At 72.9% G+C, this 56,067-nt stretch carries 50 protein-coding genes; 33 read left to right on the plus strand and 17 right to left on the minus strand.

Annotated features, from left to right (window positions below):
• Positions 1-468 precede the first annotated feature (468 nt).
• Positions 469-1,515 (minus strand): hypothetical protein, encoded by a 1,047-nt coding sequence (locus KLI87_RS39285; RefSeq protein WP_214621052.1) that lies wholly within the window; start codon positions 1,513-1,515, stop codon positions 469-471.
• A 13-nt stretch (positions 1,516-1,528) separates the two neighbouring features.
• Between KLI87_RS39285 and KLI87_RS39290 the strand changes: the two genes are divergently transcribed.
• Together KLI87_RS39290 and KLI87_RS39295 are read left to right on the plus strand one after the other, a co-directional pair.
• A complete protein-coding gene (locus KLI87_RS39290; RefSeq protein ID WP_214621053.1) occupies positions 1,529-1,930 on the plus strand; it encodes a hypothetical protein in 402 nt (133 codons plus the stop codon).
• A 756-nt stretch (positions 1,931-2,686) separates the two neighbouring features.
• Positions 2,687-4,861 (plus strand): molybdopterin-dependent oxidoreductase, encoded by a 2,175-nt coding sequence (locus KLI87_RS39295; RefSeq protein WP_214621054.1) that lies wholly within the window; start codon positions 2,687-2,689, stop codon positions 4,859-4,861.
• A 480-nt stretch (positions 4,862-5,341) separates the two neighbouring features.
• Here the strand turns inward: KLI87_RS39295 and KLI87_RS39300 are convergent, their stop codons facing one another.
• Positions 5,342-5,968: a TetR/AcrR family transcriptional regulator gene (locus KLI87_RS39300; RefSeq protein WP_308166569.1), complete on the minus strand. Its 627-nt coding sequence runs from the start codon at positions 5,966-5,968 to the stop codon at positions 5,342-5,344.
• A 103-nt stretch (positions 5,969-6,071) separates the two neighbouring features.
• On the opposite strand from KLI87_RS39300, the gene KLI87_RS39305 reads away from it, so the two are divergent.
• The 6 genes from KLI87_RS39305 to KLI87_RS39330 all read left to right on the plus strand — a co-directional run bounded on the left by KLI87_RS39305 (position 6,072) and on the right by KLI87_RS39330 (position 13,332).
• Entirely contained in the window at positions 6,072-7,226 is a 1,155-nt protein-coding gene (locus KLI87_RS39305) for an NAD(P)/FAD-dependent oxidoreductase (protein WP_214621055.1), read from the plus strand.
• Between the two features lie 323 nt (positions 7,227-7,549).
• A complete protein-coding gene (locus tag KLI87_RS39310) occupies positions 7,550-8,986 on the plus strand; it encodes a DUF1990 family protein (protein WP_214621056.1) in 1,437 nt (478 codons plus the stop codon).
• Positions 8,983-9,669 (plus strand): DUF1990 family protein, encoded by a 687-nt coding sequence (locus tag KLI87_RS39315; RefSeq protein WP_214621057.1) that lies wholly within the window; start codon positions 8,983-8,985, stop codon positions 9,667-9,669. Before KLI87_RS39310 ends, KLI87_RS39315 begins: the two co-directional genes overlap by 4 nt.
• Before the next feature lie 90 nt (positions 9,670-9,759).
• Entirely contained in the window at positions 9,760-10,296 is a 537-nt protein-coding gene (locus KLI87_RS39320; protein ID WP_214621058.1) for a hypothetical protein, read from the plus strand.
• A 1,231-nt stretch (positions 10,297-11,527) separates the two neighbouring features.
• Entirely contained in the window at positions 11,528-11,986 is a 459-nt protein-coding gene (locus tag KLI87_RS39325; RefSeq protein WP_214621059.1) for an excalibur calcium-binding domain-containing protein, read from the plus strand.
• Between the two features lie 620 nt (positions 11,987-12,606).
• Positions 12,607-13,332: a hypothetical protein gene (locus KLI87_RS39330; RefSeq protein WP_156222449.1), complete on the plus strand. Its 726-nt coding sequence runs from the start codon at positions 12,607-12,609 to the stop codon at positions 13,330-13,332.
• Between the two features lie 391 nt (positions 13,333-13,723).
• On the opposite strand, the gene KLI87_RS39335 is transcribed toward KLI87_RS39330, so the two are convergent.
• Complete coding sequence (locus tag KLI87_RS39335) at positions 13,724-14,542, minus strand: hypothetical protein (RefSeq protein ID WP_214621060.1); 819 nt, start codon at positions 14,540-14,542, stop codon at positions 13,724-13,726.
• 356 nt (positions 14,543-14,898) lie between these two features.
• Here KLI87_RS39335 and KLI87_RS39340 point away from each other — a divergent pair, with 356 nt between their 5' ends.
• Positions 14,899-15,801: a serine/threonine-protein kinase gene (locus KLI87_RS39340; protein WP_250904694.1), complete on the plus strand. Its 903-nt coding sequence runs from the start codon at positions 14,899-14,901 to the stop codon at positions 15,799-15,801.
• Positions 15,802-15,858: 57 nt separating this feature from the next.
• On the opposite strand, the gene KLI87_RS39345 is transcribed toward KLI87_RS39340, so the two are convergent.
• Positions 15,859-16,518, minus strand: coding sequence for a transcriptional regulator (locus tag KLI87_RS39345; protein ID WP_156222455.1), 660 nt, complete (start codon positions 16,516-16,518; stop codon positions 15,859-15,861).
• 130 nt (positions 16,519-16,648) lie between these two features.
• Here KLI87_RS39345 and KLI87_RS39350 point away from each other — a divergent pair, with 130 nt between their 5' ends.
• Both KLI87_RS39350 and KLI87_RS39355 read left to right on the plus strand, forming a co-directional pair.
• Complete coding sequence (locus KLI87_RS39350; RefSeq protein WP_214621062.1) at positions 16,649-17,932, plus strand: citrate synthase; 1,284 nt, start codon at positions 16,649-16,651, stop codon at positions 17,930-17,932.
• 166 nt (positions 17,933-18,098) lie between these two features.
• Entirely contained in the window at positions 18,099-18,758 is a 660-nt protein-coding gene (locus KLI87_RS39355) for a nucleoside triphosphate pyrophosphohydrolase (protein WP_214621063.1), read from the plus strand.
• A gap of 52 nt (positions 18,759-18,810) precedes the next feature.
• Here the strand turns inward: KLI87_RS39355 and KLI87_RS39360 are convergent, their stop codons facing one another.
• Together KLI87_RS39360 and KLI87_RS39365 are read right to left on the minus strand one after the other, a co-directional pair.
• Positions 18,811-19,404 (minus strand): DUF4291 domain-containing protein, encoded by a 594-nt coding sequence (locus KLI87_RS39360; RefSeq protein ID WP_156222459.1) that lies wholly within the window; start codon positions 19,402-19,404, stop codon positions 18,811-18,813.
• Positions 19,405-19,479: 75 nt separating this feature from the next.
• Entirely contained in the window at positions 19,480-20,211 is a 732-nt protein-coding gene (locus tag KLI87_RS39365) for a TetR/AcrR family transcriptional regulator (RefSeq protein WP_214621064.1), read from the minus strand.
• 91 nt (positions 20,212-20,302) lie between these two features.
• On the opposite strand from KLI87_RS39365, the gene KLI87_RS39370 reads away from it, so the two are divergent.
• Entirely contained in the window at positions 20,303-21,205 is a 903-nt protein-coding gene (locus tag KLI87_RS39370; RefSeq protein ID WP_214621065.1) for a TIGR03620 family F420-dependent LLM class oxidoreductase, read from the plus strand.
• 78 nt (positions 21,206-21,283) lie between these two features.
• Here KLI87_RS39370 and KLI87_RS39375 read toward each other — a convergent pair whose 3' ends face one another.
• Complete coding sequence (locus KLI87_RS39375; protein WP_214621066.1) at positions 21,284-21,946, minus strand: response regulator transcription factor; 663 nt, start codon at positions 21,944-21,946, stop codon at positions 21,284-21,286.
• Between the two features lie 2 nt (positions 21,947-21,948).
• A complete protein-coding gene (locus KLI87_RS41350) occupies positions 21,949-23,118 on the minus strand; it encodes a sensor histidine kinase (RefSeq protein ID WP_214621067.1) in 1,170 nt (389 codons plus the stop codon).
• A 167-nt stretch (positions 23,119-23,285) separates the two neighbouring features.
• Between KLI87_RS41350 and KLI87_RS39385 the strand changes: the two genes are divergently transcribed.
• The 3 genes from KLI87_RS39385 to KLI87_RS39395 all read left to right on the plus strand — a co-directional run bounded on the left by KLI87_RS39385 (position 23,286) and on the right by KLI87_RS39395 (position 26,632).
• Positions 23,286-24,227: an ABC transporter ATP-binding protein gene (locus KLI87_RS39385; protein ID WP_214621068.1), complete on the plus strand. Its 942-nt coding sequence runs from the start codon at positions 23,286-23,288 to the stop codon at positions 24,225-24,227.
• Positions 24,224-25,003 (plus strand): ABC transporter permease subunit, encoded by a 780-nt coding sequence (locus tag KLI87_RS39390; RefSeq protein WP_214621069.1) that lies wholly within the window; start codon positions 24,224-24,226, stop codon positions 25,001-25,003. The genes KLI87_RS39385 and KLI87_RS39390 overlap by 4 nt, the downstream gene beginning before the upstream one ends.
• 762 nt (positions 25,004-25,765) lie before the next feature.
• Complete coding sequence (locus KLI87_RS39395) at positions 25,766-26,632, plus strand: helix-turn-helix transcriptional regulator (protein WP_156222526.1); 867 nt, start codon at positions 25,766-25,768, stop codon at positions 26,630-26,632.
• A 54-nt stretch (positions 26,633-26,686) separates the two neighbouring features.
• On the opposite strand, the gene paaI is transcribed toward KLI87_RS39395, so the two are convergent.
• Positions 26,687-27,121, minus strand: a complete 435-nt coding sequence (gene paaI, locus KLI87_RS39400; protein WP_156222470.1) for a hydroxyphenylacetyl-CoA thioesterase PaaI — start codon at positions 27,119-27,121, stop codon at positions 26,687-26,689.
• A gap of 269 nt (positions 27,122-27,390) precedes the next feature.
• Here paaI and KLI87_RS39405 point away from each other — a divergent pair, with 269 nt between their 5' ends.
• The 8 genes from KLI87_RS39405 (at position 27,391) to KLI87_RS39440 (ending at position 35,419) form a co-directional block, all read left to right on the plus strand.
• Positions 27,391-28,479, plus strand: coding sequence for a phosphotransferase (locus tag KLI87_RS39405; protein ID WP_308166572.1), 1,089 nt, complete (start codon positions 27,391-27,393; stop codon positions 28,477-28,479).
• 52 nt (positions 28,480-28,531) lie between these two features.
• Complete coding sequence (locus KLI87_RS39410; protein WP_156222472.1) at positions 28,532-29,122, plus strand: TetR/AcrR family transcriptional regulator; 591 nt, start codon at positions 28,532-28,534, stop codon at positions 29,120-29,122.
• Between the two features lie 76 nt (positions 29,123-29,198).
• Positions 29,199-30,065, plus strand: coding sequence for an NAD(P)-dependent oxidoreductase (locus KLI87_RS39415; RefSeq protein ID WP_214621070.1), 867 nt, complete (start codon positions 29,199-29,201; stop codon positions 30,063-30,065).
• Between the two features lie 35 nt (positions 30,066-30,100).
• Positions 30,101-30,490 carry a VOC family protein gene (locus KLI87_RS39420; protein WP_214621071.1) on the plus strand — a complete coding sequence of 130 codons (390 nt, stop codon included), beginning with the start codon at positions 30,101-30,103 and terminating at the stop codon, positions 30,488-30,490.
• Positions 30,491-30,569: 79 nt separating this feature from the next.
• Positions 30,570-31,433: a hypothetical protein gene (locus tag KLI87_RS39425; protein WP_214621072.1), complete on the plus strand. Its 864-nt coding sequence runs from the start codon at positions 30,570-30,572 to the stop codon at positions 31,431-31,433.
• Entirely contained in the window at positions 31,430-32,536 is a 1,107-nt protein-coding gene (locus KLI87_RS39430) for a hypothetical protein (RefSeq protein WP_156222480.1), read from the plus strand. The genes KLI87_RS39425 and KLI87_RS39430 overlap by 4 nt, the downstream gene beginning before the upstream one ends.
• A gap of 70 nt (positions 32,537-32,606) precedes the next feature.
• Positions 32,607-34,079, plus strand: a complete 1,473-nt coding sequence (locus KLI87_RS39435; protein WP_214621073.1) for a hypothetical protein — start codon at positions 32,607-32,609, stop codon at positions 34,077-34,079.
• On the plus strand, positions 34,076-35,419 hold the full coding sequence (locus KLI87_RS39440; protein ID WP_214621074.1) for an AAA family ATPase: 1,344 nt from the start codon (positions 34,076-34,078) through the stop codon (positions 35,417-35,419). The genes KLI87_RS39435 and KLI87_RS39440 overlap by 4 nt, the downstream gene beginning before the upstream one ends.
• A 5-nt stretch (positions 35,420-35,424) precedes the next feature.
• On the opposite strand, the gene KLI87_RS39445 is transcribed toward KLI87_RS39440, so the two are convergent.
• The gene (locus tag KLI87_RS39445; protein ID WP_156222486.1) at positions 35,425-36,219 is read right to left on the minus strand and encodes an ABC transporter ATP-binding protein; all 795 of its coding nucleotides are present in this window, start codon (positions 36,217-36,219) and stop codon (positions 35,425-35,427) included.
• Between the two features lie 127 nt (positions 36,220-36,346).
• On the opposite strand from KLI87_RS39445, the gene KLI87_RS39450 reads away from it, so the two are divergent.
• The 3 genes from KLI87_RS39450 (at position 36,347) to KLI87_RS39460 (ending at position 38,142) form a co-directional block, all read left to right on the plus strand.
• Positions 36,347-36,862: a hypothetical protein gene (locus KLI87_RS39450; protein WP_156222488.1), complete on the plus strand. Its 516-nt coding sequence runs from the start codon at positions 36,347-36,349 to the stop codon at positions 36,860-36,862.
• Between the two features lie 142 nt (positions 36,863-37,004).
• A complete protein-coding gene (locus KLI87_RS39455; RefSeq protein WP_214621075.1) occupies positions 37,005-37,691 on the plus strand; it encodes a hypothetical protein in 687 nt (228 codons plus the stop codon).
• Positions 37,692-37,926: 235 nt separating this feature from the next.
• A complete protein-coding gene (locus KLI87_RS39460; RefSeq protein ID WP_156222490.1) occupies positions 37,927-38,142 on the plus strand; it encodes a hypothetical protein in 216 nt (71 codons plus the stop codon).
• Between the two features lie 57 nt (positions 38,143-38,199).
• Here the strand turns inward: KLI87_RS39460 and KLI87_RS40800 are convergent, their stop codons facing one another.
• The 3 genes from KLI87_RS40800 to hrpA all read right to left on the minus strand — a co-directional run bounded on the left by KLI87_RS40800 (position 38,200) and on the right by hrpA (position 45,085).
• Positions 38,200-39,951 carry a chromosome segregation ATPase gene (locus tag KLI87_RS40800; protein ID WP_250904691.1) on the minus strand — a complete coding sequence of 584 codons (1,752 nt, stop codon included), beginning with the start codon at positions 39,949-39,951 and terminating at the stop codon, positions 38,200-38,202.
• Positions 39,952-40,154: 203 nt separating this feature from the next.
• Positions 40,155-41,111: a prolyl aminopeptidase gene (gene pip, locus KLI87_RS39470; protein ID WP_214621076.1), complete on the minus strand. Its 957-nt coding sequence runs from the start codon at positions 41,109-41,111 to the stop codon at positions 40,155-40,157.
• 38 nt (positions 41,112-41,149) lie between these two features.
• A complete protein-coding gene (hrpA, locus tag KLI87_RS39475; protein WP_214621077.1) occupies positions 41,150-45,085 on the minus strand; it encodes an ATP-dependent RNA helicase HrpA in 3,936 nt (1,311 codons plus the stop codon).
• A 221-nt stretch (positions 45,086-45,306) separates the two neighbouring features.
• On the opposite strand from hrpA, the gene KLI87_RS39480 reads away from it, so the two are divergent.
• Entirely contained in the window at positions 45,307-46,764 is a 1,458-nt protein-coding gene (locus KLI87_RS39480; protein ID WP_214621078.1) for a serine/threonine-protein kinase, read from the plus strand.
• Between the two features lie 9 nt (positions 46,765-46,773).
• Here KLI87_RS39480 and KLI87_RS39485 read toward each other — a convergent pair whose 3' ends face one another.
• A complete protein-coding gene (locus KLI87_RS39485) occupies positions 46,774-47,784 on the minus strand; it encodes an aldo/keto reductase (protein ID WP_156222496.1) in 1,011 nt (336 codons plus the stop codon).
• A gap of 101 nt (positions 47,785-47,885) precedes the next feature.
• On the opposite strand from KLI87_RS39485, the gene KLI87_RS39490 reads away from it, so the two are divergent.
• From KLI87_RS39490 to KLI87_RS39505, 4 genes are all read left to right on the plus strand, one after another.
• Positions 47,886-48,536 (plus strand): hypothetical protein, encoded by a 651-nt coding sequence (locus KLI87_RS39490; protein WP_214621079.1) that lies wholly within the window; start codon positions 47,886-47,888, stop codon positions 48,534-48,536.
• Between the two features lie 71 nt (positions 48,537-48,607).
• The gene (locus KLI87_RS39495) at positions 48,608-49,681 is read left to right on the plus strand and encodes an ABC transporter substrate-binding protein (protein WP_214621080.1); all 1,074 of its coding nucleotides are present in this window, start codon (positions 48,608-48,610) and stop codon (positions 49,679-49,681) included.
• A complete protein-coding gene (locus KLI87_RS39500) occupies positions 49,674-50,726 on the plus strand; it encodes an iron ABC transporter permease (RefSeq protein WP_156222500.1) in 1,053 nt (350 codons plus the stop codon). The genes KLI87_RS39495 and KLI87_RS39500 overlap by 8 nt, the downstream gene beginning before the upstream one ends.
• Positions 50,726-51,496, plus strand: coding sequence for an ABC transporter ATP-binding protein (locus KLI87_RS39505; protein ID WP_214621081.1), 771 nt, complete (start codon positions 50,726-50,728; stop codon positions 51,494-51,496). The genes KLI87_RS39500 and KLI87_RS39505 overlap by 1 nt, the downstream gene beginning before the upstream one ends.
• A 159-nt stretch (positions 51,497-51,655) precedes the next feature.
• Here the strand turns inward: KLI87_RS39505 and KLI87_RS39510 are convergent, their stop codons facing one another.
• The 3 genes from KLI87_RS39510 to KLI87_RS39520 are packed head-to-tail and all read right to left on the minus strand — an operon-like array spanning position 51,656 to position 54,764.
• Positions 51,656-52,420 carry an enoyl-CoA hydratase/isomerase family protein gene (locus KLI87_RS39510; RefSeq protein ID WP_214621082.1) on the minus strand — a complete coding sequence of 255 codons (765 nt, stop codon included), beginning with the start codon at positions 52,418-52,420 and terminating at the stop codon, positions 51,656-51,658.
• Between the two features lie 23 nt (positions 52,421-52,443).
• Positions 52,444-53,970, minus strand: coding sequence for a glycerol kinase GlpK (gene glpK, locus KLI87_RS39515; RefSeq protein ID WP_214621083.1), 1,527 nt, complete (start codon positions 53,968-53,970; stop codon positions 52,444-52,446).
• Positions 53,971-53,996: 26 nt separating this feature from the next.
• Entirely contained in the window at positions 53,997-54,764 is a 768-nt protein-coding gene (locus KLI87_RS39520) for an IclR family transcriptional regulator (RefSeq protein WP_156222506.1), read from the minus strand.
• A gap of 238 nt (positions 54,765-55,002) precedes the next feature.
• Between KLI87_RS39520 and KLI87_RS39525 the strand changes: the two genes are divergently transcribed.
• Positions 55,003-55,839, plus strand: a complete 837-nt coding sequence (locus KLI87_RS39525; protein WP_214621084.1) for an MIP/aquaporin family protein — start codon at positions 55,003-55,005, stop codon at positions 55,837-55,839.
• Positions 55,832-56,067, plus strand: a 236-nt coding sequence (locus KLI87_RS39530) for an FGGY family carbohydrate kinase (RefSeq protein WP_250904692.1), incomplete at its 3' end; no start/stop codon positions are given. The genes KLI87_RS39525 and KLI87_RS39530, both read left to right, overlap by 8 nt.

The following is a 56,067-nucleotide window of genomic DNA, read 5'->3' on the forward strand; positions in this document are numbered from 1 at the left end:
CTGCTCCTCTATCGCCCGCACTCGTTCTCGTAGGTTCGCGCCCCTGTGGTGGGCGCCTGGGAAGGCGCCCACCACGAAGGCCAGCAGACGCCACCGAACGGGCCGTCGAATCCCCTTGCAGGCGCGTTATGTCAATGTGGCCTTGCGCCGCGCAGCAACTGCGGCACACCCACACGACGAGCCCGGAAAGAACGCGAACGCCTATCGGTCTAGCGACCGACCGGCCTGCATAGAAGATTCGGTGCAGGAACCGAGGGGTCCGGGCTGAACTCCAAAGCAAGATGGGTGCGGTTCCTTTACGGGGAGGACGCGGCGGTCGGTCCCTGTTCCGAACCCGTGCGTCACCTGCGCGGAGCGGCAGGACGACGGGCCTAAGGTTTGCCGGTGCGCGATTTTCCGCATCCCAGCCCAGCAAAAGCGCGCAGAGGTACTGCACCCGAATGCGCTCGTGTCGCTGGTAGCGGGTAGTCAGGCTGACTTGCCGCGGTGGACGCACATGGCCTGGGCTTTGGTCTTGCCGTCCTCGCCGGTGTAGCTGCCGTAGACCACGGCGGGGGCGGTGGCGCTGTCGTGGCCGGGCATTTCGGTGCCTGCGGGGAATTTCTGGCGGTGCTTCAGACCGCCTGGGGCGTAGGTGGTGGCCCACATCAGTTTGTCCTTTTTGCTGCTGTCGTCACTGCGGTACACAAGGAGCAGCTCGTGGCCGGTGTTGTTGTCGGTGGAGACGTAGCCGATCGCCGGGGTGTGGTCGGTGGAGTGGGTGGCGTTGTTGTTGCCCGTGCAGGCCCACCCCCAGGTGGTCTTGCCGGGTGCCAGGTGGAATCCGGTGATGCAGTGGCCTCCGGCGCTGGCGTCGGCGAGGGTGATGAGGTTGGAGGCGTCCACGGCCATGGACACCCCGCTGCCACAGGAGACCTGGGACGGGATCCTCTGGGGTTTGCTCCAGGTGAGGTTGTGGCCTTTGGCCAGGTCCGCCTCGCTCCAGTACGGGGAGCACAGGTCGCTGTAGTCGTTGACCGAGACGCACACCAGCCGGTTGCCGGCCACGGCCACCGCCGGGATGCCCCGGCACAAGTCGGGGATCTCCTTGGGAGTACTCCAGTTGCCGCCGGTGCCGTGCCCGGAGCGGGCGGTCCAGCACTGCTTGCCGGCCTTGACGAACACCACGATCACCCCGAGCGTGGGGTGCCAGGTGACCGCGGGCGGATAGCTGGTGGTGCAGTCGGCGGGGAGTTGGCTGTCCAGAGTCCATTTGCCGTCGTGGTAGACGGTCAGGTAGAGCTTCTCATCGCCTTTGTCGCCGCGGTGTACGCAGTAGAAGGAGCCGTTGCGGTCGGTGGCCAACGCCGGGGCCAGCAGGCTTTTGTGGCCGGGGATGACGCGGTCCTCGCTCCACCCGCTCTGGCCGGGTTCCCACACCGTCCACCGCAGCGCGGTGTCGCCGGGGTCGGGCGGCTTGGGCGGCGGGTCCCCTTCCCCGTCGTACCAGACGGTGGGCACCAGCGCGCCCGGCACCAGCCAAGGGGAGGTGAACCGGATCCCGGATCCCGGTTCCCTTGTCGATCGCCTGGACCCACACCTTCCGGATCAGAATGTAGAGCTCGATCAGGTTGGCGGCCTTCTTGTTCTTCCCGGCGGCCTTCTTGGCGTCCTTGACGAACTCCTCGCTGTTGTCGAGGAGCTTTTTGACGGCGTGGCGGTTCAGCAGCAGGTGGAACCCCCACCACCGGGGGTCGAAGGTCACCTTCGATTCCCCGGACACCACCTGGGTGGCCTGCCCGGACTCCAGCGCCCGCTCCAACTCGGCGAGCTCGCGGTCGAAATCAGTGAGTTGCGTGGCCATGATGCGGCCTTCTCTCCTGTCGGTTCCGGTAGGGACCGGAAGCGCAGAACACGCGGCGGTGTCGCCCAGCGGTGTTTCTCGGTGTGACTCGGCGCCGCCACGGCCGTCCTCGCCAGGACGAGCGCCGGGGCGAATCCCGGAGGGGGCGGTGGAGCCGGGAGCGCCTGGCGTGTCCTGTGCTCCGGCACACCTCCCCTACCCGTCCTCACCAGGCGAAAGGTCACCCGAACGGTAAAACACCCACCAGGTCACGCCAATCGCGCGGACCTGAGGCCCCGTCCAGGACGTGGGTCCGGGCCGGAACGTCGGCCGGCCATCAGTCGGGCCGATGAGTGCACGTCCCTGCCGTCGCGGCGGATCGACGAACCAGCCGGTCACCGGCTTCCGCAGCGATAGGTGAAGACCGCCGTCGCATGGCCGACCGCGCACACGATCTGATACCCCCTTGCCCGGCGAGAGTTCCACGCTGGACACGAGCTGGCTGTGTCGGGGGTCACCAACCGCCAATCACCTCGGGTGCCGTTTAGGACGTGTCGTACGCAGCAAGTCCTTCCCGGCCGCGCGGAGTATCCAGAGTGCCGGCATTTCGACTTCATATAGACGACCTCGGCAAGGTTGTGCCGCCCTCTTCCCTTCGGATTTCTTCATTCGCTTTTTGCGGCCCCTGACGCGGTCGTCCCGGACGGTCGGTCGCCCCGCGCAGGCTGCCGTCCGCATGTCCGGAGGGAGATCCGGCAGCGCATTCCGGAGGATGCCGCACGCGCGGCGCCTCTGGAGGCTGGACGCATGGCGCGCGCCTGCGAGCGCTCGGCGTGCCCTATCCCTCGACCTTCGGGAGTGCCGATGAGAACCGCCCTCCGAACGTGCCCGATCTGCGACGCCGTCTGCGGTCTGCGCCTGACCCTGGACGACGGCGGACACGTGCTGTCGGTCAAGGGGGACGCCGACGATCCCTTCTCCGGTGGCTACGTGTGCCCCAAGGGCGCCAGCCTCGGGCGGTTGGACGAGGACCCCGACCGGCTCAGGGCGCCCATGATCCGCGAGGGGGAGCACTGGCGCGAAGCGAGCTGGGAGGAGGCGTTCCAGGCCGTCGAACGCGGCCTGACCGGCGTCATCGAGGCGCACGGCCGTGAGGCGGTGGCCGCCTATTTCGGCAACCCCACGTTCCACACCATGGGCGGGATCTTCTACCGCGGCCCGCTGGCCGAGGCGCTCGGCACCACCAACCTCTACAGCGCCAGCACGATCGACCAGATACCCAAGCACGTCGCGGTCGGCCTGATGTTCGGCAACTCGCTGGCGATCTCGGTGCCCGACCTGGACCGCACCGACTTCCTGCTCGTGATCGGCGCGAACCCGGTCGAGTCGCACGGGTCGCTGTGCGCGGCGCCCGACTTCCCGGGCCGCCTGCGCGCTCTGCGCAAGCGCGGAGGCAGGCTGGTGGTGGTCGACCCGCGGCGCACCCGCACCGCCGGACTCGCCGACGAGCACCTGTTCGTCCGGCCGGGCACCGACGCGAGCCTGCTGTTCGGCATCGTCCACACACTCCTGGCCGAGAACCTGAGCAAGGTCAGGGTTCCCGTGTCGGGCCTGGAGGAGCTGCGGGAGTTGGCGGCGCCGTTCGGGCCGGAGGCAGTGGCGCCGCTCTGCGGGGTGCCCGCCGAGACGATCGTCCGGCTGGCCCGGGACCTGGCCGCCGCCGAGACCGCCGCCGTCTACACCAGGGTCGGCACCTGCACCGCGGACTTCGGCACCGTGACCCAATGGCTGGTCGACGTCATCAACGTGCTGACCGGCAACATGGACCGGCCCGGCGGCGTGATGTTCACCCGGCCCGCCACCATGGGGGTCCCTTGGGGGCCCAAGCCCTTCACCTCGGGACGCTGGCACAGCCGGGTGCGCGGCCTGCCGGAGGTGCTCGGCGAGCTGCCGGTCGGCACGCTCGCCGACGAGATCGAGACGCCCGGGGAGGGGCAGGTCAAGGCGCTGGTGACGGTCGCGGGGAACCTGGTCCTGTCGGCGCCGAACGGGCCGCGGCTGGGCCGGGCGATGCGCGACCTGGAGTTCATGGTCTGCGTGGACCCCTACCTCAACGAGACGACCCGGCTGGCCGACGTCATCCTGCCGCCCCCGCGCATGCTCCAGATGCCGCACTACGACCTGCTCCTGCTGATGGTCACGGTGCGCAACTACACGCGGTTCTCCCCGCCGGTCCTGCCGCTGGAGCCCGGACAGCTCTCCGAGGCCGAGATCATGGCCAGGCTGATCCTCATCGCCTCGGGCAAGGGCGCGCACGCCGATCCCCGCGAGCTCGACGAAATGATCCTCGGGGAACTGCTGGGCGCGGGCGTCCAGATCCCCGGGTCGCCGTTCGAAGGCCAGGACGTCGCCACGGCGCGCGCCGCGCTGGAGGGCGACAGCGGGCCGGAGCTGATGCTGGACGCCCTGCTCAGGCTCGGCCCCTACGGCCTCACGCTGTCCGACCTGCGGGCCAACCCGCACGGCATCGACCTCGGTGCCCTCGAACCACGGCTGCCGGAGATCGTCTGCACCGACGACGGCCGGGTCCGGCTCGCGCCCGCCGAACTCGCGGACGAGGTCGGACGGCTGCGGCGCAAGCTGTCGGAGGCACCGGCCGACACCCTGCTCATCGGGCGGCGGCAGCTGCGCTCCAACAACAGCTGGCTGCACAACGTCCCGTCCCTGGTGGGCGGCAGCAACCAGTGCACGCTGCACGTCAACCCGGCCGATGTCGCCCGGCTCGACCTGCGCGGCACCGTCCTGGTCCGTTCGGCGGTCGGCGAGGTCGTGGTGCCGGTCGAGCCCACCGAGGCGATCATGCCGGGGGTCGTGAGCCTGCCGCACGGCTGGGGCCACGCCGGGTCGGCGCAGCGGGTCGCCTCACAGCACGCCGGAGCCAACGCGAACGCGCTGACCGACAACGCCGTGCTCGACGCGATGTCCGGCAACGCGGTCTTCAACGGCATCCCGGTCACGCTCGTGCCGGTCGAGGAGTGATTCGCCCGCTCGGGGTGGCCGCCGGTCAATCCCGCTGTGCTCACGAATCGCACGGCGCAGGCTGGAGGGGGCGTTGGCGGGTCGTCCGCGGTCTCTCGATCAGCGTCCCGCACTGGGCTCGCCGGGAAGCCGCACAGCGGTCGCTCCGGGCGATCGCGCTCGTCCGCGCGACAGCCCCCTGCCGTTCGTGACCTGCCTCCAAGCTCTGGGCAGGCGAAGCGCCGCCGATCGGTCAAGGTTTCCAGGGACCCGCTCTGCTCGCCCCGAGGGCAAGCGATCACCACAAGGGCTACCGAGATCGGGAGGCCGCGACGGAGAGGGCCGGCCAAGGGGCCACGACGGGCTGCGGTGCGGGCTGATGTGGGGCGAGGATCTCCAGCGCAGACGTGATCTACCTCCTTGCGGGCACCAGGCATGACGGCCGGCCTGGACGCCTGACAAGGGTCCAGGGGCAAGGAGCAGCGCGGACGCCTGGGAGTTTCAGGCGCCGGGGTCCGTCGGGCCTGCGAGGCCGTGGAGGAGCAGGTCGGTCAGGGTTTCGATGATCTCCTCGTCGGTGGCGTCAGGGCCGTCGGCGCCGGCGGTGAGGACGGAGTAGCCGAACATCGAGAGCATCGCGCCGATGGCGGCGGCCACCAGCGCGGGGTCGCCGGGGAGCGGGTGGCCCTCATCGCGGAGCCATTCGAGGTGGTCGCGGAAGACGTCGGTCTCGGCGACCAGAGTCGTCCAGGCGCGTCCGGACGAGGGGCCCTCGGCCATGAGCGCCTGGAGCCGGGCGGCGATCACCGGGAGGTGCTCCCGGTAGGCGCGCCAGGCGACCGCCAGGTGCCACCGCAGTTGGGCTCTGTCGGACAGGTCGTGGTCGCGGGGGTGTGCTGAGGCCGCGACCTCCGCGTCCGCCTGCTCCTCAAGGTCGGCCATGAGGGCCTGGAGCAGCTCCTCCTTGTCGGCGAAATGGTCGTAGAACGAGCCGGTGGCGCGGCCGGCCGCGGCCGTGATGTCGGTGATCTTGGTGTTCAGGTAGCCGCGCTCCATGAACAGCCGCCGCGCGGCCTCCTTGAGGGCGGCCCGGGTCTCGGCCGCCTTCGCCTTCCGTATGCCGCTCACGGGGCACCTTCCAGGTTCGGGTTGACAGCAGTCGCAGTATCCCAGAAGACTGAACCACCATTCGCCGAACACAAGTTCGGTGAACGTTGATTCAGGAGGGGCTTTGCGAGTCATCGTGATCGGTGGCGGGGTCGCCGGAGCGGCCGGCGCCCTCGCGCTGCGGCGTATCGGGGCCGAGGTGACGGTGTACGAGGCGTATGCCGACCCGGCGGGAGAGGTGGGTTCGTTCCTGAGCCTGGCGTCCAACGGACTGCGGGGCCTGGACGCGCTCGGCTGCCTGGAGGCGGTGCGGCGAGCGGGTTTCGCCGTGCCCCGCCAGCGGCTGTGGGCCGAAACGGGCAGGCTGCTGGGCGACACGCCGCGCGGACGGTTGGCCGACGACCCCCTCATGAGCGTCACGCTGATGCGCGGACGGCTGGTGGAGGCGCTGCGCGAGCGGGCCGTCCAGGCGGGTGCGCACCTCGTGACCGGGCAACGCCTGGTGGACGCGGTCACCGAAGGCACAGCGGTTCGGGCGGAGTTCGACAGCGGCCTCACCGCCGAGGCGGACCTGCTGGTGGGGGCGGACGGGATCTGGTCGGCGACCCGGCGGATCCTCGACCCCACGGCGCCGGAGCCCCGGTACGCGGGGCTCTACTCGGCATCCGGGGTCTCCCACGGCGTCGGCGTGGAGCCCGGCGCGTTCAACATGGTCTTCGGCCGCAACGGTGCCTTCATCTACCTCGCCGCGCCGGACGGCGCGGTCTGGTGGGCGGCGCAGCCCGCCTCTCCACGACAGCCGGACCCCGCCTCGATCGACCTGGACGTGATCAAACGGCTCTACCGCCGTGAGCGGATGCCCGCCGCCGTTCTCGCGGCGGCCACGCGATGGCACCGCCCCACCCTGATGCACGTACTCGACGAGGTCCCGGTCTGGCGCACCGACCGAGCCGTGCTCGCCGGCGACGCCGGCCACCCGGTCGGCGCCGGACAGGGCGCGTCCATGGCGATCGAGGACGCCATCGTCCTGGCCCGAGCGCTCCAGGAGACCGACGTCCCCGCCGCCCTGGCCGTCTACGAGCGGAAGCGGCGGGCACGCATCGCCAAGATGGTGAAATCAGCCAGCACCAACCGCGACGCCAAGACCGCCGGAGCCATCACCCGCCGAGCCCGCAACCTCATCATGCCCGTGGCGACGAGACTCTTCTACGAACGCGGCACCTCCTGGCTGTACACCCACGACGTGACCGAGGGCTGGCAGCAGGGTGTGCCGACCTGAACGTGAACGTCCAGGTACATCAAGCTGTGCGGCCCCCGACCCGGAGCTGCTCCGCGTCCGAAGACGGTGGCCGTGCTGGGCTGGCTGCGGAATCGACCGACGACCGTCGTGAACGAACGTGACGCCTGCCTGCCCGTTGCCGTCTCTGACGAAGATCTTGGCTTCGGGCCGGGTGAGTGTGGGTCCGCGGTCGCCCTCCTTCTCCCGGGGACGTGACCGGTTTGGGCTAGTTGGCGAGGGTATGGCGGAGCGCGCGGACGGAAGGTGACGGGATCACACGGCGAGCATCGGGGGAAGTCGTGCGAGTACGTTGGCGGCGGCGCGTGCGTGCGTTGCGCTGGCCCGCGGGGATGGGCATCGCGGTGTGGCGTTGGCTGCGGCGCTTTCGCCAGGTGAGGCGGCGGCGACTCCGCTCGGGGATACTGTCGGAGGCCGAGGGGATTCCGCATCGAGACGGAGCACGGACGCAGTCTGCGCGGCAGGGCGTCGGACTCACCTACCAGCGGCGTTACCTCGTCCAGATCTCCGGCAGTTCCATCACCGCCGCCCAGTTGGTCCAACGGCTGGGGAGTGACCTCAACGCCGCCTCGCCGGTGGAGATCGCCGTCTTCGACAAGACCTCGGGAACCCCCCAGCGGTTGGAAGTCGGAGACGAGTACGTGGTCCATATGCCGGGGCCTTGGGACTGCCCGGTCAGGGTGGTGGAGCAGACGCCGGTGTCGTTCCGGTTCGCCACGCTGCGCGGCCATATGGAGGCCGGTGAGATCGAGTTCCGGGTCGAGGAGACCGGCGAGGGCGACCTGGTGTTCACCATCGAGTCCTGGGCGCGTAGCGGCGACCGGCTGGCGGACCTCCTCTACGAGAAGGTGGGCATCGCGAAGGAAATGCAGTCACATATGTGGACGCATTTCTGCATGCGGGTCGCCGAGATCGCGGGAGGCCAGGTGGTCGGTGACGTCGAGGTCCAGACAGAACGAACCGACATGTTCAAGTCCAGGACGGGAAGACAGTCGATCACCCGCGCGGTGGACGTCGCGTTCGCACGGAGTTTCGCCTTGGCCGCGCGCTGGCGCAACCGGCCCCTGCACCCCAGGGGCCTGGTCTTCGATGCCCGTTTCTGCCTGCACGGCACCTCCCAGCACCGGGGAGTGCCATTCCTGGACGACCGCACCGAGATCCACGGGAGGGCCCGCCTTTCCCGCGCGGCGGGGCTGCCGTCCTCGCTGCCGGATGTGTTGGGCCTGGCGCTGCGATGGCCCCAGCCGCAGGACGACGCCGAAGCCCCTGCCCCCGCCGAGTTGCTGCTGGCTACGACCGGGCTCACCCTGCTCGGTCGCCACCTGCTACGGCCGACGACCAGATGGAGTCCCGCGTTCTACGGCTCGCTACTGGCGTACCGGGTCGGTGACCGTCGCGTTCTGCTGGGCGCGGTCGCCCGTCGGACGCGCACCGTCCCAGCCGATCTCGCGACCCTCGCGCGGGCCGTGGAGGAGCAGCCGCTGCTCCTGGACCTGGTGGTGGCGACCGAATTCGGGCCGTGGGAGCCATTCGGCGAACTATGGCTCTCGGGGCCGGCGCGCAGCGACGACCTCGAACCGATGCGATTCAATCCCGCTCGCCATCCGATACAGGAACTGCATCCGGAGGGACTGTTCCAGCGGGTGCGCGACTCCAGTTACGCCGCCGTCCAGCGCGTCGCCCACCGTGACTCCGATTCACACCCCAGTGCCGATCACCGGCCGGAAAGGCCATCCTCATGACACGAAAGGAGCGCGCCCGGCAGCGCATGAGCCGGCGTCACGCCGACCTGCACCGGTGCCGCCTCAACTTCGATCCTCGGGAACACGATATGAGGACCCCGGAACCGGGGTGGCACCTCGATGACTACCGGCAGCAGCTGCCCCCGGAGCCGCCAGGGCCCCCGATCCCCGAAGGAAGCTGGGAAATCGCCCGCCGCCTCGTACAGAACTACCAATACGCCGATCCCGGCATCATCCGGGAGATCTGCCGTTCAGGCCCGCCTGAGCCGGGCCGGGACATGCTGCTCCAGGCCCGGTTCTACGGACTGCGTTTCTACCTCGGTCTACGCGTCGGCGATGTCATCGACGCGACGATCGAGCGGGACGGACGGCAGGTACGAGTGTGGGGCTGGAACTACCAGACCCTGGAGGGGCACCTCGAACGGGGCCAGATGGACCAGGAGGTGCGCAAGTGGCTCGACACCGGGGAAGTGGAATTCCACATCCACGTGTTCTCGCAAGCCGCGTCCACCCCCCATCCGATCGTCCGTTTCGGGTTCTTGTTCTTCGGTCGGTATATGCAACTGAAGTTCTACAAGCGGGCATGCCGCCGTATGAAGGAGCTGACCATGGCCGCGCTCGCCGCCCGGCATCGGGCTCTGCGGGAGAACTCCGACCAGCGGGCGACGCGCGAGGGCGCCTGATCGTCCGGCGATCCGGTGCGGCCGCGGGTCGGCGCACGACGAGTTTGCCGTGGTGCCGTTTGCTCGGCTGCCTCCGGGTATCGCCCACGGATGGAAGAAACCCGCTCTCGGCAGCTTCTGGGCATCTATCTGAACGACCATCTGGCAGCGGCGGCGGGCGGTGTGGGCCTGGCCCGCAGGCTCGCGCGGGGACGTCGCGGCTCGGACGACGCCGACCGGCTCCGCCGGCTGGCCGACGACATCGCCGCGGACCGGGGCGCCCTACTGGCGATCCTCAAGGCGCTCGGGCTGCCGATCCGCGGCTACAAGAGCCTGGCGGTGTGGACCGCCGAGAAGGCTGGACGGCTCAAACTCAACGGCGGCCTGCTCCAGCGCTCCCCGCTGAGCGACGTTGTGGAGCTTGAAGCCCTGACCCTCGCGGTCCACGGCAAGCGGGCCGGATGGCGGACTCTGCTCGCCGTCGCCGAACAGGAACCGGCACTCGACACCGAGCATCTGCGAAAGCTGCAGGCGCGCGCGGACGAGCAGCTCGCCGTCCTGGAGCCGCTCCGGACCGCGGCGGCTGACAACGTGTTCCGCCAGGCGCGGTCCGCGGACTCCACCACCCCTCGACCGCAGGCCGACTGAGGACGGAGCAACCTCCGCCGCCTGCGCCTAGTTGGCGGGTGCGGGCGCTCCTGGGAGCAGGCCGACCGTGAAGACAATGGCTCCGGGGGGCAGCGGGCCTTCGGCGGTGCCATCGTCCAGGCGGTGGTCGTCGAGCTCGGTCGAGGTTCCCTAGGTCGCCTCACCGAACCGCTCGCAGGCCAGCACGATGCCCGCTAAGCCTTGATGGCTGCCGCATGAAGTGGGTCGACGGGCTCCCTGCCAGCCCCTCACTCCCTACGGCGCTCCGCCCGCGCTGGGGGCTCGTAGCTGGGCGGGGTGGCGGTATGTGGTGGCGCTCCTGCCCGCTGGCGCCCAGTTCCTCAACCTCCTGCATCCGGCAACCACCAGGGCTGGGACGTCGCGGTGGCCGCGATCGCTACCCTCACCGGCTGGCTGACCGCCGCGGGCTTCAGCGCCCTCGTGTGGGAGCCGCCCCACTCCGCCCATCCCCCGACACCAGCGAGGCGTAGTGGCCAGTGCCGTCACCGGTGCCACGGCCGCCGCGACCACGCCCGGTTTCCCGCGGCCTGCTCTACCGCTCCGGTGGCTTCCGCGGCGGCTCGGGTGGCCGGGCGCAGGTGCGCATCGCGCACGGATGGCAGTGCTGCTGCGTTGCGCCGGGCCAGCGCGGCTTGGCGGCAAGGGCGAATGCCGCTGCCGCGCACGGCGTGGACTCCGCATTCATCGACGACCAGAACGCTGAGTTGCAGGCCGCGACGCAGCGCGCGGCGGGCCTCCCCGAAGGCGTCAGCTTTCGGTCGTCTCCTGGTACGGCCACTCGCAGCACGCCGAATTGGTACTTCGACAGGTAGGCGACAAAGCCATCCAAGGCAATCCGATGGACTGCTTCGCGAGCGGAGAAGGCTGATCTTCAACCGCCACCGAACAGGCCGCTAGGCGAGAACGCAATGCGAAGATCGCTCCATCCGCGGCGCGAAGGGGCGATTCTAGTCGCAAATAGGATGGCACTACCCAAAATCAGGCCCCTGTCCACCACAGGCCAAACCGCCGTCAATCTTCGGCGGCGCCAACCAGCCGACCCGAGCGCACAGAACCCTGCGGACCTGCGAGAACAACGGGCGGAGCGGCCCACTTTCCCCAGTCGTTCAGCCAGGGCCTCGGCGTTGAGCTCGCCCGAAGCTCACGAACCGTAACCCGTGCCGCCAAATTGCGCGTCTCACCCCCAAACCGTTTATGTCAGGAGACGCGCATGTACCACCCCGGCCCTCCTCCGCAGGGAGGCCAGAAGTCGAAAGTCGGGCGCAACCTCGCCGGTTGCGGATGCGGTCTCATCCTCTGCCTCGTCCTCCTTGGAGGCTGTCTGGCGGCGCTGGACTCCGGTGACTCCACTACCGCGTCGTCCACATCCTCGACCTCGCCAAGCCCCACAACGCCCTCGACGGAGCCGGACGAAACCGGCACGAGTGCGACGCCTCTTCCCACGCCGAGCGTCACCCGATCGCCCAGAAGGACGAAGCGCCCGGCGGTGTCTCGTAAACCGACGCCGCGTCCCCGCAAGCGAACCGTTCGCAAGCCTCCGGAGCCGGCCCCGGTGTACTACAGGAACTGCGCTGCCGTCCGGGCGGCCGGAAAAGCCCCCATACATCAGGGCGAACCGGGCTATGCACGTCATCTCGACCGGGACGGCGACGGCGTCGGCTGCGAGTGATCCCTCAGGATCGCGTTGGATCGACTGTCACCATTGTTCAACGCTGCGTAGCCGAATTGACTACGATCGGCATTCTGACGGCGACCAACGCGATCCCCGGGGCGAAGATGAACCGTTTCCTGGCAGATCCCAGTCCCGCCGACGTGATCGGCGGCGTCCTCCGCGGCACATGCGGAGTGCTGGGTTGTACGGCGGTGGCCGGCGCCATCCTCCTCGGCGCCGCACCGTCGGCGGACGCGGCTCCGGCCGATCCGGATTCACGGCGCTCGATACCGACCATCTGCCGCCCCCCGACAGACATCACCGACTGGTATGCGGCACGGATGTGCAAGGAGAGATGGCTGCCAATGTACGAAGAACCCCGAAAAAGGAACCACGGGCGGAGGCGTGACGGCAACTCGACCAGGCGGACGAATCGCGCGAATCGGGAGCGGACTCCGAAACGCGACCGGCGTCCTCCCTCGTCGAAGACCCCGGACAAGCCGAGCCCCCGCCCGGCGACGCCGGAGCGTCCCCCCACCGCCTCCCCCTCACCGGCGACCGGCGGCACCCCGGAACTTCCCAGCTTCCATGAACAGGCCAGGAGCGAGGAGTCGCGGTCAAGGTCACTGCAACCGATCTTGCTGCTGGGCCTCCTCGTCCCGATCGCCGCGGCGTTCTGCTACCCGTTCCGGCATCGCATCTCCGCCGTTGCCGCCGGGACGCTGACGGCCGCCGTTCCGATGGACGGCGGCGAATCAGCGGAGGACGTCGTCCACCTCACCTACCGGCCGCCCCTCGACCCGTTCGCCGTGCCCGCCCTGGGGCTCTCGGGACCGGGCGCGGTCGCGACCGCGCGCGTCCTCGCCCTCACCGCGCTCGACCAGCACGGCGACACCTCCCTCACCGTGATCCCCCGCTCCGCCGCGACGGCTCTGTTCGGACTGGCCGAGGACGAGCTCCTGGACGAGTCCGCGGCGGGGCTGTTCATCCCCGGCAACCTCGACGCGGCGCTGGCCTATCTGGAGACGGAACTCTCCATTCGCCGCACCACCGGTGTCACGGACGCACGGCGCCTGCTCCTGGTGGCCGACTGCGAGGACGAGTGCGAGCGGATCAGCAGACTCCTCGCCCACTACCCGGGGGAGATCTCCACGATCCTCCTCGGCAACTGGGCGGGCGAGCGCATCGTCGTCGACGACGACGGCCTGTTCAGTCCGTCGCCCGGCCTCACGAACCACTTTCCGGACCGGCTGCCGGCCATGTCCCGGACCGAGGCACGCGACCGCCTTCTCGCCGCCCTTGAGAACCACGACCATGAGCGAAGGCGCCCGTCGGGACGCCGCAACGGACCCAAGCGCACCTGATCTCGATGCCCCCCATCGCCCTACGAGGTCCCCCCTGGAACCCCCACGATCCGATCGCCATTCGAACCGAGCACCACCAGGCAAGCGACCCACGACGCGACCCGGTCAAGGCGCGTTGCCCGGAAGCGCCGTCGGCGCGTCCCGCTCGTCCGTGCGGCCACGCTGGACAGCCCTGCTCGATGCCGTCTCCTCGTGAGCGAGCGCTGCGAACTTCAGGAGCCTGCGCCGGAACCGCACCCGCACCCCCGGCTCGATTGCAGGAGCCGGCCGATGCCGCGAGCCGTTGGTGATCGCCACTCTCGGTGCGGCGGCTGCGAGGGCGACGCTTCACCGGCTTCCCGGGCATCGCAGATCGTTCTCATGGCCGGGTACTGGCAGCGGGCGGGGTGTCTCAAGTGGCGCCGTACTCGTGTCCGGTGCTCGCTGCTCTGGCGGCGGCGAGGGCGCGGAGCGCCCGGCGGATGGCGGTGAGATCCGGTGGTTGATCGGCGGCACGGTCGACGTACGCGGTGCAGCGGAGAAGCCAACCGCGAACCACATCCTCGACTTTGATCTCCGCCCTCCGCGCTCTGGCGATCGCCATTTGATGCTTCTCTTCGAGGATCTGTTGGTTGAGATCTCCCTCCGAGGCGAGGGCGTGGATGTCGTCCAGGGCGTAGCGTCCGAGTTGGTCGACGGGCAGCCGCCGTTCGAAGGCGATCCGATCGAAGGACTTCTTGGGCCAGTCGAGGATCATCGCGGCGCCGCCGGCGTCGACGCTCTCGAACAGGGGCCCCTTTCTGGCCAGGACCACCGCGCGGACCGACTCCCGGTCGAGCCGGTCCAGGTCGCGCATGAGGTACACGGGGTGTCCGCGGAAGTTGCTGATGACGTCGAGTTCGCCCTGGGCGACCAGGACCTCGATGTCCCCCCGCTCCACGTCGAGGCTTACCCGGTGGGCCAGCCGGGCCGCCGCCCTGGTCGATCCGATGGGCGGCTCGCTTCCGAACATGGCGATGACCTTCTCCCCTCCGCCTCTCGCCTCCTCGGCGAGTCGGGCGGACCATCGCTCGCCTGCGACGTCCGGGGCGGGGACAAGGCCGTGTTCCCGTCCGAGCCGCAGTTGCCAGTGGCTGAGGCCCAGGTGGCGGGCGAACTGGTGGACCCCGAACTCGCGGCGAATGGTCTGTTCCGGCATCTTCTGCCTCCTTGTCTCGTGAATCGGCGACAAGGGGAAGCCTGGCCCAGGCCGGGGACCGAGAATAGTAGAATCCAATTCTGTGGATAACTCCCGGGAGCGAGCGGCGCCGGGCAATCACGTGTCCTGAATAGGGGCTTTGACTTCTTACACACCGATGCAGATGCCCGCTTGGGTGTGCCCCTGAGCACGGTCTGGCCACGAGATCACCGTGTCCCGATGGGGCAGGGCATGGGCCGGGCGTGGGCGCGATGGGAGGGGTCCGGTTCGAGCGGCGGCATGCTCGCGGGATCCGACAGGGAGGTGCCCGGCTTGGGTGGCTTCCCTCCGGGCGGCGGGGCGGTTCGTGGCACCATGAAGCGCGTCCACCATGATCGGAACTCGTGCCCATGCAGCCTGACCCCCCGCAGATGATCGGTCCCTACCGTGTGGTCGCACGGCTCGGCTCCGGCGGGATGGGAGAGGTCTTCCTCGCGACGTCGGCGAGCAGGCGACTGGTCGCGGTGAAGGTGATCAGGTCGGAGTTGCTGGGCGATCCCAAGTGGCGGGCCCGGTTCCGGCGCGAGGTGACCTCGGCCCGGTCGGTCAGCGGGTTCTATACGGCGCCCGTGGTCGACGCGGATCCGGACGCGGACCGTCCATGGCTCGCGACCCAGTTCATCCGCGGGGTGAGCCTCTCCGCGGCGGTGCGCGAGAAGGGGCCGCTACCGGAGCAGGCGGCGTGCAGGCTGGGCGCCGGGCTGGCGGAGGCCCTGATCGCGATCCATCGGGCGGGGATCGTCCACCGGGACTTGAAGCCGTCGAACGTCCTGCTCGCCTCGGACGGGCCGCGGGTCATCGACTTCGGCATCGCGCGGCCTCTGGACGCGCTCCCCCTCTCGCGCTCCGAGGTGCTGGGGACGCCCGCATACATGTCGCCCGAGCAGGCCCTCGGCGAACAGGTGACCGCGCAGAGCGACGTGTTCTCCCTTGGCGCGACGCTCGTGTTCGCCGCTGCGGGCGCCCCTCCCTTCGGCGGCGGCCACAAGGTGCGCGGACGCATCGTCCACGGAACGCCCGATCTCAGCCGGTTGCCCGACCCCATGCGCGGCCTCGTCACGCGATGCCTGGTGAAGGAGGCGCGGGAGCGGCCGTCGCCGGAGCAGGTCCTGGTCGCTCTGTCCACGCTGCTGGACGCGCACTACGGCGAGGAGTGGCTGCCCTCGGACGTCGAACAGCTCATCGGCGTCCAGGAACACACGCTGGTCGAGGGCACGGGCGAACTCCCGACGCTCCGCGAAGGGGCCTGGTAGGGGTTCGCCGAGGGCGGATCCCCCCAGGACGGAATCGTCCGACGAGCAGGCAGACGGTCAAAGGCCCTCGGCGAGGGCGTCCCAGAAGGCCGTCTCGTAGGCGTGCAGGAGACGCGCCGCGAGGGCGGTCTCCTCCGGGTCGTCGCCCGCGGCCAGTCCCGCGGCGACGACGGCCAGGGCCCGGTCCTCGAAGCCGGGTGGCGATTCCGCGAAGAAGCTGAAGAAGGCCACCGCCGCATCGTCCATGTCATAGGCGCCGCGCAGGGCGTCGGCGGCACGGGCGCAGTACGCGCCCCACTCCTCCAGGTTGGCGAGCATCGCCAGAGCGACCTCACCGGCCGTGCCGAAGGCGGCACGCTGAGCGAGAAAGGCGGGGTAGGTCTGGGCGAACGGGCGCGGCTCGTACGCTCTGAGATTCTTCTCACTTTCCCCCAGGGCCGAGGCGAGATCGTCCAGGAGACCGAGCGCCCGCGTCTCTCCCTGGGCGAGGCCGAGGAACAGCTCGCCGGACGGTGAATCCGGATAGCGCGCGGCCAACAGGGCGAAACTTCGCCGGTCGCTACGGACGATCCGATACTCCTCTCCAACCAGCCAGACCAGGCGTTCCTGGGGCACCCGACCGGTTTCGAGGAGATCGAGGAAGCGGTTCCGGGACGTCGCGGCCGCGATCTCCCGGCGGGCGCGCGCGAGAAGTTCGGCGGCGATGTGGTCGCTCATACGACCCACCGGAGCACCCGGCGGGGCCGCCCGTCAACGGGACAGGCCCGGATGAGGCCGTGTGATCACGTGGATACGATGAAGAACGGAGCGTCTGCGCAGGTGTGGACGGAGTTGGGAGCGAGCGAGTATGTCGGATTTCGAGCTCAACCACGTGAGCGGCCGCATGCCTCTGGAGGTGACGGAGGCGACCGAGGGTCCCTCCGGCCTGGGTGTGGGCAAGCTGCTCAAGGAGACGGGGCATGTCACGCTCGATCCGGGGTTCACCAACACCGCCTCCACGACGTCCTCGATCACCTATATCGACGGTGAGGCGGGGATCCTGCGGTACCGCGGCTACCCGATCGAGGAGCTGGCGGAGAAGTCGTCCTTCCTGGAGGTCGCGTACCTGCTGATCTACGGCGAGCTGCCGTCGGCCGACCGGCTGGAGGAGTTCACCCACAGCGTCCGCAACCACACGCTGCTGGACGAGAAGTTCCGCGCGTTCTTCTCCGCGTTCCCCCGGCGGGCGCATCCGATGGCGGTGCTGTCGTCCGCGGTCAGCGCGCTGTCGACCTTCTACCAGGACAGCCTCGACCCGTTCGACCCCGAGCAGGTCGACCTGTCCAGCATCCGGCTGATCGCCAAACTGCCCACGATCGCGGCGTACGCGTACAAGACCTCCATCGGGCAGCCGCTGCTCTACCCGGACAACTCCCTGGGCTACGTGGAGAACTTCCTCCGCATGACGTTCGGGCTGCCCACGCAGGCGTACGAGATCGACCCCGAGATCGTGCGCGTCCTGGACATGCTGTTCGTCCTGCACGCCGACCACGAGCAGAACTGTTCGACCTCGACCGTACGGTTGGTGGGCTCCAGCCAGGCGAACCTGTTCTCGTCGGTGTCCGCGGGCGTCGACGCGCTGTTCGGTCCGCTGCACGGCGGCGCCAACCAGGCCGTCCTGGAGATGCTGGAGCGGATCCACGAGAACGGCGACGACGTCGACTCGTTCGTCCGGCGCGTGAAGGACAAGGAGCCGGGCGTCAAGCTGATGGGCTTCGGGCACCGCGTCTACCGCAACTACGACCCGCGCGCGGCCGTGGTGAAACAGGCCACCGGCAAGGTCCTGGACGCGCTGGGCAAGTCCGACCCGCTGCTCGACCTGGCCATGCGCCTGGAGGAGGTCGCGCTGAGCGACGACTACTTCGTGGAGCGCAAGCTGTACCCGAACGTCGACTTCTACACCGGCGTCATCTACAAGGCGATGGGCTTCCCGACCAACGCGTTCACCGTGCTGTTCGCGCTCGGACGGCTCCCCGGCTGGATCGCCCAGTGGCGCGAGATGATGAATGACGCCTCGACGAAGATCGGGCGTCCGCGCCAGGTCTACGTGGGCCCGGGCGAGCGCCACTACGTGGACCTTCCCTCCCGCTGACGCGACACCGAGCTGACCTTGCGTGAGGGCGAACGCCCGCGCGCCCGCCGCACAGGCGACGCACGTGAATGACTCAAAGGCCGGGAGCCACGCTCCCGGCCTTGAGTTTTTCGCCCACGAGTGCGGATCGCGCGCGACGGGTCGCCGTGATGGTTACCGTCGGCGCATGGAGGATGAGGGAGAGCCAGGTTCGCTGGCGAGGGTGCTGACGGACGTCGCGGCGGAACGCGATGCCCAGGATCGGATGTGGGGCTTCCAGGAGTTTCCCGACGGGAGCGGACCGGAGTTCGCCGAGCGGGCGGAGCAGGCCAAGCGCGAATGCGCTGAAGCCTCGAAGCGCGGGCGCCTGACCTGGCGCCATGTGCTCACCGAGGAGTTCTACGAGGCCCTGGCCGAGTCGGCCCCCGAAAGGCTCCGGGAGGAACTCGTCCAGACGGCGGCGGTGGCCGTGAAGTGGGTCCAGTCGCTGGACCGGCGCCATGGCGGGCCGGCGCACCACACTGGGTCGGGCGAGGGGTCGGCGGAGAAGCTCGTACGCGACCGGATTCCAGAGATCATCCGGTCCGCGGGGCGGGGCGCCGACACGCGCGTCGCGGGGCCGGAGGAGTACCGGGCGTTGCTGCGCGCCAAGCTGTACGAGGAGGCCGGGGAGTACGTCGCGAGCGGTGAGCCCGAGGAGCTCGCCGACCTGCTGGAGGTCCTCCACGCGTTGGCCGCGGTCGACGGGATCACGCCGGACGACCTGGAGGCGCGGCGCGCGGCCAAGTGGGAGCGGCGGGGCGGCTTCGCCGAGCGCATCGTCCTGAATATGCCATCTGAATCTTAGGGCTGTTCGTCACGCGGCGCTGATCCGGCGCCGGGCCCAAATGCCGCGCGGGTCAGTCGGCGCCGATGCGCTGGGCCACCTCGGTGGGCAGCGGATAGGGACGCTCTGGTGGGAGCAGCTTCCTGGCCTTGGCCGCCTGGCCGTCCTGGACGAGGCGATGCAGCTTGTGGACGAGGGCCGTGCGGTCCTCGATCTCCATGATCCAGTCGTCGACGTAGCGGTCGACGACGTGGCGGCTGAGGCCGACCTGGATGCTTCGCGCCTCCAGCTTCTGGCCGCGCAGGGACCGTTCCGGGTCCCACTGGACGTGGACGACCGCGTCCGCGAAACGTCGGCGCCACTCGTCCGATCCCTGGAAGACGCGGCGGTCGGGCGCGGTGGGAACGGCGAGGCCGAGCGCCTCCTCCCAGCCCGCCCGGCTGATCCGGACGGCGAGCACGGACTGCTGGCCCGGTTTGCGCGCCCAGCCGCTGCGCGCCATCAGCCACAGGAAGGAGGGCTTGATCCACGTCATGCGGCCGCGGGAGAACGGGGGGACGAAGGTGCCGTGCCGCACCGCCGGTCCGGCGATCTCCGGGGAGAACGCCTGGTAGACCGTGATCGAGTCGCGGTCGAAATCCGCGCGGATCTCCCGTGTGGACGTCATCAAGGGACGGCTCCGATGTGAGGGCGAGGCCCCAGCGTCCCGTGGGCCGGGCCGGCCGATCAACCGGATTTCACCTCAGGAGACCGAGCGGCGGCGGTGGGCCTTCTGGCGGCACGCGGCACCGCAGTAGCGGGCGGGGCGGCCGGTCCGGGCGGCCACGAGCGGGGTGCCGCAGACCTCACACGTTTCGTTACGTGACGCCGGGCGAGTTTCGTTACGCGTGAGCGAGGACTCCGCGCACGCCGGACGGAGCGCGTCGCACGCGAGCGCCGTCATGCGTCCGGGCGGGCCGGTCGAGCGCCGCCGGCGTTCCATGACCAGGCATCCGGTGAGGAGGGCTCTGACGTCGGACACGTCCACGTCGTCCCGCACGCCGCCCGCGGCCTGGGCCCTTCCGAGCAGCACTCCCAGAGCGTCGGTGAACGCCTGGTCGAGGCCGCCGTCGTCGAAGGCGCTCATGCCCTCGTCCAGCGCGATCGCCTCGCAGAGCGCGTGGTTCAGCATGGCGCGCTCCACCACCCGCATAACGAAACCGTAGAACGTCTCCACCGGTTCCTCGGCGTCGGCGAGAGACCTCGCCTCCTCCACGACCTGTTCGAGGCGGTCGGCGATGGCGGCCTTGAACAGCGCCTCCTTGGTCGGGAAGTTGCGGTAGACGGTCCCGGCGCCGACCCCCGCGCGGCGTGCTATGTCATCGAGGGGGGCGAGCCTGCCGTCGGCGGCGAAGGCCTCCAGCGCGGCCCGCATGATCCGCTCCCGGTTGCGCAGCGCGTCCGAGCGCCGGGGGGCCGGCGGGTCGGCGGTCATCCGCGTCCTCCTTTGACAAACGGGGCGATCGTTCCGGTACTGTCCTAACCGGGCTACCGGTTCCGATTGTACGGCCGACCAAGGAGGCAGGATGGCGACCACCGCCGTTGACGAGGCGCGCAAGAGGCTCGGGCGGATCGGGGCCACGCTGATGACCCCGCTCGCGCCCGCCGACGAGTGGCGGGCGGCGGCCGCGCGCGTCGAGAAGGCGGGCTACGGATCGATCTGGGTGAACGAGGCCGTGGGAGGGCGTGAGGTGTTCACGCAGCTCGGCGTGATGCTCGCGGCGACCGACCGGATCGTCCTCGGTTCGGGCATCGCGAACCTGTGGGCGCGGCATCCGGCCGCGATGCAGGGGGCCGCGTCGGTGCTGGCCGACGCCTACCCGGGGCGGCTGGCGCTCGGGATCGGCGTCAGCATGGGGGCGATCGTCGAGCAGAGCGGGCAGGAGTGGACCAGCCCGCTGGCGAAGATGCGCGGCTACCTGGACGCCATGGACGCCGCCGTCGAGGCCGCTCCGGCGCCGTCCGTCCCCTTCCCAAGGTTGATCGCCGCCCTCGGGCCGAAGATGCAGGCGGTCGCCCGCGACCGCGCGGACGGCGCGATCCCCGCGCTGCTGCCCGCCGAGCACACGCGGCGCGTGCGGGAGACGCTCGGCCCCGACAAGCTGCTGATCAGCCTCCAGACCGTGGTCCCCGAGGCGGACCCCGCCAAGGCGCGCGCGATCGCGCGCCAGGCCCCGGGGCTTCTCATGCCCGGATCGCCCTATGCCCGGATGCTCAGGGAGATGGGCTACGGCGACGCCGACCTGGCGGACGGCGGGTCCGACGAGGTCGTCGACCTGTGCTTCAACTGGGGCGACGACGCCGCGATCGCCCGGCGGCTCCAGGGGCACCTCGACGCGGGGGCCGACCACGTCGTCGCCTCGGTGTTCGCCCCGGACCTCCCCTCGACGGCCGACCGGCTCGAACGACTCGCCCCCAGCCTGCTCTAGGCGGGGCGTCGGAATCCCTGCCCGCGCCTCCGGGTCCCCGCTCGGCGGCTGAGGACGTCGCGCGCGTGCGGGGGGCGGTCAGCGGGGGGTGACCAGACCCGTCTCGTAGGCGGCGATGACCAGTTGGGCGCGGTCGCGGGCCTGGAGTTTGGCCAGCAGGTGGCCGATGTGGGTCTTCACCGTCGCCGGGCTCAGGTGCAGGTGCGCGGCGAGTTCGGTGTTCGAGAGGCCGCGGGCGATGAGCGCCAGGACCTCGCGTTCGCGGTCGGTGACGCCGTCCAGCCCGGCGGGAGGGGGCTGGACGGGGCCCGGGCGGCGGACGAACTCGGCGATCAGGCGGCGGGTCACGGTCGGGGCCAGCAGGGATTCGCCCGAGGCGACGATCCGGATCGCCGACAGGAGGTCGGCGGGAGGGGTGTCCTTCAGCAGGAACCCGCTCGCCCCGGCGCGCAGCGCCGAGTAGACGTAGGTGTCCAGGTCGAACGTGGTGAGGATCAGGACGCGCACGTCCGGCAGCTCGCCGCAGATGCGACGGGTCGCCTCGATGCCGTCCATCTCGGGCATGCGGACGTCCATCAGGACGACGTCGGGGCTCTGGGAGGCGGCGAGCTCGACCGCCTCGGCCCCGGTGCCCGCCTCGCCCACCGTGAGCAGGCCGGGCGCGGTGTCGACCAGCACGCGGAAGCTGCCGCGCAGCAGCGCCTGGTCGTCGGCGACGAGGACGCGGACGGGATCGGTCATGGTCACGCCGGATCGTAGGGGAAGTCGGCCGAGACCGCGAAGCCGCCGTCGGGACGCGGGCCCGCGGCGAAGTCGCCGCCGTACATCATGACCCGCTCGCGCATGCCGACCAGGCCGTGCCCCTCCCCCGGCGCCGCGCCGCCGGGCAGGACGCGGACGCCGGGGCCGTCGTCGGCGACCTCGATGCGCATCCGGTGCCCGTCCGCCTCCACGCGGACGCTGCACCGGGCGGGGGCGGCGTGCTTGACGACGTTGGTGATCGCCTCCTGGACGATGCGGTAGGCGGACAGCGCCACGCCCTCGGGGAGGTCACCGGCGCGGACGTCCAACTCGACGCGGACACCGGCCATGGCGGCGCGCTCGGCCAGGGCCGTGAGTCCGTCGAGGCCGGGCGAGGGGGCGAGGTCCGGTGCGGAGACCGGGTCGGTGTCGGGGACGGATCCGGCGCGCAGGACGCCGAGAAGGTGGCGCATCTCGGCGAGGGAGCCGCGGCTGGTGGTCTCGATGACGCGGAGGGCGTCCAGCGCCTCCTCCGGCCGCGCCTCGGCGACGTGGACGGCGACGCCCGCCTTGACGGCGATCAGGCTCATGCTGTGCGCGACGACGTCGTGGAGTTCGCGGGCGATGCGCAGCCGCTCGTCGCCGACGGCGCGGTCGGCGAGTTGGCGGGCGGCGCGGTCGGCGTGGGCGCGGCGCTCGCGGACGGCGCGTCCGAGCGCCCAGGACGCGCCGAGGACGGCCAGGCCGAGCACGAACGCGGCGGCGCGCCGGGAGTGCCAGCCGTCGGGACCGGCGACGGCGCCGCCGAGGATGACCAGGGCGCTGAGGCCGCCGATCAGCGAGGTCGGGATCCAGCGGCGGCGGGGCTCGGTGAGCGCGACCGTGTACAGCGCGTACGCGGCGGCGGCGTAGGAGTCCCAGACCAGGTCGAGGCAGAGGGACAGGGTGGAGGTGGCGAAGACGACCGCGAACACCGGCACCGGCCACGGCCGCCGCGCCGCGAGCGGGAGCCCGGTGGCGACGGCGGCCGCGCACGCGGGCAGGGCCGGCGCGTCCCCACCCGACATCATCGTCGTCAGGAGCGCGTAGAGGACCGCCACGGCGGCGTCCAGGGCGATCAGCCGCCGCCGGCTCAGGCGCCGGACGAGCAGGGGGCGCTCGGATTCGTACACGTCACGACGGTAGCCGGGCCGCCGGCGTGATCGCGTCCGGCCGGTGGATGTCAGCCCTGGGTCCGATGCGGCGCGCCGTGCTCGGAACACGGGCGGAGCGGCGCCGGGCGTGCGGACCGGAGCCGGCTCCGATGTGCGGAGGGGCGCGTTCCGGCGAGGGTGGTCGGGTGATCGAGGTGCGTGAGTTGACGAAGCGGTACGGCCGGAAGGTGGCCGTGGACCGCCTGTCGTTCGTGGTCCGGCCGGGGACCGTCACCGGCTTCCTCGGCCCGAACGGGGCGGGCAAGTCGACGACCATGCGGGTGCTGCTGGGCCTGGACGCGGCGTCGTCGGGCGAGGCGCTGGTGAACGGCCGCCGCTACGCGTCCCTGCGGCGCCCCATGCTGGAGGTCGGCGCGCTGCTGGACGCGGGCGCCGTGCATGCCGGGCGGAAGGCGTTCGACCACCTCGGGTGGCTGGCGCGCGGCAACGGGATCGGGACGCGGCGGGTCGCCGAGGTGCTGGAGCGGGTGGGCCTGGCCGGGGTCGCGCGGAAGCGGGTCGGCGGGTTCTCACTGGGCATGCGGCAGCGGCTCGGGATCGCGGCGGCGCTGCTCGGCGACCCCGGGGTGCTGGTCTTCGACGAGCCGGTGAACGGCCTGGACCCGGACGGCGTCCGCTGGATCCGCGAGCTGATGCGCGCGCTGGCCGCCGAGGGGCGGACGGTGCTGATCTCCAGCCACCTGATGAGCGAGATGGAGCTGACCGCGGACCGGCTGGTCGTCATCGGGCGCGGCCGGTTGATCGCGGACACGTCGGTGCGGGAGCTGGCGGACCGCTTCGGACGCGGCGTGCGTGTGCGTTCGCCCCGTCCGGACGAGCTGACGCGCGTTCTCGTGACGGCCGGGGGCACCGTCGAAAGCGCGAACGGGACGGCGGGCGGAGGACGCGTGGCCGGGTCCCCGGAGAGCGGAGGGCTGGTCGTCAGCGGGTTGGAGGCGAAGGCCATCGGCGAGCACGCCGCCGCGCATGGGATCCCGCTGTACGAGGTGACGCCGCGCAACGCGTCCCTGGAGGAGGCCTACATGGAGTTGACCGCGCGCGGCGCCGAGTTCGGGGCGGCGTCGTGATCGACGCGGTGGCGGCGGAGTGGTGGAAGCTGCGCTCGGTCCGCTCGACCCGGTGGACGCTGTCGGCCGCGGGCGCGTTCGTGCTGGTGCTGATGCTGATCGCGGCGCAGGAGGCGCGGATCTGGGACGGGCTGACCGCCCGGGAGCGCGAGGACCTTCCCCTGCGTCCGCTCCAGGTGATGGGGCCGTGGGTCGCCTCGCTGTGCCTGGCGGTCCTCGGCGCCCTGTCCGCGACGTCGGAGTACCGGAGCGGGACGATCGCGACGAGCCTCACCGCCGTCCCGCACCGGGGGCGGTTGGTCGCCGCCAAGGCGGTGGTGGTCGCGGCGGTCGGGCTGGCCGCGGGCGAGGCGGTCGCGTTCGCCTCCTGCCTCGGGCCCCGGCTGGTGATCGGCGGGCGGTCCTTCGTCGACCAGGAGGGCTCGGTCCTCCACGACCTTCCGGCCTTTGCCGTGGAGGGCGCGGCGGTGGCGGTGTTCGCGCTGCTCGGGCTCGCGCTCGGGCTCCTGACGCGGTCGGCGGCGGGCGCGATCACGGCGGTCGTGCTGCTGTGGCACGTCCTGCCGCTGCTCGTCTTCCACCTGCCCGAGCCGTGGAACGCGCGCGCCGGCTCGGTGATGCTCAGCGGCCTGGCCTCCGAGATCTCCGGGGCGGGCGCGGGCGAGTCCATCTACGGCGGCGTGCTGCCCGCGCCGGCCGCGGCTGCGGTCATGCTGGCGTACGCGCTCGTGCCGCTCGCCGCGGCCGCGTTCGCCTTCACCCGCCGCGACGCCTGAGAGGGCCGAAACACCGAAAGCGCCGGCCCGGTCAATACGGCGGCGGAAATACCCGGCAGCTGTAACGATCACCCGGCCCGTCACCTGCGTCAACGCCGGAGACGGCGATTCGGGGAACGGCGGCGCCCGGCTCGCGGGCGCCGCCGTTCGGGCGTCACGAAGCGGCGGGCGCCCGCCGGTAGCCCATACCAGGACGAGCGGGACGACAACCCCCACCTCTCCGGGCGCGTCGCGGAGAACATTCTCCAAGTCGTCGGCCCTCCGTCATTCCCGTGTCATGGGAAGGGCCACGAAAAACGAGTGACATTGGTCATCATCAAACCGGAAGAACGCCGGGCAATTCGCACACCGGGGTTTGCGCGCCGTCCCCCGCGCCATCTCGAAAAGGCCGCCTGCGGACACGTTTCGGGCCACGTTCCGCACCCGTCCCGCCACCGACCGCACTGGTCACAGCCGATCAACGCGGTCCGACCGACCGGTCGGCGAGGTCCGCGGCCGCGAGCGCGGCGCCCGCACAACGCCGGCGGAGGTACGCTCGGGATGCGGCGAGCGGACGGCTCCCGCGACGCGGCGGCCCTTCTGCGCGGTGGGGCCGGGCGGCCGCGGACACGTAATTCGTCCTTCCCAAAAACAGGGGTTCATCCTCTAACATAGGGCGATGCCGTTCCGCCCCTGAGCAGACACGTCGACTGGCTGGTGACCCCTTTGCCCCAGGATTCAGCTGCACACTCGCCTTCGGCCGAGAGCGACCCGGCCGGACGGCTGATCGACTATCCCCGGCGCGGGGGGCCGACGGTGCTGCGCATCCTGCTGGGCGCGCAGCTGCGGAGGCTCCGGGAGGCGCGCGGCATCTCCACCGAGCAGGCCGGGTATGAGATCCGCGGCTCGCACTCCAAGATCAGCCGGATGGAGCTGGGCCGGGTCGGGTTCAAGGAGCGCGACGTCGCCGACCTGCTCACCCTCTACGGCGTGACCGACCCCGGCGACCGCGCCACCCTGCTGGAGCTGGCCAAGGAGGCCAACACCCCGGGCTGGTGGCACCGCTACGGCGACGTCCTGCCGAGCTGGTTCGAGGTCTACCTCGGGCTGGAGGAGGCGGCCTCGCTGCTGCGCACCTACGAGCTGCAGTTCGTCCCCGGGCTGCTGCAGACCGAGGACTACGCGCGCGCGGTCGTGCGCCTCGGCTTCTCCGACGCGTCCGAGGAGGAGGTCGAGCGGCGCGTTCAGGTCCGCACGACCCGCCAGGAGCGGTTCACCTCGCCCGGCGCCCCGACGCTGTGGGCCGTGCTGGACGAGGCGGTCGTGCGGCGCCCGCTCGGCGGGCGCGCGGTCATGCGGCGCCAGCTCCGCCACCTCATCGAGATGTCGGAGCTGCCGAACGTCACGCTCCAACTCGTCCCGTTCGGCGCGGGCGGGCACGCCGCCGCCGGCGGCCCGTTCACCATCCTGCGGTTCGCCGAGCCGGGCCTGTCGGACGTCGTGTACCTGGAGCAGCTCACCAGCGCGCTCTACCTCGACAAGCCCACCGACGTCGACACCTACATGCGCGCGATGAACAACCTGTGCATCACCGCCGCGCGGCCCGACGACACCACGCGCCACCTGCACACGATCCTGGGCCAGCTCTGACCGCACGCCCCGACGGCTGCGCGCGGGGAGCCTCGGGGGCGCGTCCGGCGGGGGTCAGGTGTCGTTCAGGACGCGTTCGTCGCGGCTGCGCCCGCCGCCGCGGAACTCCGCGATGACCTCGCCGTGCGGGACGCGGCGCACCGTCACGTCGTACACGCCGCTGCGGCCGTAGCGGACGCGCTCCTCGGCGGTCGCCTCCAGCAGGTCGCCCGCGCGCCCCGGGGCGACGAACACCACGTCCGCGGACGCGGCGACCGTCACCGCGTCGCGGGTGTTGCAGGCATAGGCGAACGCGGAGTCGGCGAGCAGGAAGATGTAACCGCCGTGGGCGATCCCGAAGCCGTTCACCATCGTGTCGGCGACCCTCATGCGCAGCCGGGCCGTCCCGGGCGCGACCTCGACGATCCGCATCCCCAGGTCCTGCGCCACCCGGTCCCGCGCGTACATCGTCTCGGCGCATCGCCGCGCCACCTCCGCCGCGTCGCTCATCCGCACAGGGTATTGATCGTACGAAGTCGGCGGACGTACGGCAGGGCGGAACACGGCGCCCACCAGCACGCAAGCCCGGCAAAGACCACCGGCGCGCGGCGGGAGCGCCCGCGGGACGGGCGTTTCCCTTTCGCGGTGGGCGCCCGGACGTGTAGCGTCAGCGTGGGAACATCCGTTCGACCGATGTCCCCACACCCGTCCGACCGCTCGTCCGAGAGCCCGTCCGATGTCCTGACCGATGTCCCGACCGACGACGCCGAGGTGCCGAGGTGCCGACATCACGCAGCGCTGACACCCAGGCCGACACGCAGGCCGACACGCAGGCCGGCGCCCGGGACGACACCGGGCCGCCGCCCCGGCTGCTGCGGCGCTGGGAGATCGGCGACCCGGACGCCGTGTCCCCCGGGCCGGGGCGCCGCTGCACGCGGGTCGACACCGCCCAGGGCTCGTACTTCCTGAAGGAGTACGAGCACCCCGACCGCAGGCGCGTGCTGTTCCAGCACGCGGTCACCGGGGCGCTGGACGCGGCGGGCCTGCCGGTCCTCGCGCCCGTCCCCGCGCGCGGCGGCCGGACGCTCGTCACCGCGTCCGGGCGGAGCTTCGTGCTGTACCCGTGGGTCGCCGGACGCGTGCGCGGCGGGCTGGAACTCACGTTCGGGCAGTGCGAGGCGCTCGGCGGGCTCCTCGGCCGGCTGCACGCCGAACTCGACCGGTCGACCCCGCCGGTCCAGCAGAGCATGCTGGTGCCGACCCCGCGCGCCGCCGACGCCGCCGCGGCGGTCGAGGCGATGCTGGAGGCGATCCCCGGGGACGGCACCGACTTCGACGCGCTGACCGGACGGCGGCTGCGGGAGCGGCACGCGCTGCTCACCGAGTTCGCCGGGCACCAGCCGCCGGAGATGGAGGTCAGCACGGTCGGCCACCTGCACGGCGCGTTCCAGGCGGAGAGCCTGCGCTACGGCGGCTCGGGGAACGTCAGCGCCGTCCTCGGCTGGGACGGGCTGACCACCGGGCCGGTCGCGGGCGAGGTCGTCCGGGCGGCGGCGCGGCTGTTCGCGTGCGAGGACGAGCGGGGCCTCGACCTCGACCGCGTCCAGGCGTTCGTGCGGGGGCACCGCGTGACGTTCCCGCTGGACGAGGGGCAGATCCAGGCGGCGGTCCACCGGGAGTGGTGGGAGCGGCTCTGCGACGTCGCGGCGCTGCGGCACCGCTACCTCGGCGCGGACGGCGCCGGCGAGCGCGGGCAGGCGGCGCTGGTCGCCTGGTGGTCGGCGCAGCTCGACCGCACGCTGGAGGTCTTCGCCGCGCCCTACACCGAGGCGTTCGAGGGCGCGGGCGAGCACCCCGCCTTCGGCTAGCACCATGGAACCAATTTGACCGACCGTTCCAGAACTGGCTAACGTCGGCGGCATGGCACGTGCCAGGGAGTTCGACACCGAGGCGGCCGTCGCCGCCGCCACCGAGGTCTTCCGCGGCCGCGGGTACGAGGCGACCTCGATCCAGGACCTCGTGGAGGCCACCGGGATCGGCCGGGGCTCGCTGTACGCGGCGTTCGGCAGCAAGGACGGCCTGTACGAGGCGGCGCTGCGGCACTACGCGAGCAGTTCGGGCGCGCTGATGGCGCGGCGGCTCGACCGGGACGAGCCCGTCCGCGAGGTGCTGCGCCACCTGCTGCTCGCGCTGGTCGACGACACGGTCGGGGACCCGGCCAGGCGCGGGTGCCTGATGACGAACACCGCGGTGGAGCGGCTGCCGGGCGACGCGGTCGCCGGGCGGATCGTCGGCGGCTCCTTCGACCGGGTCGCCGGACTCGTCGAGGCGGCGCTCCGCAGGGGCCGCGAGCGGGGCGAACTCCCGAAGGACGCCGACGTGACCGCGCTCGCCGACTTCGTCACCACGACGATCCAGGGCCTGCGCGTCCTCGGCAAGGCGGGCGCCGACCGGCGGCGCCTGGCCGCGGTGGTCGACGCCGCCCTGCGAGCCCTGCCGCTTCCTGGGTAGGGACGCCTCGGACCATGCACGCCATGGCGCGTGCCCTGAAAATGTAACGATCGGTCAAGAAAAGGGAGTGGGGACCATGAGTGACGTCGCGCTGCTCGGCACCGGGATCATGGGTGCCGCGATGGGCCGCAACCTGCTCAAGGCGGGGCACCGGCTCACCGTGTGGAACAGGACCCGTGCGCGGGCCGAGCCGCTCGCCGCGGACGGCGCCGCCATCGCCGCGACGCCCGCCGAGGCCGTCGCGGACGCCGAGGTCGTGATCACGATGCTGAGCGACGGCGAGGCCGTCCTCGCCGCGATGGCCGCCGCGGCTCCCTCGCTGCGCTCGGGGCAGGTCTGGGCGCAGATGAGCACGGTCGGCGTCGGCCCGCTGGACCGGCTCGCCGGGTTCGCCGCCGAGCACGGGATCACGTTCGTGGACGCGCCCGTCCAGGGCACCCGGCAGCCCGCCGAGCAGGGGACGCTGGTCGTCCTCGCCGCCGGACCGCAGGACGCCCGCGCCAAGCTGGCGCCGGTGTTCGACGCGGTCGGCTCGAAGACGCTGTGGCTGGACGAGGACGGCGCGGGCGGCGCGGCGTCCCGGCTCAAGCTCGCCGCGGTGAGCTACGGCATCTCGATGACCTCGATCGTCGCCGAGTCGCTCGCGCTCGCCCGGGGCCTCGGCCTCGACCCCGCGCTGTTCGGCGAGGTCGTGACCGGCGGTCCGATGGACAGCCCCTACCTCCAGGCCAAGCTGAAGTCCATCCTCTCCGACGACTTCACGACGAGCTTCGCCGTCCGCAACGCCGAGAAGGACACGCGGCTGATCCACGAGGCCGCCGCGTCCGGGAACGTGCGGGTGGACCTGAACGACGCGGCGGGCGAGCGGTTCCGCCGCGCGCTGGCACAGGGGCACGGCGACGAGGACATGTCCGCGACCTACCACGCGAGCTTCGGCGGCTGATTCCCCCCGTCCTCCTCCTCGGCGAGGATGGGGGCATGGAGGTACTCAGCATCCGGGTCCTGCTCCGCCCGCCCGATCCGCGCCGGACCCAGGCGTTCTACCGCGACGTCCTGGGTCTCGCGGTGTACCGCGAGTTCGGCCCGGCGGACGCGCCCGGCGTCGTGTTCTTCCTCGGCCCGGGGTTCCTTGAGGTGTCGGGGCACGGCGCGGGCGGCGCGGGCGCGGCGGCGATGCTCTGGCTCCAGGTCAGGGACGTGCGGGCCGAGCACGGGCGGCTCGCGGCGGCGGGCGCGCGGATCGTCCGGGAGCCGCGCGAGGAGCCGTGGGGCCTGGTCGAGATGTGGATCGAGGACCCGGACGGCGTGCGGATCGTCGTCGTCGAGGTTCCGGAGGCGCATCCGCTGCGCCGCGATACGCGCTCCTGACGGGCGGCGGACTCCGGACGCCTCGCCGTTCGACTGGAAAACACTGGAATTGTCTGGAAGCTGCTGTACTGTCGCCCGCATGCCCCGGTCCCCCGGTGTCCCGACCCCCGACGCGCTGGAGGCGCGCATCGCCGAGCTGCGCGCCGCCGTCCGGCGCGCGGTGGCGGCCGGCGACCGGCGGGCCGCCCGCGACCTGCGCGCCGACCTGCGGCTGGCCGAGCGGCAGTGGGACGAGGCCGTCCTCGGCGACGCGGGCACCGGGCACACCGGGAACACCGCCTCACCCGGCGGGCAGGACGCCCGCGAGAGTGAGGCCCGGGGGCTGCTGCCCGTCCGCGAGCAGGTCCACCAGGCGCTGACGCTGCTCGGCGCGCCCGCCGCGCCGAAGCTGATCGGGTCGGTGTACGCGGCGTTCTTCCCCGGCGAGATCGCCGGGAGCCGCCTGACCAGCCTGCGCCGCGACGAGGAGCGCTCGTTCCGCACCGCGCCCTACGCGCGGCCCTACTATCTGTGCGCGGCGCTGACCGCCGACCTGCTCGCGCCCGCCCGCGGCCTGCTGACCGTGAGCACCTGGCCGCTGGAGCAGCGGATCGTCGGGCCGCTGAGCCCGCGCACCGACTTCCTCACCAGCGCGGTCCGCCTCGCCGAGCACGCCGGTCGGGGGACGCCCTCCCCCGACGTGCGGCGGCTGCTGTGGCGGTTCGCGTCCAACATTCCCGGTGCGGTCACCGGTACGGTCGGTACAGTCGAGCCGGCCGATCTCGCGGAGGCCGCGCGGGCGGAGCTGCAGGTGCACCGCGAACCCGACCGGCGGCTGCGCGCGTCGGCCGCCGGGCGCGCCCGCACCCGGCTCGACGACGCGGAGCGGCTGTTCGGCAGCCGCCTGCGGGCCCTGCACGAATCCGGCGGACGACGCGCCGCACCTGGAGAACGAGGCCGATGACCGAGACCGCGCCGGACCTGGACCGGCTGCGCGGCGACGCTCCCCCGCGCAACCACGACGCCCGCACGATCGCCGCGCTGACCGCCAATCCCGGCTGCGCCCGCCGCGGTCTGATGGACGCGGCGGGCGTCGACAAGGACGCGGTGGCGCGGCACCTCGGGTTCCCCGCGCCGTTCGGCCAGTCGCAGTTCGCGATCACGCGCGGGAACGCGTTCGAGGCGCAGGTGAAGGCCGACGGGTGCGCCGAGCTGCTGACGCTGCTGCGCGAGCGCCTCGGCCTCGACGTCGCGGAGGTCGCCTACGACGACCTGGAGGTGGTCGCGGGCAACGAGGGGCGCGAGCTGCGGCACACCCGCACCCGGCGGCTGCTGGCCCGCGCGCTGGAGACCGGCGAGGGCACGCTGTTCGACCACCCGCTGCTCCGGCTGGAGATCGCCGGGCGGCTCGCCTACCTGGAGCCGGACGTGATCGCGTTCCAGGTGCGGGGGCGGCTGCACGTCATCGAGATCAAGTCGTTCGCGGTCGTGGACGGGCAGGCCGAGCCCGAGCAGGTCGCCGCGGCGGCGCGGCAGTCGGCGGTGTACGTGCTGGCGCTGCGGCGGCTGGCCGCCGAGCTGGGCCATGACCCCGGGCGCGTGTCGCACGAGGTGTTCCTCGTCTGCCCGGAGAACTTCTCCAACCGTCCGACGGCGACGCCGCTGGACGTGCGGCCGCAGCTCGCCGTCCTGGAGCGGCAGCTCGCGCGGCTCACCAGGGTCGACGCGATCCTGGAGGCGCTGCCCGGCGACCTGGTGTTCGAGCCGGGCGACGCGCTCGCGGAGTCGGTGCGCGCGGTCGAGGCCCGGTACGCGCCCGAGTGCATGGCGGGCTGCGAGATGGCGCTGTTCTGCCGCGACGAGGCGCGCGCGTGCGGGGCGACGGGCGCGCTCGGCCGCTCGATCCGCGACGACCTCGGCGGCGTCGACACGATCGCCACCGCGCTGGCGCTCGCCGACGGCTCGCTCCACCCCTCCGACGACCTGGCCGAGACCGCCGCGCAGCTGCGCGCCGCCGCCCGGCTCCGCGACGAGGCGCTGCTCGCGGCGCGGGGCGGCGCCGCGTGACCTCGGCTCCCCGCCGCACGCCCTCGGCTCCCCGCCGCATGCCCTCGGCTCTGCTCCGGGCCGGTGGCCGATGAGCGTGCTGTCCTCCCTCGCGCGGCTGCGGGCGGCCTCGACCGGGGCGGCCGAGCCGCTGGCCACCGTCCGGCACTGCCACCTCGTGGACGCGCCGCTGGTGCTCGTCCCGCTCAAGCTGTCCGGCGAGGCGGCGGCGCCGCTCGCGGTCATGCTCGGCGCCGCGCCCGACGACGCGACGCTGCTGGTCGTGCCGCAGCCGCGCAACCGGGACCTGCGGTTCGCGTTCGCCGCCGACCTGGCCAAGCTCGTCCTGAACCACATCGAGACGAGCCACGGCTCCGTCGAGGAGCTGCCGCCGGGCAAGGAGGGCGAGGAGCGGATCCGCTACGGGAACGCGCCGCAGCTCCTCGTCCCGAACCGGGGCGGCGTCGCGTTCCTGCGGCTGCTCGGACGCTCGACGCGGTTCCGCGGCACCGAGGGCCCCTACGCGGTCGACCCGGCGGTGCCGGTCCTCGGCCGCTGGCTGACCTGGTTCGCCGAGCGCCACGACCACCCGGGCTCCTCGCTGCTGCACGCGATGACGGAGCTGCTGCGGCTGCACTGGGCGACCGGGCAGTCCTCGCTGGAGGACGGCAACCTCGCCGCGCTGCTCGGCTGGATCGACCCGCCGGACGGGCTGGACGGCCCCTCCGCCGCCGCCCGCGCCGAGGACCCGGTGGCCTGCCCGCCCGCCGGGCCCACCACCGACCCCTCGTTCGACAACGAAATCCTCGCCCCCGCGATCGCGGCCTACCACGAGTCCCACGGCGACCCGCGCGCGCTGGAGCGGCTGCGGGCCGCCGTCCACGGGCAGGTCGCGCCGACATGGGAGCTGATGTGGCGGGCCGTCGGCGTCCTGCGCGCGCTGCCGGAGGGCGCGAGCGTGCCGGGGCGCTGGGAGCGCGACCGGGACGCCTTCACCTATTACCACCAGACGTTCGGCGAGGCGTATCCTCAGGCGCGCCGCGACCCGCCCGTCCGGGCGGCGCGGCGGCTGCACGACCTCGAACGGGCGCAGGACGCCTACGACGCGCAGCGGGCGTTCGACGACCCGCTGGTCATGGCCGAGCACCGGCTGTCCGGGCAGGCGTTCGGCGGCCTGGTCACCGAGTGCGAGCCCGACCGGCTGGACGAGACGGGCAAGCGCCCGAAGCTGCGCCCGCTGCTGCGGATCGGCACCGAGGACCCGGTCCGGCTCGACCCCGGCACCGTCGTCTGCAACGCCGCGCGGCCGGCGCTCAAGGGGAGGATCGTGGAGTTCGACGGCGGCGGCGTGCTGCTGGAGCTGACCGGCGGCATGGGCCGCAGGCTCACCGCCGAGCCGGGCACCGTCCCCGGGGTCGGTGAGCGGGTGTGCTTCACCTCGCTCTCGGAGGGGTCGTGGGGCGCGGCGCGGTTCCCCGACCGCGAGGACACCCCGTGGACGCACGGCGGGCCGCCCGCCGAGTACGTGCCGACCGACGAGGACGCCGAAGAGGACTGGTCATGACCGAACGCCACCTGGTCGCGCTGCCGCCGGAGCGCCCGCGGGACCCGTCGGAGGCGGCGACGCGGGTCGTCGAGGACGTCCTGGCCGACCTGGACGGCGCGCACCGCGGCGTGGTCGTCGACTCCCCGCCCGGGGCGGGCAAGTCCACGCTGGTGGTCCGCGCCGCCGCGCACCTGGCGGCGGCGGGCGAGCGGCTGATGATCGTGGCGCAGACCAACGAGCAGGTCGACGACCTCATCGACCGCATCGCGGGCCGCCACCCCGAGGTGACGCTCGGCCGCCTGTCGGCCTCCGGGTACGTGCCGTCGGAGCGGGTCCTGGCGCATCCGGCGGTGCGGGTCGCGCAGAAGGCGGGCGACCTCGCCGAGCACACCGTCGTGATCGCGACCGGCGCGAAGTGGGCGACGCTGGCCGAGGGGTCGTGGCCGTGGGCGATCGTGGACGAGGCGTACCAGATGCGCTCCGACCTGCTGCTGCGCATCGCCGGACGGTTCGAGCGGGCTTTGTTCGTCGGCGACCCGGGGCAGCTCGACCCGTTCTCGACCGTCGAGGTGGAGCGCTGGGCGGGCCTGTCGTGGGACCCGATGCGCAGTGCCGTGTCGGTGCTGCTCGCGCACAACCCGGAGCTGCCCGTCCACCGGCTGCCGGTGTCGTGGCGGCTGCCCGCGTCGGCCGCGCCCGTCGTGTCGGACGCGTTCTACCCCTTCACCGGGTTCCGCGCGGGAACGCGGGAGGGCGAGCGGCGCCTGGAGTTCCAGGCGCGCGGCATGGGCACCACCTACGACCTGGCGCTGGAGGAGGCGGCGGCGACCGGCTGGGCCCTGTACGAGCTGCCCGCCCGGCACACGCTGCGCACCGACGCCGAGGCGGTGCGGGCGACGGCGGCGCTGGCCGTCCGCCTGCTGCAACGCGGGCCGGTCGCGCACTCCGAGCAGGGATCGGCCCCCGTCGGCGCCGACCGGGTCGCGATCGGCGCGGCGCACCGCGACCAGGTCACCGCGATCCGCGCGGCGCTCGGCCCGCACGGCGCGGGCATCACCGTCGACACCGCCAACCGCCTCCAGGGCCGCGAGTACGACGTGACGGTCGTGCTGCACCCGCTGTCGGGGCGCCGCGACGCCACCGCGTTCCACCTGGAGTCGGGGCGGCTGTGCGTGCTGGCGTCACGGCACCGGCACGCGTGCGTGGTCGTGGCGCGGGCGGGCATCCCCGAGCTGCTGGACGCCCACCCGTCCACCGAGCCGGTGCGCCTCGGCGTCCCGGTGAAGTTCCCGGACGGCTGGGAGGCCAACCAGTCGGTGCTCGCGCACCTGGCGCGGCACCGCGTCCAGGCGGACTGAGGTCCTCAGGCGGGGCCCGCCGTGGCGGCCCAGCGGCCGTTGCTCCGGGTGATCGTGATCGGGTGGTCGAAGCACGCGCTGACCTGCCCGGTGGTGAGGACCTCGCCCGCAGGTCCGGAGGCGAGCACGCGCCCCTCCCGCAGCAGCAGCGCGTGGCTGGTGCTGGTGGGCAGCTCCTCCAGGTGGTGCGTGACCAGCACGGTCGTCAGGTCGGGACGGTCGGCGCGGAGCTGGTCGATGGCGGCCAGCAGCCGTTCGCGGGCCGCGACGTCCAGGCCGGTGGCGGGCTCGTCGAGCAGCAGCAGCGGCGGGTCCGGCATGAGCGCGCGGGCGATGAGCGTACGGCCCCGCTCCCCCTGCGACAGGTTCGGCCAGCGGGCGTCGGCGCGGTGCGTCAGCCCCAGCAGCCCGATCAGTTCATCGGCGCGCCGCAGGTCGTCCTCGGACGGTGTCCAGCGCGGCACCAGCTCGATGGTCCCGGTCACGCCGGTCAACACGACCTCCCGAACGGTCCGCGCCGACTCCAGCGGATGCCGCGGGTTGACCTGCCCGATCAGCCTGCGCAGCTCCTGGACGTCGACCCGGCCGAGCCTGCGCCCGAGGATCTCCGCCGCGCCGCGCGTCGGGTGGGTGTAGGCGCCGAGGATGCCGAGCAGCGTGCTCTTCCCGGCGCCGTTCGGGCCGATCAGCGCCCAGTGCTCGCCGCGCAGCACGGTCAGCGTGACCTGGTCGAGGAGCACGCGCCGCTGCCGGACGAGGTCGATCTTGTCGGCGTTGAGCACGACGTCGGACGGGGACAACGCGGACCTCCCTGCTCGTGGACGCGCCGAAGATCCGCAATGTACCCGAAGGTTCGCCGCGGCAGGCACGAGGGGCGGTCCGGGCGGATAATGTGAGAGCCGGTGCCTCAGCGATCAGGGGAGGGACATGGAGGACATCGGCTTCATGTGCGCCCGCTGCGGCGGCGAGGTGCACGACGTCACGCACAACCGCGAGGGCTCGCTGGACGGCGTGGGCTACCGCCACAACCGGCGGGTGGAGCCCTGGGACCACGAGCTGGAGCTCGCCGTGGGCGAGCCGGCCCCGCAGGACCAGTCGTGCGACTTCTGCGCCGTCCCGGGCCCGAGCTGGCTGTACTACCCCACGCTCGACCCCGAGGACACCGACATGTTCGAGGTCGAGCTCGACACCACGCACCTGTCCGACGACGACACCGCCGTGGCCGTCCTCAACATGCTCTATCCCTGGTACGCCTGCGACACGTGCTCGGTGCTGGTCGCCGACCGCAACATCGACCTGCTGATCGCGCGCGCCTTGGACCGTACCCCCGTCCCCGCCGGCGCCGCCGTGGACGAGGACACCGTCCGCGCCCGCCTCAAGGGGTCGCTGTCGGTGTTCTTCACGACGCGTCCGGGCCGTCCGCAGCCGTCCCGGGCGGTGTAGGCGCGGGGATCGCGGCGGGGCGCGCCGGGCACGCTCGCGCGGGGGCGCGGGCCTGGAACCGGGGTCGGCGCGGGAACGTCAGAGCCCATCATTAAGATCGGTCCCGTTTTGGGTGGCGGTTCGAGCACGGGGGAAACGCAAGGTGATCATTGAGAAGCGGTTCCATGGTCCGGACGGGTCCGGCCATGGCGGGTACGTGGCGGGGATGCTCGCGGCGCGGGCGGCCTCCGACACGGTGACGGTGACGCTGCGGCGCCCTCCCCCGCTGGACACCGACCTGACGGTGACGGTCGAGGACGAGCGCGGCCACGGGGTGCGGCTCTGGGACGGCGAGACACTGGTGGCGGAGGCGCTCGCGGGGGCGATCGTCGTGCCGCCGGTGCCGCCCGTCCCGTTCGAGAAGGCGCTGGAGGGCGCGGAGAAGTACCGGGCGGCGGAGAACCACCCGTTCCCGCGCTGCTTCGTGTGCGGCCCCGAGCGCGCCCCGGGGGACGGGCTGCGCCTGGAGCCGGGCCCGGTCGCCGAGGCGACCGTCGCCACGCCGTGGGTGCCCGCCGAGGCGCCGACGGCCGAGTTGGTGTGGGCCGCGATGGACTGCCCCGGCGGCTGGGCGTTCGACGTGGCGGGCCGTCCGGCCGTGCTCGGCACGATGACCGGGCGGGTCACGGGCCTCCCCGAGGCGGGCGAGCGGTGCGTGGTCATGGGCCTCGCGCGCAGCCGGGAGGACCGCAAGATGCACGCGGCGACGGCCCTGTACGGCGCCGACGGCCGGCTCCTCGGCCGCTCGGAGCAGATCTGGATCGAGATCGACCCGCAGCGGTTCGGCTAGTCCGGCGGGATCTCCGCGCCCGGCACCGCGCTGCGCTGCGCTGCGCACAGCACTGCACCGCACTGCACAGCACTGCACCGCGCCGGGGGCGGTATCGGCGTGTCCGGACGCGGGATTCGGCGGCGGGGGCCGCCGGACCGGTTCCGCATGGGTTCCCGGAATGTGTCGTCTGACGCTGCCCGGCAGGCCCGGTCCGCGTTCAATCTGAACCTCCGCGAATACGGAGGCGGGTCAGATGAGCGGAACCGGATTCCTGCTACTGGGGGTGGCCGCGCTCGCGGTCTACACCGGGATCCACTGGGAGCGCGCGCGGCGGGCGGTGTTCGACGTGCGGCTCGGCCGCAAGCGGGTCAGCTCGCTGCGGCACACGGCGCTGCGGGAGCGGGCGCACACCGCCCTGCTCGCCGGGGGGACGGTGGTGGTGTTCTTCATGATCGTCCGATACGGCTGAGCCGGGCCCGGGAGCGGGCCCGGCGGGCGGGGTCGTCAGGGGGGCAGCCGGTGACCGTCAGGGGCCGGTGAACAGGGGGTCCTCCCGGTCGGCGCCGTTGAGCGGCTGACCGGGGTTCTGCGGCCCGTGGTTCGACTGGCCGTGGTTCGACTGGCCGGGGTTCTGCGGCCCTTGGTTCGGGTGACCGTGGTTCGACTGGCCGGGGTTCTGCGGGCCGTGGCCTTGCGGGCCGTGGTGCGGGGGCCCGGCGGGGCCGGGGTGGTGCGGTGCGGCGCCGGGCGGGAGCGGGCCGTGCTGCGGGACCGGCGCGCCGTTGGGCGGCTGGCCGATCGGCGGCGGGCCCGGGGGCATGCCGGGCGCCTGGGGGTGGCTCGCGTTGTGCGAGATGCCCGCGGGCGGCGCCGGGGTGCCACCGCCCGGCATCCGGCCGCCGGGCGGGATGTTGGACGAGAGCGTGTTGTGCGTGAACTGGTCGATCTGGCGGCGGGCGCGGTCGGCCTCGGCGCGGGCCGCGTCGCGCTCCTCGGCGAGCGCGGTCAGCGCGGCCTGCTGCTCGGCGACCGACTGCGAGAGCTGGCGGAGCTGCACCGACTGGTCGTTGATCTTGGAGTTGAGCTCGTCGCGCTCGGACGTGGCGGCCTGCGCCCGCGCCTGGGCGGCGTCGCGGTCCTTGACGGCCTCCTCGACCCGGGCGGCGGCGCGCACGACCTCCGCCTCGGCCTCGGACTGGGCGCGCAGCGCGGTCGCGCGCTCGGCCTCGGCCTTGCTGGCGGCCTGCATGGCGCGCTGCCGCTGCGCCTCGGTGTCGCGCATGGCGTTGCGCAGGTCCTCGGCGCCCTGCTTGGCGACGGCGGCCTCCACCCGCTGCGCCTCGACGGCGCCCTCGGCCTCGGCCAGCTTGGAGTGCAGCGTGACCAGCTCGGCGCGCGCGGTCTCCAGCGCGGCCAGCAGCTCGGTCTCGCGGGCGGCGATGCGGTCGCGCTCGCTCTCGGCGGCGAGCTTGGCGCTCGTGGACTGCTGGGCGATCTGGTGCGCCTCCTCCCACGCCTCCTGCGCGGCGTCGCGCTTGGCGGTGGCGAGCTTGGCCTCCTCGCGGGCGGTCGCGGCCTCCCGCTCGCTCTCCTCGGCGCGGCCGCGGGCGGAGGTCGCCTCCTGCCACGCCTCCTCGGCCTTGCGCTGGGACGCGTCGCGCTCGCTCTGCGCGATGGCGAGCTCGCGGGCGGCCTCGGCGCGCACCTCGGCGACGCGCCGCTCGACCCCGGCGACGCTCAGCTCGGAGGTGAGCGAGTCGGCGAGCAGGTCGGCCGCCTTCTCCAGCCGCTCGACCATCTCCCACGTGGAGGCGACCTGGCCGGTCAGGCCCGGCGCGTCCCGGCCGCGCTCGCGGCGGTCGCGTGCCTCGCGGGCGCAGGCGCCGTCGTTGTCGCGGCAGTAGCGGACGCTGCGGACGGCGCCCATCGGCTGCGGGACGGGCCGTCCGCAGTTCGCGCACGGCCAGACCGTGACGGGCTCGCCCAGCCGGGCGACCGCCGTCTCGGCGGTCCGCTCCGGCTCCCGGCCCCGCCCGCCGGAGCCCTCCGTCCCCGCGCCGCCCGCGCCCCGCGCCCCGCTCCGCCTGTCGTCGTCCTGTCCACCGGCACTCTCGGAACCCGGGCCGCGTGCACCCGTGCCCTCCGTGCCGGCGCCCCCTGTGCCCGCGCCCTGCGCACCAGCGTCTTCCTGCGGCTTCTCGCCTTCGGAGACCGCGGCTTCGGGAGTCGCGGCCGTCTCCTCGGGGCCGCTATTGTCGCGCTCTTCGCTGTTAGGCATGGAATGAACCATACGCACTAGTCGGCGTGGCCGCAGTGACTTGCGGGGTTCGTGTGGGCACGCAGAGGTCGCTCCCGAGGGGGCCCGGAGGCGGTCCGCGACGTCCGCCGAACCGGGAAAACGGCACGCTCGCAGGGCTTCCCGCCTCCCCCGCCGAAGGTCCAAGGAGCGGGGTCCGGCCAGCCGAAAAATCGGCTCACCGGTCAGGGACGGAAGCGGTCGGTCGCCTCGACGAGCCGGTGCAGCGTCCCGGGTTCGGAGCCGCCGTGGCCCGCGTCCTCGACGATCGTGAACTCCGCCTCGGGCCACGCCAGGTGCAGGTCCCATGCCTGGTCGGGCGGCGTCTTGATGTCGTAGCGGCCGTTCACGATCACGGCGGGGATGTGCCGGACGCGGTCGACGCCCGCGAGCAGCCCCTCCTCGGGCAGGAACCCGCCGTTGGCGATGTAGTGGTGGAGGATGCGGGCGAACGCGTAGAGGAGCTCGGGGCCGACGTCGGGGGGCGGCACCGGGAGCAAGGTGTTGGCCGCCATCTCCCAGTCCATCCAGGCGCGGGAAGCGGGCCCGTGCACCGCCGGGTCGGGGTCGTGGATGCGGCGCCCGTAGGCGGCGAGCAGGTCGTCGCGCTCGGCGGCCGGGATCGCGTCGCGGAACGCGGCCCACTCGGCGGGGAACAGGTGCGCGGCGCCTCCCGGGGTGAGCGACCACGCCTCGTCCTCGGGGCGGATGAGCCAGATCCCGCGCAGCACCAGCTCGGTGACGCGCTCGGGATGGGCCTGCGCGTAGGAGAGGGACAGCGTGCTGCCCCAGCTCCCGCCGAACACCAGCCAGCGGTCGACGGACAGGTGCTCGCGCAGCCGCTCGATGTCGGCGACCAGGTGCGCGGTCGTGTTGTGCTCCAGCGACACCGCCGGGTCGCTCGCGCTCGGCAGGCTGCGCCCGCAGTTGCGCTGGTCGAACAGCACGATCCGGTAGGCGGCCGGGTCGAAGAAGCGCCGGTTGGCGGGCAGCACGCCGCCGCCGGGCCCGCCGTGCAGGAACACCGCCGGCTTGCCGTCGGGGTTCCCGCACACCTCCCAGTAGATCTCGTTGCCGTCGCCGACGTCGAGCAGCCCGGAGTCGTGCGGTTCCACTTCCGGGTAGAAGCCCCTCAGGTCCATGCATTAGTCATACCCGACAAACGATCATGCCGGGAACGCTAGAGCTGGGCGAGGGCCTTGCGGATCCGCTTGTCCGACACGGGGTAGCGCGTCCCGAGCTGCTGGGCGAACAGGCTGACCCGCAGCTCCTCCAGCATCCAGCGCACCTGCCGGGCGGCCTCGCCGTCGCGGCGGGCCGGGTGCAGCCGGCGGAGCGCCTGCTCGTACTCCTGCTCCAGCGTCTCGACCTGGTGCGCGAGCGCGCGGTCGCGCCCCGGGTTCTCGGGCAGCTTGTCGAGCCGAACCTGGAGGGCGCGCAGGTAGCGGGGCAGGTCGGGCAGCTGCGGCCACCCGGTCTCGGTGACGAACCCGGGCTTGACCAGCTGCGCGATATGGGCGCGGACGGCGGTCAGCGCGGGCACGAGCGTCAGGCTCGTCGTGCCGCGCAGCCGCCGGTCGATCTCGTGGGCCTCGGCGAGGATCCGCTCGACCAGCGCGACGATCGCGGCGGTCGCGTCGTGCAGGTCGGCGCGGACACGGTCGTAGAGGACGCGGAACCCCTCCTCGTCCCACGCGGGGCCGCCCGCCTCGGCGATGAGCCGGTCGGCGGCGGCGGTGACGCAGTCGTCGAACAGCGCGGCGACCGAGCCGTGCGGGTTGTGGCTGAGCGCCAGCTTCCCCTGGTTGGTCAGGCGGCCCTGGATGAGCTTCACCGGCGAGGGCGCGTTCAGCAGGATCAGCCTGCGGGTGCCGCGCCACATCGCGCGGCGCTGCTCGGCCTCCGTCTCATACATCCGGACGGCGACGCTGTCGCCCTCGTCGGTGAGCGCCGGGTACGCCTTGACGTCGTAGCCCGCCTGGTTCCGCTCGTAGGTGCGCGGCAGCTCGCCGATCGTCCACTCGCGCAGCCCGGACCGCTCGATCGTGGACGCCGCCTTGGACAGCGTCCCCCGGACCTTGCCCGCGAGGCGGCGCTTCAGCTCGTCCAGGTCGGTGCCCTCGCCGAGCGCCCGGCCCCGGTCGTCGACCACGCGGAACGTGATGCGCAGGTGCGCGGGCAGCCGGGAGGTGTCCCACGCCTCGCGCGCGACCGGGACGGAGGTCATCGCGGTCAGCTCGCGCTCCAGCGCGTCCAGCAGCGGCTCGGTGCGGGGGGCGACGCGGCCGAGGACCTTGCGGGCGTAGTCGGGCGCCGGGACGAAGTTGACGCGCAGCTGCTTGGGCAGCGACCGGATCAGCTCGGTGACCAGTTCGGCGCGCAGGCCGGGGACCTGCCAGTCGAAGCCGTCCGGCCGCACCTGGTTGAGGACCTGCACCGGGACGTGGACGGTCACGCCGTCGGCGTCGGTGCCCGGCTCGAACTGGTAGGTCAGCCGCAGGCCCAGCGGCCCCTGCCGCCACGCGTCGGGGTAGTCGGCCTCGCTGACGCCGTCGGCGGTGGCGTTGATGAGCATCGACTTCTCGAACCCGAGCAGGTCGGGGTCCTCGCGCCGGGCCTGCTTCCACCAGGCGTCGAAGTGCCGCCCGGACACGACGTCCTCCGGGACGCGCTCGTCGTAGAAGTCGAACAGGGTCTCGTCGTCGACGAGGATGTCGCGGCGCCGGGCGCGGTGCTCCAGCTCCTCCACCTCGTCCAGCAGGGCGCGGTTCTCGTGGAAGAACCGGTGGTGGGTCTCCCAGTCGCCCTCGACGAGCGCGTGCCGGATGAACAGCTCGCGGGACAGCGCCGGGTCAATCGAGCCGTAGTTGACGCGGCGGTCGGCGACGATCGGCACGCCGTAGAGCGTGACCTTCTCGTGCGCCATCACGGCCGCGCGCTTCTTCGACCAGTGCGGCTCGCTGTAGGAGCGCTTGACGAGGTGCCCGGCGAGCGGCTCGATCCACTCCGGCTCTATCTTCGCGTTGACCCGCGCCCACAGCCGGGACGTCTCGACCAACTCCGCCGACATCACCCAGCGGGGCGGCTTGCGGAACAGCGACGACCCGGGGAACACGGCGAACCGCGCGCCGCGCGCGCCGATGTACTCCTGGCCTCGGCGCTGCTTGGCGTCCTTCTTGTCGGCGTCCGCCAGGCCGACGTGGGAGAGCAGGCCCGACAGCAGCGAGACGTGGACGCGGTCGGGGGGCGCGTCGGCGGTGTTGACCGTGACGCCGAGGGTCTTGGCGACCTGTTTGAGCTGGCCGTGCAGGTCCTGCCACTCCCGCACGCGCAGGAAGTGCAGGAACTCGTTCTTGCACATCCGCCGGAACGCGCTGCCCGACAGCTCCTGCTGCTGTTCGCGCAGGTAGTTCCACAGGTTCAGGTAGGCGAGGAAGTCGGAGGTCGGGTCGGCGAACCGGCGGTGCCGCTCGTCGGCGGCCTGCTGGTCGTCGGCGGGGCGCTCGCGCGGGTCCTGGATGGACAGCGCGGCGGCGATGACGAGCACCTCGCGCACGCAGCCGTTGCGGTCGGCCTCCAGCACCATCCGCGCGAGCCTCGGGTCGACGGGGAGCTGCGCGAGGCGGCGGCCGAGCGGGGTGAGGCGCCTGCGCGGGTCCTTCTCGGCCGGGTCGATCGCGCCCAGCTCGTGCAGCAGGTCGACGCCCGCCTTCACGTTGCGGCGGTCCGGCGGCTCGACGAACGGGAACGCGGCGATGTCGCCGAGGCCGAGCGCCGTCATCTGCAGGATGACCGACGCCAGGTTCGTGCGGAGGATCTCCGGGTCGGTGAACTCGGGGCGGGACTCGAAGTCCTCCTCGGAGTACAGCCGGATGCACACGCCCTCGGACACGCGCCCGCAGCGCCCCTTGCGCTGGTTCGCCGACGCCTGCGACACGGGCTCGATCGGGAGCCGCTGCACCTTCAGCCGGTGGCTGTAGCGGGAGATCCGCGCGGTGCCGGGGTCGACGACGTACTTGATGCCGGGGACGGTCAGCGACGTCTCGGCGACGTTGGTCGCGAGGACGATCCGGCGCCCGCGGTGCGGCTGGAACACGCGGTGCTGCTCGGCCGCCGACAGCCGCGCGTACAGCGGGACGACCTCGGCCGTCCCCCGCTGCCGCTGGAAGTGCTTGGTGAGCGCGTCGGCGGTGTCGCGGATCTCGCGCTCGCCGCTGAGGAACACCAGCACGTCGCCGGGCGCCTCGCGGCCCAGCTCGTCCACCGCGTCGAGGATCGCCTGGACCTGGTCGCGGTCGGGGTCGGCGGACGGGTCGTCGGGGTCGGTGACGGGCCGGTAGCGGACCTCCACCGGGTAGGTCCGCCCGGACACCTCCACGATCGGCGCGTCGTCGAAGTGCGCCGAGAACCGCTCGGGGTCGATCGTCGCCGAGGTGATGATCACCTTCAGGTCGGGGCGCCTCGGCAGGATCTCCTTGACGTAGCCGAGCAGGAAGTCGATGTTGAGGCTGCGCTCGTGCGCCTCGTCGATGATCAGCGTGTCGTAGCGGCGCAGCAGCCGGTCGGTCTGGATCTCGGCGAGCAGGATGCCGTCGGTCATCAGCTTGACGAGCGTGTCGTCGCCGGAGCGGTCGGTGAAGCGGACCTTGTAGCCGACGGCGTCGCCCAGCCCGGTGCCGAGCTCCTCGGCGATCCGGTCGGCGACGGTGCGGGCGGCGAGGCGGCGCGGCTGGGTGTGCCCGATCGAGCCGAGCACGCCCCGGCCCAGCTCCAGGCAGATCTTGGGGATCTGCGTCGTCTTGCCCGACCCGGTCTCGCCCGCGACGATCACGACCTGGTGGTCGCGGACGGCGGCGAGGATGTCGTCCTTCTTGCGCGCGACGGGCAGCTCGGCCGGGTAGGTGATCGCGGGCACGGCCGCGCGCCGCCGCTCGACCCGCCGCTCGGCGGCCTCGATGTCGGCGGCGATCTCCTCGGCGACCCTGGTCCGGCGCGCGGCGTCGCGCGTCTTCTGCGCGCCGTCGATACGGCGGCGCAGGCGGTGCTGGTCGAGCAGCGTCAGCCCCGGCAGGCGCGCGCGCAGCCCGGCGAGCGGCGAGTTCACAGACGTCCTCATAATCCTCGACAAGGATAGGGTTCGGGCGCCCCCGGCCCGCTCCCCCCTCAAACCTTCGCACCGTAGCCGCAACGGCCCACGCGGGGCGATCGAATTTCCGGCGGTCCGGTGTACAACACCGCGCCCCCGGCCGCGATTCCCGCCGCCCGTACGCGGCGTACCGGATCCTTCACCTGGAGACACTGACCGTTCGGCCGGAGGATCCCTCATGATTGTGTGACATGGAGACCCCGAGGGCCGCCGGCCGCCACACGATCGTCCGCCTGCTCGGCTCGGGCGGGTTCGCGACCGTCTGGCTCGGCCACGACCCGGAGCTCGACGCGCCGGTGGCCGTCAAGATCCTCGGCGAGCACTGGACGCACCGCGCCGACGTCCGGGAGCGGTTCGTCCGGGAGGCGCGGCTCCTGCGGCGCGCCGACTCGCCCCGGCTCGTGCAGGTCTTCGACATCGGCGAGCTGCCCGACGGGCGCCCCTACTTCGTGATGACCTACGCCGACCGGGGCACGCTGGAGGACCGGCTCGCCGGGGGGCCGCTGCCGCTGAACGAGGCGCTGCGGATCGCGCGGGAGATCATCCTGGGCGTCGGGGAGCTGCACGGGCTCGGCGTCGTGCACCGCGACCTGAAGCCGTCCAACGTGCTGCTGCGGGCCGCGCCCGGCGACGCCGGTGCGAGCGGGGGCGAGGGCGGGGGCGAGGGCGAGCGGGTGCTCATCGCCGACCTCGGCATCGCGCGCACCGACGACCGGCTGTCGAGCCTGACGCTGCCCGCCGGGTCGCCCGGCTACATGGCGCCCGAGCAGGCGCAGATCGACGGCGCCCCCGACCGCCGCGCCGACGTGTACGGGCTCGGCGCGCTCACCTACCACCTGCTGACCGGTGAGCCGCCGCGCACGCCCCCCGTGCCGCCGAGCGGGCTGAACCCGGCCGTCCCGCCCCGGGTGGACGCGGCCGTGCTGCGCGCCCTGGAGCCCGACCGGGAGCGCCGCTGGCCGAGCGCGGAGGAGTTCGGCGCCGCGCTCGCCGACGCGACCAGCTCCGTCGACACCGACCCCCTGCCCGGCGCGCCGCCGGCCGCGGTGGCGCGCCGGACCCGGCTGCCGCGCCGCCGGACCGCCGTCGCCGGCGCCGCCCTCGCGGCCGCGGTCGCCATGGGCGGCGCGGCGTGGGCCGTCGCGGGCATGGGCGGCGACGGGTCCGCGGCGGAGGACGCGCACTCGCGCTACCTGCGCGCCGGGTCGGACGTGCCGCGCCCGTACAGGGACCTGATCGTCCGGGCGGGCACGTGGTGCGACATGCCGGGCCTGAGCCCGGCGCTGATCGCGGCGATGCTGAAGGCGGAGAGCGGCTTCGACCCGCACCTGTCCGACCCGGCGAAGGACGAGTACGGCATCGCGCGCTGGACGCCGAAGATCCTGGTGTTCTGGCAGCCGGGCGGCCTGAACAACCCCGAGCCCAGGCCCGCCCAGATCACCCCGGAGCTGTCGATCCCGGCGATGGGCCGCTACCTGTGCTTCTGGGGCAAGGACCTGAAGGGCGTCCCGGGCGACCCGGCCCTGAACCTCGCGGTCAGCTACCGCAGCTCGTCCAAGACCGTCGTCAAGGAGGGCGGCGTCCCGGCCCGGTTCATGCCGTACGCGGAGAAGGTCCGCCGCTACCTGGCCGACTACCGGCCGCGCTGAGCGGCGGCGTCAGTACCTCCCTCCGACGGCCGGGGGGACGGCGTCCAGCTCGGCGAGGTCCCCCTCGGTCAGCTCCAGGTCGGCGGCGCCCGCGTTGTCGCGCAGGTAGCGGACCTTCTTGGTGCCGGGGATGGGGATGACGTGGTCGCCCTGGGCGAGCGTCCAGGCGATGGCGACCTGCGCCGGGGTGGCGCCGTGCCGCTCCGCGACCGCCTTGACGACGTCCACGATGCGCTGGTTGGCCTTCAGCGCCTCCTCCTGGAAGCGCGGGTTGATGACCCGGAAGTCGTCGTCCTCGAAGTCGGTCGTGGTGACGGTCCCGGTGAGGAAGCCCCGGCCGAGCGGCGAGAACGGCACGAACGCCGCGCCGTTGGCCGCGCACCAGCCGACCACGTCCCCGGCGTCCCCGGTGCCGCCGACCACGCTGAGCATGCCGACCGGGCCGCTGGACTCGGCGGGCGGCGCGCCCAGGGCGTCCCGCGTCCACAGCGACAGCTCCGACTGGACGGCGGCGACCGGATGGACCGCGTGCGCCTCGGCGGCCTGCGCGACGCTCACCTCCGACAGCCCGAGGGCGCGCACCTTGCCCTCGGCGACCAGCTCGGCCATCGCGCCCCAGGTCTCGGTCAGCGGCACGTCCGGGTCGACGCGGTGCAGGTAGTACAGGTCGATCACGTCGGTGTCCAGGCGGCGCAGGCTCTCCTCGGCCGAGGTCTTCACGTGCTCGGGCGTGCCGCGCCGGACCATCTTGAACGTCGCCTCGTCCTCCACGACCAGGCCGGTCTTGGTCGCGAGGACGGCCTCGTCCCTGCGCCCGGCGAGCGCCCGGCCCACCAGCCCCTCGTTGTGGCCGTCGCCGTACGGCTGGGCGGTGTCCAGGAACGTCACGCCGAGGTCGAGCGCCTCGCGGATCAACGCGATCGACGCCGTGTCGTCGGACTCCCCGTAAGCCCAGCTCATCCCCATGCAGCCGAGCCCGATCGCGCCCACCGGCCTACCCGCGAAGTCACGATTTTTCATGCTCGCTACTCCTTCTTCTAGGTTGCGCGATCCGCTCACGTTACCGGCGTTGATCGTGGGGCGCCTTGGGAGGCGCGCGGGCGCGTCATAGGCTGAGCCGCGTGACCGGCCCAGGTGCGGCGACGCCGCGGTACGCGCGGGGCACGCGGTACGCGCGGGGCGCCTTCCTCGCCGCCGCGTGCACGGCCCTCGCGCTCGCCGGGCACGTCGCCGGCGGCCGCGGGGCCTGCTGCGTGCCGCCGCTCCCGGCCGTCCTCGGCACCGGGGCGGTGGTCGGCGCGCTGTGCGTCGGCCTCGCCGGGCGGATGATGTCGTTCCGGCGGATCCTGGCCGTCGTGGGCTGGGCGCAGGTCGCCTTCCACTTCGCCTTCACGTTCGCCGCGTCCGGTGCCGGCCCCGCGCACCACATGGAGGCGGGCGGCCCGCCCATCGCGCCTCCGCCCGCCCCCGGCCCCGGTGCCGGGATGGCGCACGGCCTCGGGCTCGGGCCCTCGATGCTGGCGGGGCACGCCCTCGCCGCGCTCGCCGCCGCGCTGCTGCTCTCCGGCGCCGAGCGCGCCCTGGACTGGCTGTACGGGGCGGTCTTCGCGGCGGTCGCGCGGCCGCTCCCGATCGCGCCCGCGCGGACGATCCGTCCGCCGCGTCCGGTCGTGGTCGTGGTCGCGGGCGACCCGGCGCCGCGGCTCGGCGTCCTGCTGGCCCGCGCCGTCCGGCGCCGCGGCCCTCCGGTGGCCCCGCCGCGCGCCGCCTGACCCCGCCCGACCCGGCGGGGCGGTGCGGCGTGCCACGCATGCCATCACCCCACCGGAATAAGGGACCCCCCATGTTCAATCGCAAGGCAGCGCTGTCCGCGCTCACCGCCTGCGCACTGCTCGGCGCCGCCGCGTGCGCCGGAGACTCCGGCGGCGAGGCGACCGCCGTCAAGCTCGACGGCGCCCCCGGCGCCACGTCCTACCCGCTCTCCTTCGACAACTGCGGGCAGAAGGTGTCCTTCACCCGCCCGCCGGGCCGCGTCCTGATCCTGAACGGGACGTCGGTCGCCGAGTCGGAGAGCTTCGTCATGCTCGGCCTGCAACGGCACGTCCTCGCCAACGCCCAGTCCTACGGGGTGTCGGACGACCCGTCGATGGTCGCGGCGATCAAGGCCATGCCCAACGGCGGCCTCACGATGAACAAGAACTTCGAGGTGCCCGCCGAGCAGGTCCTCGCCGCCAAGCCCGACCTGGTGATATCGACCTGGTCGGGCGGGTTCGACGCCAAACGCGGTCTCGCCACCCGCGAGCAGCTCGCCGCCGCCGGGATCACCACGCTCGTCAACCCCGTGAACTGCGCCTACGGCAAGACGGGCGCGTCGCGGGCGGAGAAGCGCGCCTACGAGGGGATCTCGATCGACTCCTCGCACGAGTTCCTGCGGCTGCTCGGCCTGGTGTTCGACGTCCAGCGCAGGGCCGCCGAGGTGACCGCCGACCTGCGGCGCAGGGTCCAGGCCGTGCGGACGCGGGTCGCCGGCAGGCCGCCGCGCAAGGTGCTGATCGTCTATCCCGGCATGTCGATGATGAACGCCTCCGGGCTGCCCGCCGTGATGACCGGGCGGATCACCGACGAGGTGATCTCCGCGGCGGGCGGCGTCAACGCGTTCGCCGGCCGCTCCCGGGACGTGACCAGCACGCTCACCAAGGAGCAGCTCGCCGTGGCCGACGTGGACGTCGTCGCCGTCGGCGTGTTCACCCCCTCGGAGAAGCCGGCGGAGGAGGCGAAGCGGCTGTTCGCCGAGTACCCGCAGTGGCGGGCGTCCAAGACCGGGACGTACACGACGCTCGCGGACGGCGCGTTCCTCGGCCCGCTCAACGCCTGGGCCGTGGAGCGGCTCGCCAAGGTGGTGCACCCCGATGGCTGACCTCGCCCGCCGGGGGCCGCACATGGTCTCCGGCCGCATGACCGGCGTGCTCATCGCGGGCCTGGTGGTCGCGCTCGCGCTCGCCGCCATCGCCGCTATCTCGATCGGGTCGGTGAACCTGCCGGTCGGCTCGGTGTGGCGGGTGGTCGGCGCGCACCTCACCGGGTCCGCGTCGGGCGACCCGCTGCGCGAGCAGGTCGTGTGGGAGATCCGCACGCCGCGCGTGCTGGTCGCGGCGCTGGTCGGCGCGGGGCTGAGCGCGGCGGGCGTGGCGCTCCAGGCGCTGGTCCGCAACCCGCTCGCCGACCCCTACGTGCTCGGGATCTCCTCCGGGGCCTCGCTGGGCGCGGTGCTGGTCGTCTCGTCGGGCGTGACGCTGGTCGGCGGGCTCGGGGTGACCGGCGCGGCGTTCGCGACGGCGGTCCTCAGCGTCCTGGTCGTGTACCTGCTCGCCCAGCGCGGCGGGCGGCTGCTGGACTCGCGGCTCGTCCTCGCGGGCGTCGCGGTCGGCTACCTGTGCTCGGCCGCGACCAGCTACATCCAGCTCCAGGTGGACCCGACCGAGCTGCACGGGCTGATGTTCTGGCTGATGGGCAGCGTCGCGGGCGTGACCTGGTCCGACCTCGGCCTGCCCGCCGCCGTCATCGCCGTGTGCACGCTGTTCCTGCTGGCGCAGGGGCGCGGCCTCAACGCGCTGGCGGCGGGGGACGACGCGGCGGCGGGGCTCGGCGCGTCCGTGCGGACGCTGCGGATCGCGCTGCTGGTCGTCGCGTCGCTGCTGACCGCGACGTCGGTCAGCGTGGTCGGCGGCATCGGGTTCGTCGGGCTGATGGTGCCGCACACCGCGCGGTTCCTCGTCGGCGGCGACCACCGGCGGGTGCTGCCGGTGGCGACGCTGGGCGGCGCGGTGTTCCTCGTCGCGGTGGACATCGCCGCCCGCACCGTCGACCGGCCGAACGAGCTGCCCATCGGGATCTTCACGACCGGTCTCGGCGTCCCGTTCTTCCTGTGGCTGCTGCGGCGCCGGTCCGGAGGCGAGCACTGATGCGGCTGGTCATCGCGGGCGTCACCGCCGAGATCGAGGGCACGCCGATCGTGTCCGAGGTCGACCTCGTCGCCGAGCCCGGCATGTTCGTCGGGCTGATCGGCCCGAACGGGAGCGGGAAGTCGACGCTGCTGCGCACCGTCTACCGCTCGCTGCGCCCCGCCGCCGGGGCCGTGTCGCTGGACGGCGACGACCTGTGGCGGATGCGCGCCCGGCACGCGGCGCGCCGCCGCGCCGTCGTCACCCAGCACGGCGACCTGGCCGGGGAGTTCTCCGTCGCCGAGGTCGTCGCGATGGGGCGCGCCCCGCACAAGGGCCTGCTCGACCGCGAGGACGCGGCCGACCGGGCGGTCGTCGCCGAGTCGCTGGAGCGGGTCGGGCTCGCGCACGCGTCCGACCGGCTGTTCTCGACGCTGTCGGGCGGCGAGCGGCAGCGCGCCCTCGTCGCGCGGGCGCTCGCGCAGGAGGCGCCGCTGCTGGTGCTGGACGAGCCGACCAACCACCTGGACGTCCGGGCCCAACTCGGCCTGCTCGACCTCGTCAGGTCGCTCGGGCTGACGCTGCTCACCGCGCTGCACGACCTCGACCACGCGGCGGCCTACTGCGACCGCATTGTCGTGCTGGAACACGGGAGGGTGCGGGCGTCCGGGCCGCCGCTGGAGGTGCTGACGCCGGAGTTCGTCGCCGAGGTGTTCGGCGTGCGCGCCCACATCGGCGCCCACCCCATCACCGGCCGCCCCCACATCGCGATCGCGAGCCTTGTCGATTAAGACCGGCCACACCCCTCGCCTGGCGGCTCGGGGCGTGACCGTGCCTTCGGCGAGTGCGGCATCGCTTCGCGATCTTCCCGGTGGGGCTCGCCTCCGGCGTCGCCCCACCGGTCAGGTCACGCACTCGCGTGGTGGCTGTCGCCTTGGCGCCGGCGGGTGTCAGCGGCCCTCGAAGCGGGGGGTGCGGCGTTCGGTGAACGCCGCACGCCCCTCGGCGAAGTCGGCGGTGCCGAACAGGGCCGCCTGCTCCTCGCACTCGGCCTCCAGCAGGGCGTCCAGGCTCCGGTCGGCGAGGGTGAGCATGCGTTTGGCGGCGGCGACCGCCAGCGGGGCGAGGGCGGCGGCCTCGGCGGCGCGCTCCAGGGCCGCCTCCAGCGCGCCGCCGGACGGGGCGAGGGAGTCGGCGAGGCCGATCTCGTGGGCGCGGGAGGCGGGCACCGCCCTGCCGAACAGCAGCATGTCGGCGGCGCGGCCGCTGCCGACGCGTCTCGGGAGCGTCCAGAGGAGCCCGCCGTCGGCGACGAGGCCGACCCGGCCGAACGAGGCGACGAACCGGGCGTCCTCGGCGGCGACCACGTGGTCGCAGACGGCGGCGAGCGAGACGCCGAGACCGGCGGCGACGCCCTCGACCGCCGCGACCACGGGCGTCCCGCCGGTGGCGATGAGCCGGACCGCCTCGTGCAGCGGCGCCAGCCGCGCGCGGACGGCCTCCGGGCGGGCGCCCTCCATCGAGCGGACGTCGCCGCCCGCCGAGAACGTGCCGCCCGCGCCGGTCAGCACGACCGCGCGCACGGCCGGGTCGTCCATGGCGCGGCGCGTCTCGTCCCTGAGGAGTTCGCGGGTCGGGACGTCGATCGCGTTGCGGACCTCGGGGCGGTCGATCGTGAGCACCCGGGTCGGGCCGTGGTCGGTCGCGGTGATCAAGCGGGTTCCCTCCTCGGGGTCGGCTAGCGGTCGGCGGGGTCGCCGTCCTCGGCGCGGATCCAGCCGAACGTGCGCTCCACGGCGCGCCGCCAGTTGTCGTACTCGGCGGCGCGGCGCCCCGGGTCCATCGCCGGGACCCACCGCGCCGCGCGGTGCCAGTTGCGCCGCAGCCCTTCCAGGCCCGCCCAGTAGCCGACCGCGAGCCCGGCGGCGTAGGCGGCGCCGAGCGAGACGGTCTCCACGACCATCGGCCGCGCGACCGGCACGTTCAGCACGTCCGCGACGATCTGCATGAGCAGGTTGTCGGAGGTCATGCCGCCGTCGGCCTTCAACTCCCGCAGGCCGAGCCCGGAGTCGCGGTTCATCGCGTCCACGACCTCGCGGGTCTGCCAGCCGGTCGCCTCCAGCACCGCCCGCGCCAGGTGGTGCTTGGTGATGTAGGAGGTCAGCCCGACGATGACGCCGCGAGCCTCGCCGCGCCAGTGCGGCGCGAACAGCCCGGAGAACGCCGGGACGATGTAGCAGCCGCCGTTGTCGTCGACCGCGCGGGCCAGCGTCTCGATCTCCGGCGCGGTGGTGATCAGCCCGAGCCCGTCGCGGAACCACTGGACGAGCGCGCCGGTGATCGCGATCGAGCCCTCCAGCGCGTACACGGCGGGCTCGTCGCCGATCTTGTAGCCGACGGTGGTGAGCAGCCCGTTGGCCGAGCGCACCGGCGCCGTCCCGGTGTTCATCAGCAGGAACGCGCCGGTGCCGTAGGTGCACTTGGTCTCGCCGGGCGCGAAGCAGGTCTGCCCGAACAGCGCGGCCTGCTGGTCGCCGAGCGCCGCGCCGATCCGCACGCCGGGGAACACTTTGCGCGCCGTCCCGTAGGTCTCGCTGGACGAGCGGATCTCCGGCAGCATCGCCCTCGGCACGCCGAAGAACGCCAGCAGGTCGTCGTCCCAGGCCAGTGTGCGCAGGTCCATGAGCAGGGTGCGGCTCGCGTTGGTCACGTCGGTGACGTGGACGCCGCCGTCGACGCCGCCGCTGAGGTTCCAGATCAGCCAGCTCTCCATGGTGCCGAACAGCACCTCGCCGCGCTCGGCGCGCTCGCGCAGGCCGGGCGTGTGGTCGAGCCGCCAGCGCACGCGCGGCGCCGAGAAGTAGGTGGCGAGCGGCAGGCCGCTGCGCCCGGGGACCGCCGCGGCGCCCGGCGCGCGGGCCAACTCGTCGACGAGCGCGGCGGTGCGGGTGTCCTGCCAGACGATCGCGCGGCCGACCGGGACGCCGGTGAGCCGGTCCCACAGGACGGTCGTCTCCCGCTGGTTGGCGATGCCGACGGCGACGACCTGGTCCGCCGTCGCGCCCGCCTGCGCCAGCGCCTCCGGGGCGATCCGCTCCAGGTTCCGCCAGATCTCCAGCGGGTCGTGCTCGACCCAGCCGGGTTTCGGGAAGTGCTGGCGGTGCTCGCGCTGCGCCACCGACACCAGCCGGCCGCCGTGGTCGAACAGGATGCACCGCGTGGACGTCGTGCCCTGGTCGATCGACATCACGTAGCGTTCGGTCACCGGCCGCCCCTCCCCTGGGTCATGCCCTACCAGCGTGAACCGCCGAGGTCGCGGGAGACGGCGCGCGCCGCGTCCCGGACGAACGCCACGAGCCGCGGCTCGGGCACCCGGCTCGCGTCGCAGACCCGCTCGACCGCGCCGGAGATCCCGATGGCGCCGACGACGAGCCCCCCGTGGCCGCGGATCGGCGCGGCGATGCCCGCCTCGCCGATCGACAGCTCCTCCACCTCCGCCGCCCACCCGCTCTCCCGGACGCGGGTGGCGGCGCGGGCGAGCGCGCGCGGCTCGGTGATCGTCCGCCGGCAGTACGGCTCCAGGACGGTGTCGCGGATCGAGGCCGCCGCGTTGGCGTCGTGCGCGAGCAGCGCCTTGCCGAGCGCGGTGGCGTGCAGCGGCAGCAGCGTCCCGACGTCCATCGCCTGGAGCGTGTCGTCGGGCCGGAAGACGTGGTGGACGACCAGGACCCGCCCCTCCAGCAGCGTCCCGATCCGGACGGCCTCGCCGCTGCGCGAGGCGAGCGCGTCCGCCCAGTTGATCGCCCGCGAGCGCAGCTCGTTGACGTCCAGGTAGCTGGTGCCGAGGTGCAGCAGCGCCGCGCCGAGCTGGTACTTGCCGGAGCCGTCGTCTCGCTCGACGAACCCGACGCGCTCCAGCGTCCGCAGGATGCCGTGCGCGGTGCCTCGGGCCAGGCCCAGGGACCCGGCGATCTCGCCGGCCCCGAGCCGGCCCTGGCTCGCGGCGAGCAGCCGCAGGATCGCGGCGGCCCGCTCGATCGACTGCACAGGTCCGGGCATGGGGCGGATGCTAGTTCTGCGGACGCGGTGCCGACAATGTCGGCACCCGCCGTCATCACCGCCTCCCGCCCCGTGAACTGCCCGGACTCTGTGATCTTGTGCACGGGGCCGAGGTTAACCGCCGCCGGACGGCGGCGAAAGTGTTCGACAATGTCGGCACTGACCTGTTGTAAGCCGTTCCGCCGCCATCTAGCGTCCAGGCCACCGCGACCGCCCCCGCGCGCCGAGGAGAGCAGACATGGCGGAACGAACCAAGACCGGGGTGCCGGCCGGTGAGCTCGCCGCCGAGTTCGCCGGCACCCTGATCCTCATCCTGTTCGGCATCGGCGTCGTCGCCCAGGTGGCGGCCGCCGAGATCGGCGACCACGACAGCATCGCCTGGGCCTGGGGCCTCGGCGTCACGCTGGGCGTCTACGTCGCGGCGCGGATCAGCGGCGCGCACCTCAACCCGGCGGTGACGCTCTCGCTCGCGGTGTTCCGGGAGTTCCCCTGGCGGAAGGTGGCGCCCTACGCCGCCGCGCAGACGCTCGGGGCGTTCGTCGCGGCGCTGATCGTCCGGTGGAACTACAGCGAGGTGCTCGCCAAGGCCGACCCCGGCCACACCATCAAGACGCAGGGCGTCTTCTCGACGCTGCCCGGCAACGGGTCGCTTCCGGTGGGCACCTGGGGCGCGTTCCGCGACCAGGTGATCGGCACCGCGATCCTGCTGTTCGTGATCAAGGCCGTCACCGACGTGCGCAACGCGCCGCCGCTGGCGAACCTGGCGCCGTTCATCATCGGCCTGCTGGTCGTCGCGATCGGCATGGCCTTCGGCACGGACGCCGGTTACGCGATCAACCCGGCGCGCGACTTCGGGCCCCGGCTCGCCTCCTACCTCACCGGATACGGGAGCGCGTGGCGCGACCAGCACGGCGACCTCTACTTCTGGGTGCCGATCGTCGGCCCGCTGATCGGCGGCGTGCTCGGCGCCGGCCTCTACAAGGTCCTGATCGGACGGTTCCTGCCCGCCGAGGCACCCCCCTCGTCCCAACCCGAGCCCGAATACGAGACGGCAGGAGACCCCACCCATGGCTGAGTTCGTCGGTGCGTTGGACCAGGGCACGACCAGTACCCGGTTCATGGTGTTCGACCATGGCGGCGGCGAGGTCGCGCGGCATCAGTTGGAGCATGAGCAGATCCTGCCGCGGGCGGGGTGGGTGGAGCACAACCCGACCGAGATCTGGGAGCGGACCCGGGCGGTGATCCAGACCACGCTGAACAAGGCGCACCTGTCCCACACCGATCTGGCGGCGCTGGGGATCAC

Source organism: Actinomadura sp. NEAU-AAG7, assembly GCF_018603865.1.
Lineage (GTDB): Bacteria > Actinomycetota > Actinomycetes > Streptosporangiales > Streptosporangiaceae > Spirillospora > Spirillospora litoris.

Coding starts and splice junctions, on each gene's coding strand:
- KLI87_RS39420 (WP_214621071.1), top strand. CDS start 30,101: ATGGAGGTACTCAGCATCCGGGTCCTGCTCCGCCCGCCCGATCCGCGC.
- KLI87_RS39375 (WP_214621066.1), bottom strand. CDS start 21,946: ATGACCGATCCCGTCCGCGTCCTCGTCGCCGACGACCAGGCGCTGCTG.
- KLI87_RS39435 (WP_214621073.1), top strand. CDS start 32,607: ATGAGCGTGCTGTCCTCCCTCGCGCGGCTGCGGGCGGCCTCGACCGGG.
- KLI87_RS39355 (WP_214621063.1), top strand. CDS start 18,099: ATGGAGGATGAGGGAGAGCCAGGTTCGCTGGCGAGGGTGCTGACGGAC.
- KLI87_RS39485 (WP_156222496.1), bottom strand. CDS start 47,784: ATGAAAAATCGTGACTTCGCGGGTAGGCCGGTGGGCGCGATCGGGCTC.
- KLI87_RS39505 (WP_214621081.1), top strand. CDS start 50,726: ATGCGGCTGGTCATCGCGGGCGTCACCGCCGAGATCGAGGGCACGCCG.
- KLI87_RS39345 (WP_156222455.1), bottom strand. CDS start 16,518: ATGAGCGACCACATCGCCGCCGAACTTCTCGCGCGCGCCCGCCGGGAG.
- paaI (WP_156222470.1), bottom strand. CDS start 27,121: ATGAGCGACGCGGCGGAGGTGGCGCGGCGATGCGCCGAGACGATGTAC.
- KLI87_RS39415 (WP_214621070.1), top strand. CDS start 29,199: ATGAGTGACGTCGCGCTGCTCGGCACCGGGATCATGGGTGCCGCGATG.
- KLI87_RS39295 (WP_214621054.1), top strand. CDS start 2,687: ATGAGAACCGCCCTCCGAACGTGCCCGATCTGCGACGCCGTCTGCGGT.
- KLI87_RS39480 (WP_214621078.1), top strand. CDS start 45,307: ATGGAGACCCCGAGGGCCGCCGGCCGCCACACGATCGTCCGCCTGCTC.
- KLI87_RS39370 (WP_214621065.1), top strand. CDS start 20,303: ATGGCGACCACCGCCGTTGACGAGGCGCGCAAGAGGCTCGGGCGGATC.
- KLI87_RS39365 (WP_214621064.1), bottom strand. CDS start 20,211: ATGACCGCCGACCCGCCGGCCCCCCGGCGCTCGGACGCGCTGCGCAAC.
- KLI87_RS39525 (WP_214621084.1), top strand. CDS start 55,003: ATGGCGGAACGAACCAAGACCGGGGTGCCGGCCGGTGAGCTCGCCGCC.
- KLI87_RS39410 (WP_156222472.1), top strand. CDS start 28,532: ATGGCACGTGCCAGGGAGTTCGACACCGAGGCGGCCGTCGCCGCCGCC.
- KLI87_RS40800 (WP_250904691.1), bottom strand. CDS start 39,951: ATGCCTAACAGCGAAGAGCGCGACAATAGCGGCCCCGAGGAGACGGCC.
- KLI87_RS39500 (WP_156222500.1), top strand. CDS start 49,674: ATGGCTGACCTCGCCCGCCGGGGGCCGCACATGGTCTCCGGCCGCATG.
- KLI87_RS39495 (WP_214621080.1), top strand. CDS start 48,608: ATGTTCAATCGCAAGGCAGCGCTGTCCGCGCTCACCGCCTGCGCACTG.
- KLI87_RS39460 (WP_156222490.1), top strand. CDS start 37,927: ATGAGCGGAACCGGATTCCTGCTACTGGGGGTGGCCGCGCTCGCGGTC.
- KLI87_RS39320 (WP_214621058.1), top strand. CDS start 9,760: ATGGAAGAAACCCGCTCTCGGCAGCTTCTGGGCATCTATCTGAACGAC.
- KLI87_RS39325 (WP_214621059.1), top strand. CDS start 11,528: ATGTACCACCCCGGCCCTCCTCCGCAGGGAGGCCAGAAGTCGAAAGTC.
- KLI87_RS39315 (WP_214621057.1), top strand. CDS start 8,983: ATGACACGAAAGGAGCGCGCCCGGCAGCGCATGAGCCGGCGTCACGCC.
- hrpA (WP_214621077.1), bottom strand. CDS start 45,085: ATGAGGACGTCTGTGAACTCGCCGCTCGCCGGGCTGCGCGCGCGCCTG.
- KLI87_RS39440 (WP_214621074.1), top strand. CDS start 34,076: ATGACCGAACGCCACCTGGTCGCGCTGCCGCCGGAGCGCCCGCGGGAC.
- KLI87_RS39340 (WP_250904694.1), top strand. CDS start 14,899: ATGCAGCCTGACCCCCCGCAGATGATCGGTCCCTACCGTGTGGTCGCA.
- KLI87_RS39360 (WP_156222459.1), bottom strand. CDS start 19,404: ATGACGTCCACACGGGAGATCCGCGCGGATTTCGACCGCGACTCGATC.
- pip (WP_214621076.1), bottom strand. CDS start 41,111: ATGGACCTGAGGGGCTTCTACCCGGAAGTGGAACCGCACGACTCCGGG.
- KLI87_RS39450 (WP_156222488.1), top strand. CDS start 36,347: ATGGAGGACATCGGCTTCATGTGCGCCCGCTGCGGCGGCGAGGTGCAC.
- KLI87_RS39425 (WP_214621072.1), top strand. CDS start 30,570: ATGCCCCGGTCCCCCGGTGTCCCGACCCCCGACGCGCTGGAGGCGCGC.
- KLI87_RS39350 (WP_214621062.1), top strand. CDS start 16,649: ATGTCGGATTTCGAGCTCAACCACGTGAGCGGCCGCATGCCTCTGGAG.
- KLI87_RS39430 (WP_156222480.1), top strand. CDS start 31,430: ATGACCGAGACCGCGCCGGACCTGGACCGGCTGCGCGGCGACGCTCCC.
- KLI87_RS39520 (WP_156222506.1), bottom strand. CDS start 54,764: ATGCCCGGACCTGTGCAGTCGATCGAGCGGGCCGCCGCGATCCTGCGG.